A 57,671-nucleotide genomic window follows, 5' to 3' on the forward strand; every position below is an offset into this window, starting at 1 on the left:
GATTGAATAATGCCTGTTTCCACAATTCGACTTGTGACCATTCCTCCATCCCCATTACAGGGACTTCTTCGGTTCGATCACTACTTTTCAGCAGCGGTTCACCCGCTTATTGTTCTTCGCCGGGTTCTTCCTTGCGAAAGCCGCTGCCTTTCCTCGTTCCGGTAATCCTATCTGTGCATCTATACCTTTAGGTTTCCGCTATGAGCCTGCCGGCTGGGATGTGCCTATAACACAACATGGTCGTTCGTAGGGCAAATTTCTACTAAACCACACCGGCTGCGCTTAAACGCACCCATACATTTCTATATGGTCTTCTTATAGACCCGTACATTCGCGGATTCGTCAGTTCGCCTGCCAAGGCGAACATTCTAACCATGGGTATTTTATAGACCCTTGGCCTATAGGCAACACAGTCTGCCTCCAGACCGCTTTCGGCCGCCGTTGGCGGCGGCTACGGTTGCTCTCAGCCGTTGTCATGGGGCTTCGTACACCGGCTTTGCAGCCAATGCACGCCCACCGAGGGCAGGCGTTTCAGGGCGTTACCCCGTCATTCCACCTGTCGAATTACCAGTTATCCAAACAACTGTATTTTGTTGTTTGTCCGCTGACTTCTTACCGCCAGCGAACGAGTCGCACTGACCCAGAAATCGTCCCCGGCCTTGCCCTCGCCCTTGGTATTGGCGATCAGCGTCGTGACCAGCTTCAAAATGTCCTTCTCCGAGTGGATATAGGCAAAGGGGTTATAGTGCATGGACTTCTTGAAGTTGATGGTATTGAGGACCTTGATCCGGTAAGGCTCATAGATGACCTTGCCGCGCTTGTCCTTCATGGGCTTGCCGTCCTTGCCCAGCTTGGGGGTGCCGCGCTGGAGCATCTTGCCGCACTCCACCAGGATGGTGCCTTTCGGGTTTTGTCAATAAGGATAGAGAAAAAAGTAAATTATTTTTATGAGGTTACAACATCGGATTGAATAAGGCGCAGTACCTTGTCGGTAAAGGTTTCCCGGCTGGTCTGGCTGAAATGGAAATAAATATCAAAGGTCGTACCGCCAACGGTCTTTACCATATCGGGTGGCGGTACGTCCGGGGCGGGTGAAGCGTTGCCGCCCGCCATCACGGGCAGGGGGATGGCCTTGCCCTCTCTGCTGGTTCTGTCGCTCCCCTCCGGGGCGGGGATGGTGCTGGTGATCGTCATGCTGGGGTCGTAGGTCATAGGCTCTCCTTTCATCATTCATCAAAGTTAATCCACGTGAGCGCCATTTTGCCGCCCACGTTGGAGTGGGGGAAGGGGAATGTATTAGTCCCCCTTTGAGGACTGTCCACAAGCCCCCTGATTGCAAGGCTTTTCAGCCTCTAAATGTCCACGCCTGCGGCGTTCCCGTTCGCTGGCAGCTTTCTTTCTCCGGCGCACATTGGCGGCGCACTCGTCACAGTATTTGCCCCGATTGGAGCGCGGCACGAACATCGCCCCGCACTCGGCACAGGGCCGCGCCTGTCCTCGGTGGAGCAAGGCGGCACACAACCCCTTGTCTGTTGGCAGGACGGCGGCGCGGAACCATTTACAGACCAGGGAATAGGTGATACTCTGGACGCAGACACAAGGCTCCCAGCCGTCATCAAGAGCAAGACAGTTGCCGCCGTCATAATTGCAGCAGTCATGCACCAGCCGCCGGACGGCTCGGTACTGCTGGTAGGTCAGTCGGGGAATGCCGTTCACCGCTCCACCTCCCGGCGTTTCTGCTGGGTCTGCTCCTGCTGGTGTATGGCAGCATCGGCGTTCCGCTTCACCTGTTGAAGCCGCCGCAAATCGTCTTGGATAGGCTTGTACTGCTCATACTCGGCTGTGTACTCCTGGTGAAGCCTCGCCTGTTCCTGTTCCCACGCATGAACGGGGATTTTACCAGCAGGGGAACGGTGCTTGTCCAGCTTCCGGCGGGCCATGTGGAACGTCCTCAACTCGTTCTCATGCTCCCTCTCGAATTTTTCCCGCTTGCCCTTCCACTTGATACCCTGCAACTCGTCATAGACGGGCTTGGTGTCTCGGTAGAGGTCAACAAGGCGAAGCAGTTCCTTCAATTCGTTCAGACGGTCACGCTTCGCTTTCATGGATGTGTTGATGGCCTCCGTTCGTTCACTCTGGGCGGCGATATGGGTCTCTAAATCTTCCAGCGTAGCGATGCCCCTCTCGGTCAGAAAATTGATGGCCTCGGCAAAACCTTTAAGATTTCCAATCCTGGCGTTGCGGCTCCATGCTCCGGCGTTCCGGCCCTCATAGTAGTCGGTCAGCAGGGCGGCAAGGGTCGGGGCCTGGGGCTTGCTCAATTCTTCTTTTATGGCCTTAATCCAATCCGTCAGGCCGGCGATTTTCTTCCGAATATCCCGCAGAATGTTGTTGGCCTTTTTTATCCAGCGGTTCAGATCGCCCTTGTCGGTGGGGATGCCCTTGGCCTCCATCTGGCGGACGGCCACGCCCTCATGGACGGTGGGCAGCAGGTCAAGGCCCTGACGCTCATAGGAGCGGTGGTCGATGCGGCAGGTCAGCCCCTTTTCCTCAAACTTGGCGTTCACCATAGCGGCCCACGCCTCCCGCCAATGTTCCAGTGTTTCCGGGCTTCCCCAGTCGGTAGTGGGAACAGCGTCAAAGAGGGGCTTGCCGTCCTCTCCCATAATGCGGTTCCCGTCCTCGTCCAGACGGTAGCGGCGGCGCTGCTTGCACCCCCATTTGCCGTCTGGCTCAATGGGCCGGATGGGGCAGAGAACATGAAAGTGCGGGTTAGGAATACCGCCGTCCTCCTTGTCCGGCTGGTGGATGGCAAAGTCGGCAATCATGCCCCGGCCCACAAGCTGCTCCGAAACAAATTGCCTTGCAAGAGCGATGTTTTCCTCCAATGAAAACTCGTTCTGCAAGGCAATGTCAAAGCTATATGCAAGCTGGGCTTTCTTGCCGCGCTCGGCCTTCTCCACGGCGTTCCAGAGGGTGGCGCGGTCTTGGTACTGGTTGGGGGCCTGGGGCGGCAGGAGAATGTCTGTGCAGACCACGCCGCCCTTGTGGGTGTAGTCGCTGACCTCGCCATAGTATTCGCTATACAATTTCTCCCCGGCTCGGTAGGCGGCGGACGTGACAACAGACTGTCCCGCGCTCCGTTTGACCTGGGTAACGTGGAGATGGAACAGGGCCAATTATCCGCTTTCCTGCTGGTCAGTGGCTTGGCTCACCAGGGCGGCAACTTCCGGCAGGGAAAAGACCTTTTCCATCAAAAGAAAAAAGGCCCTTTCGCTCATGCCGCGCACCTCCGGGGCGATACTCTCCACCGCTCCGCCACGGGTGATAAGTCGGTGGTTTCGCTTCTTCCTTTCGCCTTGGGTGTAGTAGCGGATGCGGTTCTCATACCGCTGGCCTCTGTGCTGGTACTGCTCCAACTTAGCGGTGGCCTCAGCATACTCTTTCTCTAATTCTTCGCGTGACTTGTCCATCGTGTTTGACCTCCTTCTTGGCAAAACAAAAGACCGTCTACCTGCTGTGTCGGGTAAACGGTCAAGGGTAACGGTATTCGGTTTTAGCCTCGCTGGAAAGGTGCAGACGCAGAGCGGATGTACCTTTCCAGCGAGGGCGCAGGGATAGCCGCAAAGCGGCGCAAGGGGCGCAGCCCCTTGTACGGAGCGGAGCGACGCAAACGGCCCGGACTTTCGGAAGTCCGGGCCGTAGCCTCGCAGAGCGCACGATACATGGTCGCAGACCATGTATAGAAGTGCGCCCTTTGTTCCAAAGGGATTTTATAAGTCCATCATTGATGGGAGAATTTTGTTGAACATATGGCGCACCTTATCAATCCGGGTGTTTGGGCGGCGTGGCTGAAAAACTGGTTCGCCGCTGGCGATTTGATACCCCTTCAATTCTGTTAAACAAACGCTTCTCCCGTTTGTATAAAAGGTGAGGTCATTGCGGTACTCTTGCACACAGCGGGCAGGGATTTCGCCAGTAAAAATCACCTCGCTGTTTTTAACCTGGGTCGTTTCAATACTCGCGCAATATTTTGGTGCGTCATGATAAGCTCTGGAGAGATATTCCTGCGGCGCATAGAGTGTAAAAGAAAGATATGGTTCCAATAGCTGCGTCCCCGCCTTTTTCAACACCTGCTCCAATACAATAGGTGCCAATGACCGAAAGTCTGCGGGAGTGCTGACCGGACTATAATAAAGCCCATACTCAAAACAGATTTTACAGTCCGTTACCTTCCATCCATACACGCCTTGTTCCAGACCGTAGCGGATACCATCCAATACAGCGTTTTGAAAACTCTGATTCAAGTATCCAACGGAAACTTTGCTCTCATACTGCACTCCGGTGCCAAGGGGGAGAGGGGTGACGGACAGCCCGATGGACGCCCAGAATGGATTGGGCGGCACTTCGATATGAATGGTGTGACTTACCGCTTTCAATGGCCTCTCCATATAGATGACGGTAGGTTCTTTTGCAGTTGTGTTGAGCTGATATTTTTCCACCAGAAGATCAGAGATAATTTCCAATTGTACCCGGCCCAAAAAGGAGAGAATGATCTCATGGGTCACAGCGTCTACTTCATAGCGCAGAAGCGGGTCGGTATCCGCAATTTCTGTCAAGGCGTTTAACAAGCGTTCCCTCTGTTCTGGTTTCTCTGGTGCAATTGTTGTCCGCAGCAAAGGGAGAGGATTGTCGCTCCACGTTTCACGGGGCAGCAGCAGTTTGTTTCCCAGCACATCATTCAGCCGCAAACTGTCGCAGGGTACAATGACGATCTCGCCCGCATGGGCAATCTCTGTTCGGACAATCTCACCCTTTGAGGGGATACGCATTTCCGTAATTTTCAGTTTTTCTTTCCCTGCCAAGGCTACGGAATCCCGCAAATGAAGCGTACCGCTATACAACCGCAGATAGGCAAGGCGTTGGCTCTGGTTTGCGTACTCAACTTTGAACACAGTTCCGCACAATTCAGAGCTGTTCTGCCCGGTGGGTGATTGGAATGTATCTGTGACCGCTTCAATGAGTTGTCGGATTCCCAAGTTTACCTTGGCACTGCCATGATAGACCGGAAACAGAGAGACGCTTTGGATTCTCCTGTTTTCCTCCCGCAGAAGTTCTTCTTTGTCCATTGGTTCTCCGGCAATATATTTCTCCAACAATTCATCACAGTCCGCAATCACGGTATCCCAATTCTCCAGCCCCATGTTTTCCATGATGGATATATCCGGGGAAAGCTGCACGTTCTGCTTAATAATCATATTTGCGGAGAGCTTATCTCGGATAGACTGATACACACCTGGCAGGTCAATCCCGTCCTGGTCGATTTTGTTAATAAAGATAACAGTTGGGATTTTCATTACTTGCAGAGCATGAAACAGAATACGGGTCTGCGCCTGAACGCCGTCTTTTGCAGAAACAACCAAAATCGCTCCGTCAAGAATGGCAAGGGAGCGATAGACCTCCGCTAAGAAATCCATATGCCCAGGAGTATCCACAATGTTGACCTTACAATCGTGCCACTGAAAGGAAGTGACCGCCGTTTGAATGGTGATTCCACGCTGCCGCTCTAAAAACATGGTGTCCGTTCTCGTTGTTCCCTGATCCACACTGCCGGGCGCCTCGATTGCTCCGCTGGTATATAACAGGCTCTCCGTCAAGGTCGTCTTACCTGCGTCTACATGAGCAAGAATGCCAATATTGATGATTTTCATATGATTGTCCTCCATACAAGGCCCAGAAGGGCGCAAAAATCCCCAGCGACAAATACTTTTACCGCTGGGGATGATAGGTAGGACACACATGAAAACTGCGGCCAAGGCTGGCCGTTGTCTATCACGATATGAAATGAAAAGGCAAAAGTATTCTTAAATTGGGTACAAAAACCAAGCCCTCTCCTTGAGGACGTTTGTCTTTGTTCCCATTATCAAATTTTATTTAAGAATACCTTGCCGCATATTGATAAACTCCTTTGCTTGGATTTTTATAGTATAGCATATCAAATTCCCAAAAGCAACCCTGTTAAGATAAATTTTTTCTGTCACTGCACCTCCATATCTCTCTCGTGTATACGCCATACGCAACTCTTTTCAAAAAAGAAGTGGACGCGCTGGCAAAGCTGTGGTAGAATGAAACGAAAGAAGGTGAGGATGGTGGAGCTCAAAACGACAATCGCCCAGGGACTGCACGTCACAGATGACAGCGCGGGTTATGATGCCGCCTGTAAGCGTGTCCTGTCTGAAAAGGCAATCCTGGCGCGGATTATGAAGTCCTGCCTGGAAGAATACAAGGATTGCGATGTCAATGATATTGCCGAGAAGTACATTGAGGGCCAACCCCAGGTGTCCGCCGTCCCGGTGCTGCCGGACGAGGGTGGCACAGTCATCAGCGGCATGGACACCGAGGACAAATCGGTGCGCGAGGGGACAGTCACCTATGACATTCGCTTCCGCGCCATCGTTCCCGACTCCGAGGAACAAATTGCCCTCATCATCAACGTGGAGGCCCAGAACGATTTTTACCCCGGCTATCCGCTGATAAAGCGTGGCATATACTACTGTTGCCGCATGATTTCTTCCCAGTACGGCAGGGAGTTCACTGGCTCCCATTATGAGAAAATCAAGAAGGTCTACTCCATCTGGATTTGCATGAAACCGCCGCAGTATCGAGAGAACACCATTACCCGGTATCGGCTGGTGGAAGAATATCTGGTCGGCGAGGGCAAAGAACCCATCAGGAATTATGATTTGCTGTCCATCATCATGCGGTGCCTTGGCGGGCCGGATGGGTCAAATTATGACGGCGTATTGCGGATGCTGGATGTGCTTCTCTCCAACGAAACCAGCGAGGCGGAAAAGCGGAAAATTTTGCAGGACGATTACGACATTCAAATGACGCAGACAATGGAAAGGGAGGTGTCGGTCATGTGTAATTTGAGCAAGGGCGTTGAGGAAAAAGGCGTTGCTAAAGGTATCTTGTCCTCTATCAAAAACCTCATGGAAACGATGGGGCTGACCATTGAACAGGCTATGGCGGCGCTGAAAGTCCCGGAGGGCGAACGTCAGAAATATATGGATTTGCTGGAACGGCAGTAATGACAAAAACGCCACGGACTATCGTTGTCCCTGGCGTTTTCTGTATCTACGTTAGCTGACTTGAGCAGCTTCGGCTTCTGCCTGTTTCTTCCTGTGGTAGTTCTCCCGCCTCGCGGCAAGCATACGTTCATACCGGGCCTGGGCTTCGGGATCTCCGGCGGCAGCGTCCGCATACATTTTCTGACGGGACTTCTTTACCGCTTCTGACTGTTGCGCTCTCTGCTGCGCCAACTCTGCCGCCGCTACCGGGTCGGTTTCGGCGCGGGCTTTCAAATCCTGCAAAGCCGCCTTTTTCCGATTGCGATGGGCTTCCAGCCGTTCCGCTTCTTCTAGGGTGAGAGGCAAACCTGCCTCGGCACATCTGGCAAGTTCTTTCAACGTCCGCTGTTGGGGCTTCGGGGGCTGTGCGGACTTCTGCCTGTCACGCCACGCTTTGTGCTGCTCGGCTTTCTTCTGGCGGTGCGCCGCAAGCCGCTCCGCTTCCTCCGGGGTGAGATCGGCTCCATCCAGCTTGGCGAGTTCCTTCAGTGAGCGTTTGCGAGGCTTCTCTGGCTGACTGGCCTTTTTCTTGTCGCGTTGCTTCTGCTGATAGGCCCGATTGCGCTCTAACCGCCGTTCTTCCTCCGCCTGTTCCTCCGGGGTCAACAGGCCCGCCCGCTTCCTCGCGGTAAACTCCCGGCGCTCCTGCTTGTACCTCTCATACCGAACCTGGGCAAGCACCTGGGAGCGTTCCTCTTTCTCTGCCTGTTCCTCCTGCTGGCGGCGTTCTTCCTCCTGCTCCATCGGGGTCACAATGTCGGCGGGAACCTCAAACGCGCCAATGAAATTGAAATAGAAATCTAACCGCTGACGGCGCTGCTTTCCCCGTCCGTTGCCCTCATGGACAACGATTTTCTCGATAAACTCATTGAGAATGGGCGTAGTCAGTTCCGAAAAATCGGTGTACCGCTTGGCAAGGTCGATAAACTCCGTCATTCTCACCCGGTCGGCGTTCCAGTTGTCCAGCAAGCCCTGCCACTCCGTCATGGAGGCTTCCAGCGCGGCCTGTTCCTCGTCATACTCGGCAAGGAGACGGCTGAAATGCTTATCCGGCAGCTTGCCCGTGGCGTTGGCCTCGTACAGCTTCTTCACCAGTCCGTCCAGTTCGGCGTGGCGCTTCTTCGCCTGGACAATCTGTTTCCGGCAATCCTTGACTGCTTCCTCCTGGCGCAGACTGGATGCCTTTCGAACCCGCTGAACAAACTCCTGCTCGTTGTTGCGGACATACCAGCTTATCCGCTGGATGGCGGAGAGGATCGCCGCTTCCAGCTTTTGCGTGGCAACATAGTGAATGGTGCAATCCTCCATAGGTGCCCGGTATCTGGAACAGGTGAAAGCATCGTCAATGTACTTGCCTTGGACAAGACTGTTGTGGTGGGTCAGCTTTGCGCCGCAGTCGGCACAGTAGAGCAGTCCGGTTAAACGGTTAGGGGCATTACTCCGCTTGGGTGTCCGGCGCTTGGTTTCCCGCAAACGCTGAACATTGTGCCACGTTTCTTCGTCAATGATGGCGGGGACGGCTCCCTCAAATACAAATTGTTCCTCTGGCATTGTCCTGCGGGTGCTTTTAGTCTTGTAGTTCTCACAGACAGTCTTGCCCAGCACCTTGCGCCCCAGGTACTCCGGCCTTTTAAGAATATAACCCAGGGTGGTGGCAGACCATGCGTAGGGGTCGCGGTAGCTGTTGGCTCGAACAGGACAGCCGATACGCTTCCAGTGTTCGGAAGGGATGGGGATTTGCTCGGCCCGCAGCGTTCGGGCGATGCCGTTGACGCTCTGACCGTCCATGACCATCTGAAAGATGCGGCGCACAACGGCGGCAGCTTCCTCGTCGATCACCCACTCGCCCTTTTCTTCTTTTGAGGCGAGATAGCCATAGGGGACGGCCCCCGAACAGCGCAGGCCCTTTTCCATTCTGGACTTGAAAACGGTCTTGATTTTGCGGCTGGTGTCAGCAACGTACCACTCATTTATCACATCCCGGAAGATGGACATAATATCAAATCCATTGGCGGTGTCCAGGTTGTCATTGGCGGCGATAAAGCGGACGTTGTACTCGTCAAAGGTGCGTTTGAGCAAGCCGACCTCCACCACGTCACGGCCTATTCTGCTCTGGTCTTTGACAATGACGGTAGCCACATTTCCGGCCCGTATCTCGTCCACCATAGCGTCCAGGCCGGGCCGCTTGAAGGTCGTTCCCCGCACCCCGTCATCGGTGAAGTGGCGGACATTAGTGAAGCCATTTTTTCGGGCGTAGTCCTCCAGGATGCGCTTTTGATTTTCTACGGACACGCTCTCGTCAGACCGCCCATCGTCGTGAGATAACCTTTCGTACAATGCTGTGATTTTACCCTTTTGCTCCTGCTTCCTCATGTGTGTAACCTCCTGTTTTGTATTTTCACGACCTTTCTATCCTTATTATAGTGACCCTTTGGGGTCTGTGACCACATAGGACGAGTGCATCTGCATCAGGTTCGGCTTGAGCCAGAACCGGGTCTTACCGGAGCCGGAGCCGCCGATTACCAGAACATTTTTGTTTCTGGCGGTCTTGGGGTCCTTGGGGCGGCTGTTCATGGTCAGGCTCTCGGTTTTGGTCAGAATCACATTGTTCTGAAACACCGGGTCTATGTAGGGAGCGATGTCCTCATGGGTCCCCCATCGTGCGGACCCGTACTCCATGCCGTGTCGGTACTTCTTGGCGTTCTTGCTCTTGAGATAGACTGCAAGCCGCAGGCCAGTGCCGCAGCACAGCCCCACCAGCAGGTCCAGAGGGTGTAGGCTGGGCCACCAGCTGGCCAGCGCCACCGGCAGCGTGGAGAAGAACGAGAGCATTTTTGCCGAAGCGTCCGCACCCACGGCCATACGCCATCCTTCACCGAAGTTGGTAGCGAACAGTCCCATCAGGAGATAGGGCATATTCAGCAAAAGGAGCTTTTTGATGTCAAGCTGCTTTTTCATCGTTCCAGCTCCCTCCGCTTGTTCCGATCCAGGACGGCGTGCTTCACCAGCTCTTTGAACTGGTTCAATTTTTCCAGCACGGACGGTCGCTCGGATTTCGCCGTCTTTCTGACTTTTTTGTAGGTGTACTCGGTAAAGGCAGCGGTCAGGGCATCCGCATCACGGCCCTTGAAAAAGATCAGGTACTTGGGCGGGGAGCTGCTGCGGTCTTTCTTCACCGCATAGTCCACACCGTATTTCCGGGCGATCTTCTCAAACTCCTTGATGGATGGGTCGGTAATCTCGATGTTGGAAACGCCCTGGTTCTGGCCGATCAGCTGCTTTACTGTCTGCTTGCCGTGGGGAATCACGGGGGCATCCCGGCTTTTCTGCTTTTGTAGCTTCTTTTCCTTGCGGTGGGCAAGGTACTTAGTGATGGCGGCTTTCAGCAACCGCCCGGTGAACTTTGTTCCGCTGACTACCAGCGTCAAAGTCCTGTTTTCCACTTCCTCCTGCATTTTTCTCGCCTCCTTTCCACGGATTTTGCAGGGGTGGCGCTTGATACTAAGGCGGGACCACCAGCCGCCGCAGCAGGTATTTCAGCATGGCAGGCTCCTTTCAGCGCAGCTGGTCAGAGCGGTCATAGTACAGGTGGCCCTGGCGCACCTTGGCATGGCTGAGAATCTTGATGTGGCCCTTTTCCTGATTCTCCAGGCTTTTCTGGTATCCGGCCTCCGTCAGAAACAGGCGGGTCCGTTCGCCTTTCCAGCCAACCGGGGAATCGTGGGTCAGCACATCGAAGATAATCATGTGTCGGGTATCCTCGGCAAACCGCTCCAAATCCATGTACTCATGGCCGTGATAGTTCTGCGCCCCGGCCTTGAGGCGCATTTCCTCCATCAGCTGGCCCATGGTTTTCCTCTCCGACATTGAAAAGCCTCCTTTCGCTTGCTCTTACACAACCATCAGAATCAAATCCCGCAGCTCGGCAAAATACAGCTTGCCCTGGGGCGTCACCAGCGTATAAGAGCCAAAGTGTCCATGATTGTAGTAATCCTTCACACAGAACAGACCGGCGTTGGAGGGCTTCGCATAAGGCAGGACATTCCCGGATGCCGTGCGGTAAACAAACCGCTGTTCCAGCAGAAACCGGACAAACCGGCGTTCCGGCACAACCAGCTCTTTGGCGGTGGTGCGGAGATTGGTGCTGTGATTGAGGTCGATGAACAGGTCATAAAAGGCGGCCTTGCTTTCCAGCAGGGCCTTTTCCTCACGCAGCGCCGCATTTTCTTCCCGCTCAGCCAGCAGTTCGGAACAGAGCTTCAGCAGCGCCTCCGGGGAGGTAGCAACTTCCCACAGCTTTTCCTTGGTCATATAGGCCCCGTGCTTGCGGATGGTGGGCAGTACCTCAGACGTGACCCACCGGCGGAACTGCTTTGCTTTGGGGAGCTTGCTAGACAGCACCAGGGAGTAGAGGCCGCTCTCGTTGATGAGCGTGATGGCGGTTCCGTTGACGGTGAACGAATCGTTCACCGTCCGATCTTCTGCATCCACATGGTCCCGAATCGCTTTCTGCGGATTGGTGTACTCCAGCGCCAGGGATACGTCCTTGCCCACCAGCCAGGGTTCGCCATCAATCTCTACGGCGCGGATGGCTCCAAACTCCGGGTTCTTAAAAATTTCCATCTGCTTCATGTTGTTCCTCCTTTGGCATGAGAAAAGGCGGCCCTTACCAGCCGCCTGCGTACATATCGTGGTTAACTTGTGCGGTGTAGTGGTTACTGATGGTGGTGGGCGCATTGAACAGCACCGCAAGCAGATACTGTTTCATGTTGCGGATTTCGGTGGTATTGTTCCGCAGGCACTCCATGACAAACTCGATGTGGGAGCAATCCAGCTTCAAAAAACGGGAGCGGACTACCTCATGGGGGAAGTCGCTGCCAGCGATCCGGGTGGTTTTCCGCTTGGCGCAGACGGTCTCCACCATCAGCTCCACAATCTCGTCCAGGTCCTCCCGGTAGGTGGTAAACTCCCGGCACAGGTGGTCATACTCGATGTTCTCCAAAATCAAATCCCGATAACTTTCCATCTCTGTGAGCGACATCGCATCCCTTCCTTTCCGTTCCGGCAGCTGTGCTGCCGCTGGCTCCCGGAAGGGAATGGAATCGGTACTTGATCCATGAGTAATTGATTTTTGGGTATTTGATTTCTCTATATTTAATTCTGCGGGCTTTTCCGTATCCGGTTTATCCAGATACGGGTTTTCCGTATCTGGTGAAGCCGTATCTGGTACATCCGTATCCGGCCCAGGCGTTTCCGGCTGCCGGGGCTGGGGCTGTTCATAAATGACATACTCGGTATCGCTGATCCGGCCCTGCCGGTCCCGCAGCTGGTGGCGCACGATGTAACCGGCGGTTTCCAGCTCCCGCAGCGCATTACCGATGGCGTCCACGCCCTCCTTGCAGATTTTCGCAAGGCCACGGGTGGTATAGTTCCAGTCATCCGGCAGGGACAGCATCATGGAAAGCAGTCCCTTGGCCTTCAGCGACAATTCATGGTTCCGCAGGTGATGATTGCTCATTACCGTATAGTCGCGGGTTCTTTCAATCCGAAAGACCGCCATTGACTTCACTCCTTTCTGCTCTCAGGGCATGAAAAAAGCCACAATCCTATAAAAAGAATTGTGGCAGTCACACTTTTTCATATTTTCTTGCGTGGAACCAATACGGCGGCCTTTGCGATTTCGGCTTAGAAAATGGTCCCGGTTCCTGAGAAAACGGGAGGGTCTGCAAAACCCGGTCAATGTCAGTGGATGCCATGTCATATTGGGACTGGCAGTTTTCCCAGATAGCATCCTTGATGCTCTGGACAGTACACATATTCATTCCTTTCCTTTCGTGGTAGTGGCAGGTTTACGGGTGGCGGCGGCGCTTGTCCGGCTTGAAGTCGAGGACATGGCCCTCGATCACGCGGGCATACCGCTTGATTTTGATTTCCCGGCGCTTCCGGCTTACGAGGGCGGCCTGATACCCGTCCTCCGTGAGAAACAGCCGCATTTCATCGCCGGGGCTGCCGTAGGAGCAGGGACGCAGGATGGAAAACTCGATCATCCAGCGGGTGTTGTCCTGAAAACGCTCCACGGCCAAAATGTTGTGTCCTTTCAGCTCACGGGCTGAAATATCCCTCATAGGCGGCTCCTTTCATCGTTCCTGGTCTCTCTGGCGCTTCTTCTGCCACCCCTCCAGCAGCTTGATGATGGTCTCCTGCATCCGCTGGGGCGTATAGCTCTTGGGAAAATACTTCCGCAGGATGTCGGCAGAAAGGGTCACTTTGTCGAGATCGCTTTTCTTTTCCTCGCCCATGATGACGCGCATCATATCGAGGGTCAGATGCCCCTCCTGGCTGTATTTCTTGAGCCGCTGGGCTTGGGAAAGAGAGGGGGTGGCCTGTTCGCTGTCCATCGCGTCCAGCAAGTCCCGCTGTTCCTCTTTTTTGAGGAAAGACAGCTCATAGGCCGGGTTGAGAGCAATTTTCTTTTCATCGACCATATCCAGCAGTTCGGGGATCAGCTCTGTCAGGCGGATATAGCGGAAAATCTGATTTTTACTCTGGCCGACCTGTTCAGCCAAAAGCTCACTGGACTTCTTTCCAGCAGACTTGTTCCCAACTTGGGAACAAGTTAAATCCATGCGCTCACCTTGGTGCTTCATAGCCTCCAGCTTCATCTTATAGGCAAAAGCTCTCTCGCTGGGGAGCAGGCTTTCTCGCTGCAAGTTGCTGTCCACCATGATGATGGTGGCGGCATCATCGTCCAGGTCTCGGACAATGACCGGCATGGTTTCTTTCTCGGCCAGCTCACTGGCCCGGTGCCGCCTGTGACCGGCAACCAGCTCATAGCCGCCCTCCGGGTCCGGGCGGGCAATCGCCGGAACCAGAACACCGTACTGCCGAACACTGTCGGCGGTCTCCATCATGGCCTCGTCATCCTTGACTTTGAAGGGATGGTTCTTGAAAGGATGCAGCTCAGACAGCGGGATTTCCCGTACTTTTTCCAGCTTGGCATCCTGGCGGCTTTCTTCGGTGGAAAACAAGTCATCGTATGGAGCCAGCTCTACTTTTTTCGCGCTGCTTTTCAAGTTTTATCACCTCCTGGGTCAGATTTTTGTACCCCTCGGCTACCTTGCCATTGGGGTCATGGGCAAAAATGCTCTTGCCCTCGGCGCTGATTTCCTTTGCCCGGACAGAATGGGGAATCTCGCTTTTGAAAACCGTGATTTTGCTGCCGTAGGTCTCCCGCAACAGAGCGGCGATCTCCTTGGCAAAGTTGGTGCGGTTGTCTACCATCGTCAGCAATATGCCGTCGATCTGGAGCTTGGGGTTGATCTGCCGCTTCACCTTGTTTACGGTCTGGAGCAACTGTTCCAGGCCCTTGGCGGGCAGGTACTCCGCCTGGACGGGGATTATGACCCTGTTGGCGGCGGCCAGGGCGTTGACCGTGAGCATACCCAGGGAGGGCTGACAGTCAATCAGGATATGGGAATACTGTCCCTTGAGCGTGTCCAGATACTGCCGCAGAATAGTCTCTCGGCTCATGGCGTTCACCAGGGAGACCTCCATGCCGGAGAGCTGGATGTCGGCGGGCATCAGGTCAACGCCTTCCGGGTGGTGCAGGATACCCTCACCGGGACGCAGCGGCTCGTCCATCAGGATACGGCCCATCGCGTCGGACAGGGTAAAGGGCAGCTTGTCCGGCTGGGGATGGCCCAGGCTGATAGTCAGGCTGCCTTGCGGGTCCCCGTCGATCAGCAGCACTTTCTTTCCGGCCTGTGCCAGCCCGATCCCCAAGTTCGCGCAGGTGGTTGTCTTGCCAACGCCGCCTTTCTGGTTGGCGATGGCGATAATTTGCGTGTTCATGTTTTGCGTCACCTCCTCAAAATTGGATAAAAAATAGGCGCTCATTTCTGAACGCCTACATTAGCCAAGCACAGTCTAAACCTGCGCTTTCAGTTGATCTTTGTATTCCGCATAGTGGTCGCTGAGAACATAGTCAATGACCCAGGCTTTGGGAATTAGATAGGTAGAACGGATGTAATAGTGCTTAACGCGATTCTCGCGCATGAGCTTTCTTGCAGTCCCGTCACCGATACCACCCAGCATATTTCTGAACTGCGATAGCGTCACCACATCGGGATACTTGTTAAAAAGTTGCTCATAGTATTTTCGGGTTTTCATTGTATCAGCTCCAATTTATGTATTGTCAACAACGGATGAAGCTGTTACAATTCCTATTAGTGTGTATGTCCCCTGTACGAGTTTGCAGGAGGTATATCCTGCTTACATCCCTCCAACATCCCTCCAGCGCCTCAAATTGGGTATCTGGTTGCCGATAATTGAGGAGGGGACGAATTGCTTGTACTTTTGGTGCTTTGCGTCGAAAATGCTGATTTTATAAGGCTTTTTCGTGTTTTTGATGTTTTGGAAAGTGACGGAAAAGACCGTTTTATTCCGGTTCAGGCCATCAGGTTCCGAATGGCTTGAATAACTCAAAATCCACCGCTGGCGACAGCGTACCGGTTCGAGTCCGGTCACCGGCACCACGTGGTCGCAAAGTTCGCTTTGCGACCACGTTTTTTTATACCCATGGCGAAAAAAACTCATCCGCCCGCTCCCTTGCTCCTCCTTTCCAAATCACAACCGCTAATGCTGGGTTGTGATTTGGTTTTGGGTGCGAGCCTGGAAGCTGCGGCATCTATACTGTTGCAATATTTCGCGTCGGAGCAAAGTCTGCTTTGCTCCGGCGTTTTTATGCCTGCAACAAAAAGCGTCAGCGCTGATGCACTCACTTGCTCTTCGTGCCAATCCCAATTTCTCAGCCTAAATATAATTGTGATATTCGCCTTTTCTTACCAGGCTTATTCGTTTATAACGCAACAGCTTTTCTATTATTATCTTATCCGTGCGAAAAGTAACATTTTCCCTGTATTTTATGTGATTTATTCACCATTTACTTCACGTATGGACACTTGCTATAATATAATAGCTTCATCATTTTTCGACCATAATTCAAAAAAATCGCAAAATATAACAATAATTAGAAATGTAGCAAAATCATGAAGCACAGATTGCGACAAGGCGTGTCAGTCTTGCTGGCAACAATTTTTCTTGGTCAATACTTTCCAACGGCTATAGCCGCTTCCGGAAATACAATTTCTGGAGAAAGCATTACCATCACTGAACATACATTCCCTGACGCCGCTTTTCAGAAATGGCTAAAAGACCCCTCTCATATCAGCGGATACGGCGCAGACGGCGTGCTGACCGCCGAGGAGTTGGCTAATATCCGTTCCATCGATGTGGCAAATCAGAACCTGACCTCGCTGAAGGGAATCGAGGTCTTTTCCGCACTGGAATCCCTCAATTGCAAAAATAATGCTTTGACCGCCCTGGATGTCAGCCAGAATCTCCAGCTGAAGTATCTGCACTGCGCGGTTAACCGGATCTCTTCCCTGGATGTGTCCGGGCTGAAGGAGTTGATTTCTCTCAACTGCGAAAGCAATCATATGACGGCGCTGGACCTGACAGGCTGTACTGCACTGGAAATTATCTATTGCCGGTATAACGATCTTCCCGCCGTGGATTTTTCAACCAACACCAAGCTGAAGTTCATTGAATCCTTTGACAATAATCTAACCAAGGTAGATCTGTCCATGCTGTCGGAGCTAGAGTTCGTACATCTCGACCACAACCGTCTGACCAATCTGGATTTAAGCCATAATACTAATCTCAGCCCCATCGGCAGCGGTTTTGTCGCCCGCAATAACTGGCTGGACACCCTTACGCTCCCGATCAGCAGCTCTCTGATCGTAGAGTCCTCTGTATATGACGAGCAAGACCCCAAGTTGGGCTATGAGCGAACCGCCTGGTATCTGGACCCAGACTTTACACAGCCGGCACCGGATAACCTGCCCGCAAATGGTCAAACGCTGTATGTCAAGTGGCTTCCCAACGACTACACTATTTATTTCTCGGCCAACGGCGGCAGCGCTTCCATGCCCTCCCAGGCTGCCGTATGGAATACGGACCTGATTTTGCCGAATAGTGATTTTTCCCGTATGGGCTATCAGTTTAGCGGCTGGGAAGACACCTTCGGCGACGGAAAGGTCTACGCCGCGCAGGAGAAAGTCAAAAATCTCGGCGGCGAAATCCAAGGAGACCGCGTCACGCTGTATGCCCAGTGGACGCCCATCCAGTATCAAATCGCCTTCGATAGCAATACAGGCAGCGGAAAGATGGATTCCATCACCGTCTCGTACAATCAGTCGAAAAATTTGCCGGATTGTACGTTCACTGCCCCCAGCGGCATGGAATTTGCCGGCTGGTCACTGACACAGAACGGCCCCGTAAAGTACAAGGATCAAGCCTCCGTCCGCAATTTGGCTTTCCAGCAGGGCGACACGGTCACGCTATATGCAGTCTGGCGTGAGCAGACAGTAAATCAATATTTAAAACAGCTGGACCAGGCTTTTTCCACCTATGTCTCCACCAACTACACTGCGCAGGACTGGACCGCTCTGGCCTCTCAGTATGAGACATCTCGGGCTCAGCTGGCCGCTGCAGCAGGTACAGCAGAAGATCAGCTGGATGCTCTTCTCTCACAGGCCAATCATGCAATGGCGCAGCTTCCTACGCTCAACCAGCGTGTGGAACAGGTCGCTTCTCAGTGGCGCACTGCATACCGTGAGGTAATCAGCCAAATTGATGGTCAGGCGATCAACGAGTCAAACGCCGCCTCTATCCGCAGCGCAGCAGAGCAGGCTTCGGAAGGCTTAACAACCGAATTTGTTGCAGCCAAGACCGATTTGAAAAATATGGACGATCAACAGCTGGTTGCCGCATTGGCTGTACAGCAGGTGGAGTCCTCCATGCAGGGATTACGCCGTTTGAGTGCTGCGGCGCAGTGGGCCAGCGCGCTGGACGGTCTCTCCACCCGCGCGATGAGCGAAGTTACCACCCAGTGGCTTTCCACCTATGAAAATGCTGTTGCTGAATCCAACGAGCATCGCACTCAGCTGCAGGCATCTTTGCTTAACGCATTGCAGCAGCGTGCCGAGTTGGCAAAGCAAAAACAGCAGGCCACTGCCCAGCTTCACATGGATCACAGCAGCTATGATCCCACTCACTATACCCCGGAGGGGATCAAGCAGCTGGACAATATTCTGCATACTGCAATCGCAGCCATTGAACAGGCCAGCTCCACTTCCGCCGTTGCTACCTTACTGATCAATGCTCAGGAAGCGCTCCGTGCGGTACCGGATAATGGCATCCAGCCCCCTCCTGAAGGAGGCGGTGGTTCCACAGGCGGTGGTGGTTCCGCAGGCGGCGGCGGTTCCGCAGGCGGCGGCGGTTCCGCAGGCGGCGGCGGTTCCGCAGGCGGCGGTGGCTCCGCAGGCGGTGGTGGCTCCGCAGGCGGCGGTACGCCCCCCACAGAAGTTTCTGACAGCACCATCAGCCTGCCCGCTTCCGGATCCGCTGACAGTGCAGGCCGTGTTTATACGGCACAGGTTTCTGCCGATACCCTGAGCAAATCGGTCCACACAGTCCTGCAGGCAGCGCAAACCACAGATACCGCTCCCGCAATTTCTATCCAGGTGGACTCGAACACCGCCGAAACCGTGCAGCTGTCGGTGTCCAGCAGCGCATTGAACGAGCTCAGTTCACACAAGAAAGCTTCTTTTACCATGGAAACAGCGATGGGCTCCATTACTCTGGATGCCACAGCTCTGGCTTCTGCTGCAGATTGGGCTCAGAGCCGCACAATAACGGTGCTGCTGACCGCGGCACAAGACAGCAAAGCCAATAACACCGCTCGTCCCCTGTGGGCATGGAAAATCCTATGCGATCAGGAATCTTTGACCGACCTGCACGGCGGCCAAGCAAAAATCGCCATTCCCCACACTTTGGAGCCGCAGCAGAGTGCATCCGGCATCCTTGTTCAAACCCAGAACGCATCTGGCGGCTGGTCTGAGGTACACTCTAGCTATGATGCTTCTTCCAAGACGGTCCACTTTACAGCCACTGCCCCCTGTGTGTTCACCGTTGGGTATGACGAGACCCTGGCATGGTCGGGCAGCTTTGCGGATGTCGACAAGCAGTCCTGGTATTATCCGGCCGTACGCTACGTATGCTACCATGACATCATGACCGGAACATCTGCAAATACCTTTGCTCCGGAAGGGAATTTTTCTCGTGCGCAGATGGCGCAGATCCTATATGCGTTGGAGGGCCGTCCCCAGGTCGACGCGGCTGCCTATGCAGATGTTCCTCCGGACGCTTGGTATGCAGCAGCAATCAGCTGGGCGGTAAAAGCCGGCGTCCTGACCGGCTACGGGGATGGCCGCATTGGTCCAAACGACCCCATTACCCGTGAGCAGCTGGCGGTCATGCTGTACCGCTACGCAGAGCAGAAGGGCCTCGACACTTCTGTTCAGACGGATCTGAGCAGCTTTGCCGATGCGGACACGATCAGTTCCTATGCACGCCAGCCTTTGGCATGGGCATATGCCTCGGGTATTGTCAGCGGCACCGATACCGCGCAGCTGCTTCCTGCCGGCACGGCAACCCGCGCACAGTCTGCAACCATGATGATGCAGTTTCATAAAATCGTATCTGCATCATAAGTAAAACTGCCTGTACCTTTGAATCTGCGCAGTGACTTCGCAATTGCAGTTCACATTCCAAAGCAGGCTTAACGCAAAAAATAACCACACCAAATGGTGTGGTTATTTTTATGCTTAGAACTGAAAATCCTCTGTGTCCAAATTGCCGTACGCCAGATCTGCCACGGTAATGTGATCAAAATATCCGTTGACCAGATCATAAAACTTCTTCCACATGGCGATGGTCTTACAAGTATCCTGCCTGCTGCACGGCTCCGCGCCGCACTCCAGACAGGCCACCGGGGCAAGGCTTCCCTCCACCAGGCGCAGAATCTCTCCTGCCGTATAGTCCTCCGGCCTTCTGCTCAGGCGGTATCCGCCGCCCTTTCCATGTACGCCTTCCACCAGGTTGTTTTTTGACAGGGCAGGCATAATTCGCTCCAGATATTTTAACGAGATCCCCTGTCGCTGTGCAACCTCTTTCATGGGAATATAGCCGTCGTCGGCGTGTTCTGCAAGGTCAATCATGACGCGAAGGGCGTATCTGCCTCTTGTTGAAATCATTGCCGTAAAACACCTCGTTTTCTTGTTTCCCATTTTACTGCGGAAGGGGGTACAATGCAACTGCGTCCGGCATGGAAAAGCAGCCTGCAGAACGCTTACTTCTGCTCCTGGGCAGCCACCGCTTCATTGGACATTCCGTTTCTTTCATAGTAGTCCTGCAGCGCCTTTTTGATTGCTTCCTCCGCCAACACCGAGCAGTGGAGCTTGTGGGCGGGCAGCCCATCCAGGGCCTCAGCCACAGCCCGATTGGTCAGCGCCATAGCTTCCGCCACCGGCTTGCCTTTGATCATCTCCGTGGCCATGGAGCTGGATGCGATGGCGCTGCCGCAGCCAAAGGTCTCAAACTTTACGTCGGAGATGATCCCCTCCTTGATCTTCAGATAGATCTTCATAATATCGCCGCACTGGACGTTGCCGACCTCGCCGACTCCGTCCGCGTCTTCAATCACTCCTACATTCCGCGGATTGCGGAAGTGGTCCATCACGGTTTCGCTGTAAAGAGCCATAACATACACCTCACTTAAATCACAAACTGTCTCACGCCGTTCTCCAGGTCTCTCCATACAGGAGACATCCCCCGCAGCTGGGCCACTACCTGGGTAACCGCATCAATGGTATACCGAACTTCTTCCTCGGTGGTCGCTTCGGAGAGAGTCAGCCGCAGCGAGCCATGGGCGATATCATGGGGTCTCCCAATGGCCAGCAGCACATGGCTGGGGTCCAGAGAGCCGGACGTACAGGCCGAACCGGAGGATGCACAGATGCCCTTATCATCCAAAAGCAGCAGAAGGGCCTCTCCTTCAATTCCCTCAAAACAGAAATGTACATTTCCAGGCAGTCTTCTCTGGGCATCGCCGTTCAAGACAGAGTGGGGGATCTGTCCAAGGCCCTGGATCAGCTGATCCCGCAGAGCGGTCATCTTGACCCGATTGGCCTCCATGTTCCTGCAGGCCTCCTCCAGGGCCGCGGCCATTCCCACGATGGCAGGGATATTCTCCGTGCCCGCACGCTTGCCCCGCTCCTGCGCGCCGCCCTCAATGAGGGTTGTAAGAGGAACGCCTTTTCTGGCATACAGGACGCCCACACCCTTGGGTCCGTGGAACTTGTGGGCCGACAGCGAGAGCAGGTCAATGTTCTGCTTCTGCACGTCAATGGCAAGATGGCCCGCTGCCTGTACCGCGTCTGTGTGGAACAGGACTCCTTTTTCCCGGCAGATCTGCCCGATCTCCTCCACCGGCTGGATGGTCCCAATCTCGTTGTTGGCATACATCACAGTAACCAGGCAGGTATCGGGCCGAATGGCCGCCTCAACCTCCTGGGGCCGTACGAGACCGTCTTCGTGTACATCCAGAAGCGTGATCTCAAAGCCCTCCTTTTCCAGCTTGGCCAGTGTGTGAAGCACGGCATGGTGTTCAAAGGCGGTGGAAATGATGTGCCGCTTTCCATTTCTTGCCCCAATCTGGGCAGCGGAACGGATCGCCTGATTGTCTGCTTCGCTGCCTCCGGAAGTGAAGGTGATTTCTCTGGCTTGGCAGTGAAGCAGCGCGGCAATTTTCTCCCGGGCCTCTGTCAGCGCCTCATTGGCTCTCTGGCCAAAGGAATGGAGACTGGAGGGGTTGCCATATTCCTGGCTAAAATAGGGCAGCATGGCCTGCAGCGCGGTCTCGCTCACGCTTGTGGTCGCTGCATTATCAAGATAAATCTGCATGGTGTTCTCCTTTGCGTCCTGAATAGACGCCACATCTCAGTTACTCTTGTCTTGGAAGTAAAACTCCGGCAGCCGCATCCCGCAGCTGCCGGAGTAGTTCTGTTACTCTGCAAACAGCGGGGTGGACAGATACCGGTCTCCGGTGTCCGGCAGCAGGACAACGATGGTTTTCCCTTCGTTTTCCTTCCGCTTTGCTACTTCTATGGCGGCCCAAACCGCAGCGCCGGAGGATATACCCACAAGGATCCCCTCCTGCTTGCCGATGAGATTTCCCGCGGCAAACGCATGTTCATTTTCCACGGGAATGATCTCGTCATAGATCTTGGTGTTGAGCACGTCGGGAACAAATCCCGCGCCGATACCCTGGATCTTATGAGCTCCCGCAGTGCCTGCGGACAATACCGGGGAAGCGGCAGGCTCCACCGCGACGATTCGAACCTCCGGCTTCTGGGCCTTGAGATATTCCCCCACGCCAGTAATGGTGCCGCCGGTTCCTACACCGGCAACAAAAATATCCACCTGTCCATCGGTATCTCTGAAAATCTCAGGTCCGGTACTCTCCCGGTGTGCCTGAGGGTTGGCCGGATTGACAAACTGTCCCGGAAGAAAGCTGTTGGGGATATCCGCGGCCAGCTCCTCCGCCTTTGCAATGGCGCCTTTCATCCCTTTTGCCCCTTCTGTCAGCACCAGCTCGGCCCCGTAGGCTTTCATAAGCTGGCGGCGTTCCACAGACATGGTCTCCGGCATGACCAGTATGACCCGATAGCCTTTGGCCGCCGCCACTGAGGCAAGGCCAATGCCCGTGTTTCCGGAGGTGGGCTCAATGATGACAGAGCCGGGCTTAAGCCTCCCTGACCGCTCTGCATCGTCAATCATCGCCTTTGCAATGCGGTCCTTGACAGAACCGGCGGGATTCAAGTATTCCAGCTTTGCCAGAATACGGGCTTTCAGTCCAAACGCTTCTTCTATGTGTGTCAGCTCCAAAAGCGGAGTGTTTCCAATCAACTGGTCTGCGGATGTATAAATACGGCTCATGGGTTATTCCTCCTTAACGGCATCAAAGCCGCGCTGCAAATCTGCCAGAATGTCGTCGATATGCTCGGTGCCGATGGACAGCCGAATCGTATTAGGCTTGATCTTCTGATCATCCAGCTCCTCCTGCGTAAGCTGGCTGTGGGTGGTGGTTGCCGGATGGATGACCAGGCTCTTCACATCGGCAACGTTGGCAAGGAGAGAGAAAATTTGCAGGCTGTCAATAAACTGATGGGCCTGCTTCTCTCCGCCCCGGATGTCAAAGGTGAAAATGGAGGCACCGCCGTTGGGGAAGTACCGCTCATAGAGCTCGTGGTCCGGGTGCTCCGGCAAAGAGGGGTGGCTGACCTGCTCTACCTGGGGATGGTTAGCCAAAAATTCCACCACCTTCTTGGTATTCTCCACATGGCGCTCTATGCGCAGAGAGAGGGTCTCCACGCCCTGCAGCAGCAGGAAGGCGGCAAAGGGAGAAATGCAGGCGCCGGTATCCCGCAGCAGAACCGCCCGGACATAGGTGACGAACGCCGCCTTTCCAGCCGCCTGGACAAAGGACACTCCGTGATAGCTGGGATTTGGGGCGGCAATGGGAGGATACTTGCCCGAGGCCGCCCAGTCGAAGGTCCCGGCATCTACGATGATGCCGCCCAGCGTGGTTCCGTGTCCGCCGAGGAACTTGGTTGCGGAGTGAACAACCAGATCCGCGCCGTGCTCGATGGGCCGAATCAGATACGGCGTACCAAAGGTATTGTCCACCACCAGCGGCAGGCCATGGCGGTGTGCCAATTCAGCCAGCGCATCGATGTCGGGAACATCGCTGTTGGGATTTCCCAGGGTTTCAATATAGATGGCCCGGGTGTTTGGCTCAATAGCGCGCTCCACCTCGTCCAGGTCGTGGATATCCACAAAGCTGGCGGTGATGCCGAAATTGGGCAGCGTATGAGCCAGCAGATTATAGCTGCCTCCGTAGATGGTCTTCTGCGCCACGATATGCCCCCCATTCAGGGCCAGGGCCTCAATCGTATAGGTAATAGCAGCTGCGCCGGAGGACAGCGCCAGAGCGGCAACACCACCTTCCAAAGCCGCGATCCGCTTCTCCAACACATCTTGGGTGGAGTTTGTCAGTCGGCTATAGATATTTCCGCCTTCCTCCAGGCTGAACCGAGCCGCGGCATGGGCGCAGTCCTGAAATACATACGACGCAGTGGCATAAATAGGGACCGCCCGGGCGTCCGTCGCAGGGTCGGGAGTCTCCTGTCCCACATGCAGCTGGAGCGTCTCAAATCTGTAATTGTTCATTGTCATCCATTCCTTTCGTTTTGTGTAGTCGGTGTTCACTTATTCATCAACACAGACACATTCGCCCAAAACGAAAGTTGGCTCTGACCAGCGTCTCAAAAAAATGCCCCATGGTGTTCCCTGCCTTCTCTTGTAGGCCAGAAGAGGCGCCCTGTCATAGGGTCTCTTATTTGCCTACCATTTAGGTTGGTATAATCATATCCATATTTGCCTACTATGTCAATAGGTAAAATAAATTTATTTCTCCTTAAGCTCTTGAACCTATTCCTAGCTTTGCATCAGAAGCGCCGGACTACGCTCCCCTCTTTTCTTCTTGCCATAACAGAAAAAGGAAGATGCGACTGCATCGCATCTTCCTTCTTTTTAAAAACAATGATTAGAGGTGGTCGCCCGCCGATCCACCGCGATCCCGGCCTTCTGGCCGGCGGCGCAGATGCGCCGTACAAGCGTTTTGGCCTTTGGCCAAAACCTTGGCGCAGGCAGAATTCACTTCTGTCGAGCACTGTAATCGCCGGAGGGTGAAGGCGGCAAAGCCGCCGAAACCCAAAACAAAAAGCAGTTGCTTACGCAACTGCTTTTTGTTTTGGGGTAGACAACACAACTAAAATCTGCGACCTGACCCGTTGGAGGCGGTCACCCGCCGAACAGTCAAGAATAGCAAAAGAACCACACCTTTTGGTGTGGTTCTTCGCATGGTGGAGACAACAGAACTCGAAGGGGACAGGATTGATACTGGGAGGGGATATTTCGTCTCCACTCGTGTTAAGTGAAACCGTTGTGGTACAAGGGATTTTTGGTCCCTAGGAAGCACAAAATCTCTGACCCTTTGCCGCAGTTCACGCGCTGGATTTTTGGTGGTCTGTTAGACATTTGTTAGACGCTGGATAGGCTTGCTGCTACAAAAGAAATCGAAAACCCCGCACCGATGGAAAAGGAAATTTCATTAACATTAAAATGTATAGATTTATACCACATTTAAATACCTGCATTTCAGGGTGTATCTCGCTGTAATTCCAATCCAGGCAAATTCAATGTCTGTTTCTCTGCGAACTCATATGTATCGTTGACCTGCAGCTCATCCGTAACGCTCAGAAATCTCTGACCGATAGCGCATCAAGTGCGCTTATTCCTGTAAGACTATAGGATTCTACAGTCCTGGGTTCCTCACAGATACCATCAGCAAGCACGACAATTCGAGATTGACGCTATGTAGGCTGTTTGTATTGCATATATTCCTGTACTATCACTTTCACAAGATGCCCTGAGCAACTATCCTCCGCAAGGCTGCTGTCCTTGGCTGTATCAGTCATCATGACCGGATCCCGTGGTTCTTCGAGAAAAATCGGGAAGATCTTTTGAAAGCTTTCTTGCAGGACGCCCCAGCCACCGGAGCGTTGGGTTGCCCGCCACAGTTACAAGGAACAACTCCGGGACAACCTGAATCACGCCCAAAAGGGCGGTTGCTGCTGGAGTGTCCATGCCTCTTTTGCGGGGGAGGAGCATTCCAGAGCCGAACTGGACTACCTGCTGTGCACGCTCCAGCGGACCGTTAGAGCCTGCTCAAGGAGCTGAACAACCGGCGGATGGGTACTGTCCTCGTCGCTATCTTCCTGTGGGATGGGCGGGAGTTGCTATACAGCGGCGTGTTTTTCCTATGGAAGGAGGGGGGCGCATGCTGACAGCACCGTTTCGGCAAGGAGTTGACTGTCTCCGCTTCGCGCCGGGCTCTACGCCTCTATCCGGGAGAGCTACCGGAAACTCTACGCCCGGTGGAACAGGGGAGTATCTGGGTACTGGATATACCCCTGTATCTTTACATCACCGACATCCACGACACTGGTGTGCATGCTGCGTTCCGTACGCAATTACAGATGCGTGTGGAGGATGCGGAAAATTCAGGGCTTTTCAAGCACCGCGAACTATGGTAAATTGGTTCATAAATATAGGAAAACCATACAAGCTGCCGGAGATGGCGGAAATTCATCAGACCGGATCGGAGGAAATCGCTGTGTCAGACTATCGGGTGACGCTTCTGGGTACGCCGGGCGTTTATCAGAATGGAGAACTGGTCCACTTCCCCTACCGGAAAGCGGAGGGCATTCTCTATTACCTCTGTGTGGAGAAGAACGCCAGCCGCGACGAACTGGTTTCCCTCTTCTGGGGTTCCTGCGACGAGGACTCCGGCCGGCAGAACCTACGTCAGGCACTGTTTCAAATCCGCCGCTGTCTGGGGGAGGACATCGTCATCCTCCAGGGGCGGAACGGTTTGAAGTTGAACCAGCGGCGCAGCGTGCGGACGGACTGGGACGCGCCGGACCCGGAATTTGCCCTGTCCCGGGAGCGGCTTTTGGACTTTTTCTATCTCAAAGACTGCCCTGAGTTTGACGCTTGGGTGGAGAAAAAGCGGGAACAACAGATTTCCCGCAGTCTGTCCTACATTGAAAACCAGCTGAAAGACCCCGCCGTCTACCGAGATGCCGCCCGGCTGCAGCGGCTCATCGACATCTGGCAGTTCTGGAAGCCTTGGGACGAGGAGATGGTCCTCACCGGCATGAAGTGCTTCGCCCAAGCGGAAAAGTACGACCTGGGACTGCGGCTGTATCAGGAGTATAACAAGCGGCTGCAGGACGATCTGGCTGAGGTGCCCTCCCATGCGGCGGAGTTGCTGTACCGGACTCTGCTCCACCGGAAAAAGGTGTCCTCCCTCCGCAAGCCCAGCGCCCGGGCCAATTTCTTCGGCCGGATGACGGAGGTGCAGTACATCGACGAGCGGATTTTCTGGTTTTTGAATGGGGAGTCTACGATCTCCGTGGTTATTGAGGGCGAAGAGGGCGTGGGAAAGACTATGCTGATGCAGCAGATTTTTGAGATGAACTACGGCTCCAGTGTGTTACAGTTGGCTTCTCACTGTTACAGCGCAGAGGAGAGATTCCCTCTAAAGGCGTGGCGGGATCTGTTCGTCCAGCTGGAGAACCTGTGTGCCACCGGAATCCTCCAGCTGTCTGACAGCAGCTTGGGATTGCTGTCGGCCCTGCTCTCTCGTCGTATTGCAGAGGAGGACGGTGACGGAACCTGGGCCTCCGTCGCGCTGATCAACGGTGTGCTGGGGCTGTTTAAGGAACTGGTCAAACAGTGGAAGATTGTTCTGTATTTTGATAGCCTCCAATGGATGGATTCCGTCAGTCAGCGGCTTTTGCAGCGGATCATGATCGAATTTGGCAATGACCAGGTGTTTCTCATCGCCACCTGCCGTACCGACGAGAAAAAGCACATCCGCGGGCTGCTGCTGGCCCTGCAGGAGCGGAACATCATCACCTCCCTGCCCCTCTCCTCCTTTTCGGAGGAGGAGACCTGCGCCATCATCCGAGAGGTACTGCAGCTGTCGGAGGACAGCAGCTCGGACGCCCACGAGCTGTTCCTCCGCACGGAGGGGAATCCCCTGGTGCTAATGGAGACGCTGAACGTCATCCGCCAGGAGGGGTGGAAAAAAGACTGTCCGCTGCCCCGGATCGACATGCTGATCCAGCTGCGGCTGGACCGGCTCACCCCCCAGCAACGGCGGGTGCTGGACGCTCTGTCTATCCACTTCGAGCACGCCAACCTGGAGGATCTGGAGATCCTGGTGGGCATCCCGCCTATGGAACTGATCGAGCTGCTGGACCAACTGCTGACTGCCGGGTTTATCGTGGAGCAGCCTTGGGGCAGCGGCATCGTCTACAAGTTTAAGCACCAGTTCTACAAGGACTATGTTCACCAGAACCTGTCCATGGGCAAGCGGCGGCTGTGGCACCGCACCGTGGCCGAGTTTTACGACAAGAAAAAGACCGGCGACCGCTGGCGCATCCTGCTGCCCTACACCATCCGCCACTATGAATACGGCGGCGACCCGGAGCGGGCGGAGGCGTTGCGGGACCTCCAGGTCCAGTGAAAGCTGTGCGCGCTCTTTCCGGCCGCGACAAATTACCGTCTCCTGATTTTCGGCTCACAGATTTTTTCGTTAAAAAACTGTGAGCTGTTTTTTTATGTTTTCTGAAAATCGCCGGGGATATTAACGGAGTTTTAACGGCCCGCGGCTATACTGAAAGCGAACTCACCGGAAAAAACGGACCGGCAGTCCGTGAATTTTTGAAATGGAGGGAATGGAATGACCCCTGAGGAAAAGCGGATGATGGAAGTCATCGACGAAAACCGGGACAAGATCCATAAGATCGCCAAAAAAATCTGGGAATTCAAGGAAGTGGGCTGGGAGGAGTTTCAGTCGTCTACCCTGCTGATGAACGCCCTGGAAAAAGAGGGCTTCGAGGTCCAGCGTGGCCTAACCGGAAAGCACCCCAAATTCAACCAGGACGTGGACATGCCCACCGCCTTCAAGGCTGTGTCCCAGGGGAAGGAGGGCGGCCCCGTCATTGGACTGATGCTGGAGTATGACGCCCTGCCCAACGGCCACGCCTGCGGCCACAACCTGATCGCCGCCGCCGGCTTCTCCGCCGCCCTGGCCCTGAAAGAAGTCTTTGCCCCTATCGGCTCCGTCATCGTCTACGGCACCCCCGCCGAGGAGTTGGAGGGCTCCAAGCACTACATTCTGGAGGGCGGCTACATGGACGAGGTGGACCTGATGCTGGCCAATCACTACGGCGCCGACTGGGGCTCCGAGGTCACTGGCAAGGCCATCGTCTGGCCCACCCACGACAACTGGCTCACCTTCAAGGGCCGCACCGCCCACGCCTCCTCCGCCCCGGAAAAGGGCCGCAGCGCCCTAGACGCGGTGATCCTCACCACCATGGGTCTGGAGTTCCTGCGGGAGCACATGGTGGAGACCAACCGCATCCATTACATCATCTCCAATGGTGGCACGGCGGCCAACTCCGTCCCCGATTTGGCCACGCTGAACGTGGAACTGCGGACCAACGACTCCGCCGAGCTGAATTCTCTGATGCGCCGGGTGGACAACATCATCAAAGGCGCCGAGCTGATGACGGACACCACCGCCATCTACAAGTGGGATGCCCCCTGGTACTGCGCCACCCCCGTCCCCTCCCTGTACCACCAGGCCGCCGAGTACGCCGCCGACCTGGGCATCGACTCCTCCCGCTTCACCTTTGGCAACCTGCCCAAAGCTTCTTCTGACCTGGGCTGCGTGGCCTACAAGATCCCCACGGTGGAGATCACCTTCCCCATCGTCCACGACGACGAGCCCACCCCCGTGGGCCACGCCGATGAGACGGCTCTGCTGACCTGCAACGAGTATCCCATCGACCAGTGCATGCTGGCCGGCAAGCTGATGGCCCTGACAGGCCTGCGGGTGGCCGGTGATCCGGAGAAGTTAGGGCAGCTGAAGGCTGAGTTCGCCAAAAACTACCACGAGTAATCCCCCCGTGTTCCCGGCAGGCGACCCTGGTATGCCGCTTGTCTGAAGCAAGTGTCCAATAAAGAGAGAGGAGAGAACCACATGTCAAACAACGCAAACAACCTGTCGTCCACAAAAGACCTGAAGCGCGTCCTGGGCTTCTGGGACCTGATGGCGGTGGGCGTCGGCTCCATCATCGGTTCGGGCATTATGTCCCTCACCGGCTGGGGTATTGATGACACCGGCCGAAGCATCTGCATCGCCTTCATCATTGGCGGTCTCATCTCCATTCTGGCCCGTTCCCCCCAGATCTTCCTGAACTCCGTAGCCCGTTACAGAGGCGGCGACTACTCCATGGTGGGCACCTTCCTGGGCCCCCGCTGGACCGGCACCTACTCCATGATCGCCCTGCTGACCAGCGTCACGCTGTCCATGTACGCTCTGTCCTTCGCGGACTACGCCATGCCCTTCCTGCCCAGTCTCACCCGGAAAACCATCGCCCTGGGCATCCTGACCCTGCTGTTCATCACCAACACCTTCGGCATCAACGCCTTCGCCAAGGTCCAGAACATGGCCGTGGTGCTGCTGGTGATCTCTCTGACCATTTTCACCGCCGTCGGCCTCACGAAGCTGGATGGCAACTACTTCGAGCCCACCCAGTTCATGACCAAGGGCTTTGCGGGCCTGTGGTCGGCCTCTGTACTCATGAGCTATACCTGCGACGGCGCCCAGTACGTCACCCAGATGAGCGGCGAGGCCAAGAATCCCACCCGTGACATTCCCCGGGTCATGCTGTTCTCTACCCTGGGCGTCTCCGTGTTCTACGGCCTGATCGGCATCGTGGCCGCCGGCGTGCTGCCTGTGGACCAGGTGGCCGGCCAGCCCCTGAGCATCGTGGCCAACGCCATTCTCTCCAAGCCCCTGTACTACCTGTTCTGCATCGGCGGCGGCTGGATGGCCCTGCTGACCACCCTGAACAGCTCCATCGCCACCTGCACCAAGCCCCTGATGCAGGCCTGCAACGACGGCTGGTATCCCCGCTCCCTGGCCCGCCTGCATCCCAAGTACCGCACCCCCCTGATCCTGCTGGCCTTCTACTACGTCATCGGCTTTGTGCCCATCGCCTTCAACATCGACATCGGCATCATCAGCAACATCACCATCACCGTGGGCGCCATCACCAAGTCCATGATAGTGCTGTGCCTGTGGCGGATGCCCAAGGTGCTGCCCGAGGCCTGGAACAAGTCCGCCTTCCACATCAGCGACACCGCTCTGAAGGCCCTGTGCGTGGTGGACCTGCTGATCATCGTTGTCTCCGGCATCACCTCCTCCTTCAAGCTGCCCCTGCCGCTGCTGCTGGGCAACCTGGCTGTGGTAGCCTTCGCCTTCGTATTCGGCAGCGTCCGGTTCAAAAGCGGCAAGGTGAAGGTGGAAGACAGCTATGAACTGTCCTGACTCTGGACGGATGACCTCTGCCCGTGTCGCTGATCACGCTGGCGGCCATGTGCCGGTCTACGACTTTTGCACAAAAACTCCGTCGAGAGATCGCTCCCGCCGAAGTTGCCGCTCAGGTTCTCTCATTTTCTTCATGTCCGACACCCCGGAAAGCGTTGCTTTCCGGGGTGTCGGACATGAACGGGCAAAAAGCAGTTCCAGCAGGTGTGGAATGTGCGTTTGCCGGGGTAGGTAGTTATTATCTGGGAACCGATATGAGCAAATGATTGTAGCAGAAAAATCGAAAGCAATAATCAGCGAGTGATCCTTTGAGCTGGTTGATGCCTACGTTATACATACAACAACCTACGGCTTGGTAGCCTGTTGTTTTCAGTTTGGTCATGCAATATAATTATTTCTTTCACAGTATTTAGATTGTTACGCGCAAAGAGCAGGGTTGACTGAAAATAAACTGGCACTCGGGGTGAATGAGGTTGGGGCGGTGGACCTTATGGATCGGCAAGAGTGGGCGCTGACACCGGCCAATGAGAGGCACAAGTTGTATGTGGACTTGATTCGTATACAGTTATCTATTTTTAAGCGGTATTACCACAGGGAGAGTAGCGAAGAAGCGCTCATTAAGATGTATTTTGCCGATATTTCCGTGCATCGGTTAGAGGATAGTCCGAGATCCTCTGTCTTAGTGCCAGACTGTCATCCACCGCTTCCGATAGAATCGAGTATAGGACGTGCAGGCCCGGATTACCCAGTCCACAATCATTGCTACCCAAATACCCTCTAAACCCCAGTGACAGATTGTAATCAAGAACAGTGCAACTGGAAGACGCACGATCCACATGCCCACAGTAGAGATATAAAAGGGCCACTTATTGTCTCCAGCACCATTTAGGACTCCTCCGATAACAACTCCAATTGCCTGAAACGGTTCAGCAAAAGCTTCGATCCGCAGCATTGTCGCGCCCAGAGCAATCGCTTGTGCATCATTGGAAAAAATGTCTATGATTGGACAAGCCAATAGATACATAGCTGCGCTACACACAATCATTACAAGCACCGCCAGGCGGATAGCCCATTGACCGGACTGATAGGCGCGACTCTCATCATCAGCGCCAAGATACTGTGCAACTAAAGTTGTTCCTGCCATGGAAAAGCCGTTAACTGGCATGTAGCAGAGTGATTCTCCGGTGCTGGCCAGTTGGTTTGCTGCTAATGAAATTGTCCCTAGTCCGCTGATCATTGCAGTGGATGCGATATGCCCCATGGAAACCGTCATACGCTCCAGTGCGATTGGTGCCCCAAGTCGAACTACCTGCCGTATAACAATCGGCTGTGGCCTGAAATCCTCACACAGATGGATCTGGACAGGGGATTTACGCATAAAAATGACCAACACCATACATACACCGGAGAAAATAATAGAAATCGCTGTAGCAATTGCTGCGCCTTTTACTCCCAATCCCGCTCTGGGCAATACAAAGGTATGTTCAAACAGATTTACTTCCCTTGTTGGATAAATTAGAAAATAGTTTCCAATTACATTGATGACATTGGTCAGAATATTGTACTTCATCGGTGTCTTCATATCGCCTGCACAGCGCAATATATTAGAGCAGAGTACCAGTGAGATATTAAACAGATAGGTAGTTCCTAAAATCTGAAAGTAAGCTGTGGATAGAGATGTTACTTCCGCATCCGCTCGCATCCAAATCGGTAGATTAGGTGCGATAATAAACACCACGAGTATCGTCAGAACCGAACCCAGGACCAAGATAGCCAGTATTGCCTGACGGACAACTGTCTGCGCTTTCTCCGCATCTCCAGCGCCAAGATGATGGGCCACCTGCACAGCATAACCGATACCTACTGCGTTCATAAAACCATTGATCATCCAAACCGTTGATGAGGTAACTCCTACCGCTGCGGTAGCTGCAACACTGATGTTGCCTACCATAGCCGTGTCTACATAACCTACAATGGTTTGAAGTAACTGTTCTACTACTGCAGGCCAAGCCAACATGAAGACTAGCTTCCAGATGGGATTTTTTTTATCTATTAAATCAAGTGGTATTCCCATCGTCTTCCCTCTTTGTGTTGTTTTGAGTCACTTTGATTACCCTTTGTCTGACACATATATTTATGCCCCGAGCCGAGGCTTTTGCATTCCTTGGATGTGCGCAGGAAGTCATTGACGCCGGATTTGCTGACCGATAACTCTTCAGCAATTTCTCGACTGCTCACACCCAAAGTGTAGTATTTTGTAATGATGTCTTTATATTATAACATCCATTACCCGCCTAATAGTGAATTTCCGCTGTTGCGGATACCACTATTATGGAGGATGCTACTTTCGGATTAATTTTGGTTTTTGCTCTGGCTGCTGGCAACGCACAGCGGCCGTTCACCGCCACTCGCACTGGTGGCCGTTTGTGACCGCTTTTGCAGAGGAACACCCCGGAAAGGCATTTATGCGCCTTTCCGGGGTCGGTTACAGTTTATTCCAGAACTAAGAACACAGATTCCTCAGCCTCGGCTAATTCGCTCCCGAATTTCCTCGGGTGTATCCAAAGCAAGTACATCTTTCGCCAATTTTTCTGCTTGCGCAACACTCAAAGAACGTACAGTGTTCTTGACCTGGGATATGGAAGAGGCGCTCATAGAGAATTCATCCAGACCCAATCCCAGTAAAACTGCTGTGGCACCGACATCTCCTGCCATTTCGCCGCACATGCCGGTCCACTTTCCCGCTGCATGGGAAGATTCGATTACATGCTTGACCAATCGAAGTACTGCGGGCTGAAGCGGTTCATATAGGTAAGACACTCTCTCGTTCATACGGTCTACTGCTGCGGTATACTGAATCAAATCATTGGTTCCAATGCTGAAAAAGTCCACATATTTAATTAACTGATCCGCAGCCACAGCAGCCGCTGGAATTTCAACCATTATTCCGACTTCGATACTATTATCAAACGGAACTTTCTCTGCCCGCAACTCGTCCTTTGCCTGGTCTAAAATGGCGTTGGCTCGCTTGATTTCTCCCACGTTGGAAATCATTGGGTACATAATACGAATCTTACCATAGTGACTAGCGCGCAAAATCGCTCGCAGCTGTGTCTTGAACAACTCAGGCCGCTCGAGGCACAGTCGAATTGCTCTGCATCCCAGGAAGGGATTTTCTTCTGGAATCATTTTAAGGTAAGGCAAGTTTTTGTCACCGCCGATATCCAGTGTACGGATGGTGACCGGACGGGGGGACATATCCTCCGCCACAGCTTTGTAAGCTTTGAACTGCTCGTCCTCTGTTGGCATGGTGTTTCGATTTATATAGAGGAACTCACTTCGGAACAAGCCTACCCCTTCGGCTCCGTTTGCCAGCGCAGATTCCACATCGTCCGGAGTGCCAATATTCGCAAATAGTTCAACTCTGCGAGCCTTATCTTTGGTCTCTGCAGGAAGATCCTTTAATATGTGCAGCTGCTCACGGTAATTCTTGTACTCCTGACTGGCTGCCTCATACTGTTCAATCAGCAATTGGTCCGGATTCAGAATCACTTCGCCCTTGCAACCATCCACAATAACCGTATCGCCATCGGAAACCTGATCAGAAAAATCCCCAAGTCCAACTACGGCAGGCAGTTCCAATGAGCGCGCCATAATCGCAGCATGAGAGGTCTGCCCTCCTATGTCAGATACCAAAGCCATCACATTATCACGATCAAGCTGTGCGGTATCGGTGGGAGACAAATTGTGTGTAACTACAACAACTGGCCTACCGATATTTGAAAGAGTCTTAATTGGAATATTCAGAACATTTTTGACCATTCTGTCTGTAACATCCCGAATATCAGCCGCCCTATCTCGCATATACTCGTCTTCAACGCTTTCAAAACTGGCCTGAAGCATCTGACCAACCTGCAAAATTGCCCACTCTGCTTTTACTCTTTTGGTGCAGATCATGTTTTTAATCTCGCTGATAAACGACACATCTTCTAGAATCATCAAATGTGCATCCATGATTCCGGCTTTCCCTGGTCCAAGATTCAGCGCAACTTGTTCCTGAAGGGTATGTAGCTGTGCTTTAGATTGCTCTACGGCACTCTGCATACGCTCCAGTTGTTCTGCAACTTCTTCTTCAGAAATCGATTCCAAATGAAGATGAATATCCGCCTGTTCAAATAAATAGACTGTTCCAATGACAATTCCTGGCGATGCTGCAATTCCTATGGGCATACTGGACACCTCGATTCTATTGGGAACTGATATAACAAAGCTGATCAACCAAGCTCAAAATCTATTACGTAGGAATTTCGGAGCTAATGATTTCTGCAATTGCCTTGGCAGCTTCGACCTCATCTTCTCCTTCAGTGCGAATTAGTACACTGTCATCTTTCTTTGCGGTCAGGAACATGATCTGCAGGATGCTGTTGGCCAATGCAGTCTTTCCGTTCAGTTCAAGAGTGATTTTACTCTTGAAGGTAGTAGTCGTCTTTGCGATTACTGCTGCCGGACGCGCATGGATACCCAACTTGTCCTTTACCACAACCTTCAATTCAGTCAAGTTGTTTTTCCTCCTTTCCGCTTCACGCAGTTATTTTTATCCTGGGATTACCAGCGGTCCTTCTCGCCAAACAGGCCCAGGTAACGAATCAGCTCAGCCTTATAGCCCTCGATTCCAAACTGTGCCACAGCACCCAAACGGACGCCATCACGCTTGAGCAGCTTGCGAACTGCATTGGTGCCAGCAACCGCCAAGTCAGTACCCAGATTGATTTTGGAAATACCATGGCGAATGGCATTTTGGAGGTTTTCCACACCAGTGGAAGATCCTCCGTGGAGTACCAGGGGCACAGAAACGGCCTTGCTGATGGCATCCAGACGATCTATGTCCAACTTGGGTACGCCATTGTAAGGGCCATGAGCGGTGCCAATGGCAACGGCTAAGCAATCAACACCAGTTTGCTTTACAAACTCAACAGCCTCCTCGGGCAAAGTCAGATGGCTCACGCCGTCCTTGGCATAATTGCTGCCGCGCCCTACATGCCCTAACTCAGCTTCGACAGAAACGCCAACAGAATGGGCAACCTTGACAATCTCGGCGGTGACAGCCACATTCTCCTCAAAAGGAGAGGTAGATGAGTCGATCATAACCGAACTAAACCCGGCACGAATTGCCTCTACGACCTGCTTCAGGTCATCGCCGTGGTCTAGATTCAGTGCGACAGGCACTTCTGGATAGCGCTTGCAATAGAAACGAACTACATCACCAATATACTCCAGATCCACGCCACCGGCGTCAATAATCATCGGAGCGTGCATCTCCTTGGCGGCCTCAAAGCAGACACGAACACTTTCGCCGTCAAACACGTTTGGAGCGGCTACGCCGTAACCATTCTTTTTAGCATCCTGCAGGATTGTAGCCATACTGATAAGCATATCGATATATCCTCCTGAATTCAAATCGAAAACAAATGCAATGAACTACTAATGTGAGATAGATTTGATGTAGCGGGTCCTTGAATGGAAATCCCCGCTACATCAAAAAGAAAAGGTTCGAAGAAATTTACAGAATACCGAAGCCGCCCAGAACCATACCAATCACAACCAGCCCAAGCATCGCACGGGTGTACTTGGGACCTGCCTTATGCAGATAAAAATATACGCCCAGAATACCCAGCAGGGAGAGGAAACCGGGGAATAGGCCGTCAAAAATCAATTCCTGAACGGCAAAGGTCTGGGTGCTGGTGGTAATGACCAGGGGAGTAGTGATCTTCACATAACTACCGGAGATTGCACCCATCATGAACAGGCCCAGCACGGAAGCACCTGAAATCAGCTGTTTAACCTTACCACTTCCCAGTAATGTGGAGATGGATTCACGGCCTACACGGTAGCCCAGATGCCACAAATAGTAGCTGTTCAGAACAGTGGGAATGGTGAAAAGGAGCAAGGGGAAAATGGCACCCAACCAATTTCCGGTTCCAGCCAGAGGAATAAACAGAACCAGCAGAATGGGATCCAGAGTACACCAGTCGATGGTATCACCGATACCGGCCATAGGACCCATCAGACCGGTTTTCAAGCCGGTAATCATTTCGTCCGGGATGTCAGCGCCGTCAGCTCGTTGTTCCTCCATGGCAATCACCGTACCATGGATGATGGAGCCCCAGATGGCTTGCGTATTGAAGAACGCCAAGTGGCGCTTCAAGGCAGCACTCAGCTCTTCCTTAGTGGTATACAACTTCTCAAGGATATTACTCATAGCGGCACAGCAGGACAATGCCTGCAGACGCTCCATGGAGGTAGAGGCAGCTGCAAACAACCACCAGGACAGCCAGGAGCGGAAAATATCGCGCTTGGTCAGTTTAGAAGTTTTCGTCACTTCTTCAGTTGTCTTAGTTTGCAGATTCTGTTCCATTGTTAGCACCTCCTGAAAGCTGAATGAACACAATAGTAATGATCAAACCAAAGATAGCGGCGCCGATGGTGGTCAGGTGGGCGTATTGCATCAGGAAGAATCCCAGGAAGAAGAAAGGCAGCAATTCGCGACGTCCAATCTGGCGCATAACCATGGCAAAGCCCAGGGCGGGCAGCACCTTGCCGACCGCAGTCAGGCCAGCTGTAATAAACGTGGGCATATTTTCCAGAATTGCGCTCACCATATCAGGACCAATGAAATTGATGATAGTAACAGGGATAATGGTCAGCGGTAAATAGATCAGAGGAGCCCCAAACGCTAAGACACGGATCATGTGAGCATTTCCCTGCTCGGCATAGGTGTCAGCTTTGTGAACCAAAGCGGTGGTGCACATTTTAAAGGTATTGATGATCAGAGTGCCGAGCATTCCGAAGGGAAAAGCCACGGTAACAGCCATTTCAGGAGACAGACCAGCAGCCAGTGCAATGGGCACAGCGATACAAGTGGCCAGGGCCTTGTCTACTACCAGTACGCCACCGAAACCGCCTTGGATGCCCAGGTAAACAACCTGAAGGAAGGTGCCGATAATCATAGCTTGAGGCACGTTACCCATGATCAAACCAATAGGCAGTGCCAAAATCATTGGACAGCTGTTAATTCGGATACAGAAGGTGTAGCCAATGCAGCTTCTACAATACCAATAGAGTAAGCCGATTAGCAATGCTTGCATGAAACTCACGATTTTTTCCTCCTCAATTGTATATTTGAGCGGATTTTTATAAGGCCCGTCCGCCCTTCGGTCCATTCATGCGCATAGAATTACTTTACGATATCCTTCAGCTTTACCGGGATCTCGGCCGGAAGCGGCTGAACAAAAATATCTACGCCCAGCTCGGATAGCTCGATCAGTGGGGGCAGATGGCTCTTGCTCAAACGGCTGGTTTTATGTACCATCTCGGAATTGGAATCAGCAGGCACATTACCCACCTGCAGCTTCTCAAAATGAAAACCGGCCTTCCACGCATCAAGAGCAGTTTTTGGATCCCGGAACAGCACAAGATAATGACCCTCGCCGAACTGATTATCCTGCCAATTCTTGGCGGCCTCAGCAAGAGAGAACATTTTGACCTTGATGTTACTTGGAACTGCCATCATATAGATTTGTTTCATAAAATCATCTTTGGACAGAGGATCGTCAACGCACATAATGTGGTCAACTACATATTCCTTGCTCCACATGGTCATGACCTGTCCGTGGATCAATCGGTGGTCAATTCGGACTAAACTTAAAGTTGCCATAGAGTATACCTCCTCTTATACAGTGGATTAGGGGTAGGGCTTACGGCCACATAACCAGGGACACACGGTAGTTACCAGGAGTCGCGGCCAATTCAAAGGCGCGCTGAGCATCATCCAGAGGCACACAGTGGGAGACCAGTTTCTCGACATTTACCACGCCGTCAGACAGGAAGCGGGCAGACAGTTCAAAGTCCACCAAGTTAGCGCCGCCGGTGCCGATCAGCTCGTAGCCGCCGTAGTGGATATCGTTCACGTTCAGGTTCAGATCGGGACTGGGATGGCCAGAAGCGAAGAACAACACGCGGCCATCGCGACGGACCAGTTCCATAGCTTGAGCGGTAGCGGGCGTGTTACCAACAGCGATGATAACATTATCAACACCGTGGCCGCGAGTAAACGCGTTAGTGCGAGCCTTGATGTCATCCTTGGCAGGGTTCATGACCTCAAAGCCCAAGCTTCGGGCAATCTCACAACGCTCCTCATTAACCTCGCTGACCATGACCTTGCAGCCAAAGGCACGGGCCACCTGAGCATTGACCAAACCCAGATTTCCTGCACCAATCACGACCAGGCTCTCGCCAGGCTCGACTCTCAGCTTACGCACACCGTGGATGGAGGTTGCCAGAGGCTCCAGATAACAGGCCTGCTCAAAGGGCAGGTTGGGGTTGATCTTGAAGGTACGGCGCACAGTAGCCAGGAAGTACTGGCACATAGCGAAGTTACCGGGAACATTGTCGCGGACCAAGTCAACAGTGTTCACACAGCTCTTGGTGTTGCCAACCTTGCACTGCTCGCAGTAGCCGCAGCCAGCATAGGCCAGGGCTACGTGGTCACCAACCTCAAACTCGGTCACGCCAGGGCCAAGTTCGGCGATGATACCGGACTCCTCGTGGCCGGGAGCCCAGGGGAACTCACGCTTTCGAGCGCCAGTCCAGGTCTGCCAGTCGGTGGTGCAGATGTTGCAATTCTGGATCTTAACCAGAACCTCGTTGGGGCCGGGGCTGGGCACGTCAAATTCCATAACTTCCATCTGACGTACGCCGGTCATAACTGCTGCTTTACCCTTCACTTTAAAACCCTCCTAAAATTGTGGTATTTGCCACTTGTCGTTTTTCTTTTGGGGGCTCATTGACACCCTGCCACGATTTTACTCAAATCGTTGACACCGGTAACGCCGGCTTTGACGAGATGCTGTCGCAGTTCCTCGCCAGAATACAGACCTCTGATCTGAACAGCCTCGATTAACATGGGAATATTGACACCGGAGATCACCTCCACCGGATACTTGCAGGATAAGCCACCGGCGCAATTGGAAGGCGTACCTCCAAACATATCCACCAACAAAATTGAGGGCTTCTCCTGATCCTCCAGTAGGCTGGATACCTGGGCCATATACTCCTCAACACTCATACCGGGAAGCAGTGGGACTGCATATACCTCATCTGTGATTCCAACAATCATCCCAAGACCTTCAATCATCTGCTCACCCACTTTCCCGTGGGTCATCAAAATGATTTTTCTTTCCTTCTCTGGCATTTCTTTTTCACCTCTTCTTTTCGTCCGGGTTATTTGCTAAAGCAACTGGTCGTTTTGTGCTGATGCTTTACATATAAGCAAAAAGTATGCCAACTTGTGTAGTGTAGTAATTTGGATGCAGATTCAGTGTCGGCAACTCCTACACCTATCGCAACGTTAAGACTATGTCCGCAGGCATGGCTAACGCTGGGCAGGCATCATATTCAGCTACCAGGCCGATCCTTATGGCCTGTGCAACTCTTTCTGCAGGCTGTGACTGCGGTGGGGATCCCTTCTATTTCGCCCATACCTCAAAGCCTTCAGAGTTCATCAGCGTGTGGGAATGGCAGAATATCTATCCATGATGCGGCTTTGCAAAATCTGGGCCGAGAATAGTTTTGCAATCTCGAATCACGCCAAGTGCATTTCAAAGATTTGAAGAAGAGGTGTTCTTGCAGCAACGGGAGAATGCCTTCTTGCTGCTGCAATCCGAGATCTTAAAATGATAATAATAATAGCCCATTTTTATCTAAAAATACAATATTTTGCCGAGTTTCCTGCGGAATTTGGCGGGGTTTTGTTTTTGCCAACAACCCCCTGATTTGACAGACCCCCCCGTGTCAACAATTATGTCACACATGACGCAAGAAAGGGGGTTGATTTTTGCATTTCTTTTGGGTATAATCGTCAAACACAGGGCGTTCGGGTACCCTGTAGATATCAGAAGCAAATTTTGGAGGAGGAAATCGATCATGGATTATACCTATCTTGGACGAACTGGTTTGAAGGTCAGCCGCTTGTGTCTGGGAACTATGAACTTCGGTCCCAGAACGGAAGAAAAAGATGCGTTCAGAATCCTTGACATGGCATTGGATGCTGGTATCAACTATGTTGATACCGCCAATATCTATGGGTCGCTGCACGGATCTCATGAAAATAACCACACCGGCTGGACCGAAGAGATCTTGGGCCGCTGGTTTGCTCAGGGCGGGCAGCGCAGAGAACGTGTGATTTTGGCCACCAAAGTTTACTGCAATATGAATGATTCTTGCGAAGGTCCCAACGGAGACGGAAATTCCGCGTATAAGATCCGTCGGCACGTTGAGGGATCTCTGAAGCGCCTTCAGACGGATCACATCGACATCTATCAGATGCACCACATCGAGCGTCATGCTCCCTGGGCCGAGATTTGGGCCGCCTTTGAGCGTCTGACTTTTCAAGGCAAGATTACCTATACCGGTTCCTGCAACTTTGCCGCACGTCATCTTGTGACTGCTCAGTATGAGGCAGAGAAAAGACATTTTCTGGGCTTGGTCAGCGAACAGGATAAGTACAATCTTGTTAACCGTCTGCCCGAACTGGAGGTCCTTCCTGCAGCGAAGGAGTTGGGAATTGCTTTCTTGCCTTGGAGTCCTCTGCATGGCGGATATCTCAGCGGTGCCATGCTGAAGAATCATGCCAACAGTCGCGGCGCCGATGAGTTCGCGGCCGGACTGACCGAGTTCCAGAGGCAGCAACTGGCCGATTACGGCAAGCTTTGTGTTGACCTGGGTGAAACCGAAGCCGACGTGGCCTTAGCTTGGCTGCTCCATAACCCGTATGTAACTGCTCCTATCATCGGGCCCAGAACTACCAAACAGTTTGAATCTGCCATTCATGCTACTGAAATTAAGCTGTCTGATGACGTATTGGCAGAGTTGGATCGGATCTTCCCTGGCCCTGGCGGTCAGGCTCCTGAAGTTTACGCATGGTAAGCTGCCTGACTTTATTTTGTAAAGTAAAATCCCTTGCGTTGCATTGCATCGCAAGGGATTTGTATTATTGAAAAGAGTGAGCCACAGGCTGTGTCTGCAGGACAAAAGAGGCTACAACTGCCTGATCAAAAGTCGAATCTCAAAGATTAGTGAATAGGAAGAACGCATTTGCTTCTGACCGACACCCGGTAGTGCACTTACTGTTAGGAATAATGTTTTTGCGAATAAATTATGATGCGGTGTAGTCTGGGGATTATCTGGAACAGCCGAGTGTGCTGCGCAGTTGAAAATAGCCAAGTGTTCTGTTATACTACTAATCATCTGAACTGGTTGGCTATGTGTAGTGAGGGCGTGCTTAGGAGGAAGATGATGAATCGACAAGAGCGAGTATATGCATATGTAAAAGAGCATGTTCGGGATGTGATGTCTCCGGGGGAACTGCCCGGAATCGACGCAGCCGCCATTGCAAAGGCATTGGGTATTCAACGCAGTGATGCATCTGCAGATTTGAATAAGCTCTGCCGTAGCGGAGAACTGGAAAAGATAGGGAAAAAACCAGTGAGGTTCCTGCTGCCCGGAATGGTCAAGGAGATACAGGCAGAAGTTTTAAGATGTCCGGAACAGGTGCCCGAAACTCCGAAAAATGTTAAGCCTCACATATTATCTGCATCTAAGGAAAAGAAAGAGAATAGCCCGAAAGCCTTCCAGTCTATTATTGGGGCAGAAGGAAGCATCAAAGCTCAAATTCAACTGGCAAAGGCAGCTGTATCTTATCCGCCAAATGGGTTACACACATTGATCATTGGAGAATCCGGCGTGGGTAAAAGCCTGCTAGCAGAGGAAATGTGGCGCTATGCAGTGGAGACAGGTGCATTTGGGAATTCTTCAAAGACGCCTCCCTTTGTCTTGTTCAGCTGTGCTGATTATGCAGAGAACCCGCAACTGTTGCTGTCTCAGCTATTTGGTCATGCTAAGGGTTCCTTTTCCGGCGCTACAGAAAATAAGCCCGGAATGGTGGAAAAGGCAGAGGGAGGAGTTCTCTTTCTGGATGAAATCCATCGACTGGCTTCTACGGGGCAGGAGTTATTATTTACGCTGCTGGATAAGAATAAATATCGCCGTTTGGGGGAGACCATCGAGCGAAAAAGTAATGTGATGATCATTGGCGCTACTACAGAGCGTCCCTCAGAGGTGCTTCTTAATACATTTATGCGCCGGATTCCTGTGGTGATTCAGATGCCAAATTTGGCGGAGCGGCCACCGAATGAACGTCTGGAATTGATTCGACATTTTTTGAAATTAGAGGCGAATCGTCTTGGAATTCCCATTTGGCTGTCTGAAGAAGCTTCTCAGCTGTTGATTTCCTATGAATGCAAGGAAAATGTCGGGAGCTTAAAAAATGACATTAAGTTGGCTTGCGCCAAAAGTTACTTGGAATATCTCAGTACTGCAAATCAGGGCGGTTCCCATATGCTCACGATTGGAATTCATGATCTGCCACAAAAAGCCTATTCAGCACTTCCTAATCCGGAGTTATTATCCAAAGGACAGAAAAAGGGACTTTTAATCCGCTTAGATGGCGTGGAGCAGGAAAGCTTTCAGTCACGGAGCGATGCTTCTGCGATGGATTTGTACGATTTTGTGGAGGCGCGCTTGGACTGTTACAAATCCTCCGCACTGTCTCAGGGAGACCTAGAAAATGCCATTCGCCTTGAGCTGGAACGGTATTATGACCGGGTAACCAAGACAGCTCCCGAACAGGAAAGCGGAGTGGAACAGGGAGCCCCCAATATTGTGACACCGGTTGTTTGGAAAGCGACTGAGCAGTTGATTGACCAAGCATCAAGGAGCTTGAAACGTGACTATCCTCATCGATTGAGCATTGCGTTATCCATGCACCTACAGCAATTTATTTGGCGGCTCAAAGCGGGTCAGGTGGTATATAACCCAAATCTGTCCTATATCAGGACCCAATATCCTCTAGAGATGGATGTGGTTAGGGGAATGCTTTCTGACCTTTCACGGCAGTTGTCTGTGGAAGTTCCGGAGGATGAGGTGGGCTTTCTGGCTATGTTTTTGACTCAACAGCAGGTTCCAGCTCGGCATAAGAGGATTGGGGTCGTGGTGGCGGCTTACGGCCGCGGGGTGGCATCCGGTATGGCAGAGGTGGCAAATCGGGTCTTTTCAACAAACCACATTCAGGCGCTTGATGTGCCTCTGGGATGGACTCCAGAAGCAATTTTTGAGAATTTGTGCCGACTGATCCAGCGCGCTGACCAAGGAACTGGTGTTTTGGTACTGGGGGATATTGATTCACTTCCGTTGATGGAACGGGATATTCAAGAAAAGACCGGGGTGCGGTGCCGCATTATTCCCGGAGCCAGTAATTCTCTGGTTCTGGAGGCCGGAAAATTGGTTCTGATCAGCGATGCGGATTTGGATGATGTTGCTAATATTACGACGGATAATTATAAGGACTACACAGATTTTATTTGCGGAACGATGCTGAAACTGGATGAGGACTCTGCAAAGCAGCCAATGGAAGAAGATTTGTGTCAGGGAGACCGGGATGTGGTATTGACTGTGTGCCATAGCGGGATTGGTGCAGCAGCCAGGGCGCGAGAGATTTTATTAGAGCACCTGCCTTTGGCCAAAACAATGGATGTGATTCCAGTGGGCGTGATGGAGGAAGTGGCTGCTGTTGCCAAGCAGCTGGGGCCTCGGTTGCGCTTAATTATCGGAAGTGTGAATCCGGGATTAGAGAATGTACCTTTCCTTGAGATGAGCAAGGTGCTGACCAACCAGGGACTTAGCGAAATCGATTTGACTCTGCGGGGATGGAACGATCGACAGGTGCCGCCGGAATTATCCAACAGAGAGCTTTCACGGAAGGAAGTGATTGCGTTAATCAACAGCCGGATCCAGAATTTTGCGCCTTCGCTGGATGCTGATCAGCTAATTGCGCAGTGCGGCTATATCCTGCGGGAGATTGAAAATAGAATCTGCCAGACGCAACTGTCAGTGACAGCACTGACTCGAGTGTATCTGCACATAATCTGCATGTTTGATCGTCTGGCAACGGGAGAGGTTCTACCTCTGTCGGAGGCAACAGAACTGGTGAAAACAAACAGAAGAGAAGATTTCAATCTGTTGTATTCCGTTACAACCTCAGCAGCCTACCGATTGAAGATTCGAATGCTGGAGTCCGAGGTGTGCTATTTGCTGATTGTATTACCAGAACGAGGAGAAAATGCATTATAGCACAATAGATGTACAAATCAACTAAATGAAAGGTGCTTGCCGGAATATTTTTGTATAAATATTCCGGCATTTTTTGTATATTGCTAATTTGATAATGCGGATTTGGAAATACGTACCTTATCGGCTGGTTTGGCTTTTCATGTACTGGACTACTTCAAAACATCAATGATATTGACATACTATAGTCATCTGCAGAAACTCGAGTAGATTTTGGTATTATAGACGGCCCCATTCTATTTCGGTAGAATGGGGCTGTATTTATTTGATGAACTTCCCCGGATGGGCCTTGTTAATTAGTGAGCCTGTAGCGATATATGCTTCGGCAGTTTGTGTGACAATCATTTTTTGGTTAGGAAAGCAGTTTTAGGTAGTATGGATACGTTTGTGATCTTGCTGTATTCTTGTCTTGTATTTATTAGATGATTCTTCTGCGTTGCAGAACTTGTTAAGCTGTGAACCGATTTTTGTCGGTAGTTGTTGTGCCTTTTTACAGGTATGTCGTTTGGGAATGGGCAACCATGCCCCGCTCGTTTGGATGAAAAGTAAATCTGTGTGGATCCGTCTGAAAACACAATCGTTTTCAGGCTTTTTTGTACCTATTTTTGATTTTAGACCCGCAGTGCGTCAGCACACATCCTTCGGATTTGTCTTCCGAAAGAGTGTGGGAAGAAAGGAGATTTTTATGAACAAGGTTGGTGAATTTGTTTCGTTCCGATCGGTCTTGACTGCCGATCACCCCTGCGTCTGGCAGCGCCGGGGCCGCCCTCTGTATTCAGACGCCAGGACTGCCAGCCTGCGTCCTCTGCGCCCCGGCAGCGCGGAGTTTCACTCAAACCCATTCCCCTTGCCAGAGGGGAAACGAACACAGGCGGCCTTTCTGCCGCAGCCGATTCCCATCGGCCGTGTTCGCCGTTGCCGCTCACCAGCGGTAGGGACGTCAGTTGTCCCCATACGGCATTCGTACTGAACAGGTCTTTTTTAAAAGAGACAGTTTCTGTCTAGGGGTATGCTCAGTCCCCAAAAGTCCTTGCACCACAAGAGGTTTCGTCCTTTTGGTTCATTGCTCTGATCGGTCAGCATCTGGAAAACAGGCGGAAACAGACGAACTTTGCCAACGGGTATGCTGCGTCCAAATGGGTTTTTATATTGAAAGGACGATTCTATATGACCATGCATACCCATACCAAAGGCAATCGACAGCCCTTGATTGACCAATTAGACAAGATCTTCCGGCACAACCGCCAAGGAAGCTACCGCACCAAAGAACGGTACTACGAAGCCATGAGGCGCTTTTGTTACTTTTTGGCCGACGAGTACCGTCTGCAGAAACTTGCCAACATCAACGGCAAGCACCTGACCGCCTATGTCCTGCGTATGCAGGAGGAGGGCAAATCCCCCAGCACCATCAAGACTGACCTGTCCGCCATCCGCTTTTTTCATGACAAGATCAGCGACGCAAAGTACGACCTCCCCTCCAATGACGAACTGACCGTAAAGCTGGAGCGCCGCAGCTTCGGCGGCGTGGACCGTTCCTGGAGCGAGGAGGAGTTCAACCGTATGCTGGGCAAGGCCCTGGCAGAGAATCGGTATGACTACATCCTTGCTCTCTATCTGGCCCGCTATGCCGGCCTGCGGATTCATGAGTGTTTCCGGCTGGATACCGCTGCTGCGGAAGACGCTCTTCGCAAAAACGCCATTACCATCAAAGGCAAGGGTGGCAAAATCCGCACCATTCCCATCAACGAGCCAATCTCCATCGCCCTGCGGGAGCAGCTAAACTGCACAGAGCGAGGCCACAAACTGTTAGTGCCGGATGAAATGGATACGGATTACGCCATGTATCGCCTCCAACAGTTTATTCGTGATCACCGAGAGGAGATTCAGAATCCAGACTCCGACCGTCCCATGACTTTCCATGGGCTGAGACATACCTATGCTTCTGAGACTTACACCAAGCTGCTTCAGCAGGGCAAGAGTCCTCTGGATGCCAGGTATGAGGTCTCCCGCCTGCTTGGCCACGAGCGGGCGGATGTGACCAATATCTATCTGGCTTCTGTCAACGGAGGTAAGAAGGATGACTCGTAATTACCGCTCCTTTGATGAGCTTCCCCTGACCCTCCGGGTGGAAGAACTGATGCCCATCCTCAACATCGGGCGAAACACCGCCTATGAGTTGGTACGTTCCGGCACCATCCGGAGCATTCGTGTAGGGAGAAAGATTTTAATTCCCAAATCGGAAGTCGTTCGATTTTTAGAGCAAGCCAGTTGACCGTTCCAACAGAAAAAGCCATTCTGCCGTATCAGCACGATACGGCAGAATGGCTCCGGAAGAAAGGAGTATTTATGACAGGAAGCTTACAGATTAAACGAGACAAATATTATGCGGTTCTCTCTTGGTATGAGGGGGAAACACGAAAGCAAAAGTGGATCGCCACGGGATTGCCGGTGAAGGGAAACAAACGCCGAGCCGAAGCCTTTTTGAAGCAGGAATTGGAGAAGGCACAGCAGGCGCAAAAACACCACCTGAGCGGCGAGGACCAGCCTTTCCTGCCGTTTATGTCCAAGTGGCTGGACGAGGTGGAGGCCTACTCCATCCGTAGCACCACTCTGGACCAGTATAAGGCTGTCTATAAGAATGTGATTTCGCCATTCCCGGCCTTTCAAAAGGTTACACTCCGCAGCCTGACGCCTGGACATATCCAAAGTTTTTACAACCAGGAGATCCAGCGAGGAATATCGCCGGCCACGGTACGCAAGTACCACACCAACATCCATAAGTGCCTGCAATACGCGCTGCAGCTGGACATCATCGACCGCAACCCGGCGGACCGGGTGGTATTGCCCAAGAAGCAGCACAAGCCTAAAGGAACGGTCTATTCCGCCGAGCAACTCCGACAGCTTCTGGAATTCTTTCGGGGAGATACTTTGGAAACCTTGATCCAACTGACTGCTACTTATGGGTTGCGCCGTAGCGAAGTATGTGGTCTGCGCTGGGATGCGGTGGACTTTGAGAAGAAGACCATCTCCATTTGCCACACGGCGGTGAGCAGCAAGGACGGTGTGATCTATGCCGACACCACCAAGACCCGCAGCAGTTGCCGGACTCTACCGCTGACTACATCCATGGCGCAGTACCTGAGGGCTGTGCGGTGTCAGCAGGAAAAGAATCGAGCATTCCTGGGGGAGGCTTATGTGGACAGCGGGTATGTCTGCGTAGCGGCGGATGGTTCGCCGCTTACGCCAAACGCAGTCTCCATGCATTTTCGGCGGATGATTAAAAAGAGCGGTTTGCCCTACATCCGGTTCCATGATCTGCGTCATAGCGTGGCGACCTTGCTCCACAGCGCGGGCGGGACATCCAGGACATTCAGGGGTGGCTGGGGCACAGCGATATTTCGACCACGGCAAATATCTATTCCCACTTTCTCTACTCGGCCAAACGGGACATGGCAGACTCCATCGAGGCGGCGTTGACTGCGCCAAAACGTGAGAAAGATTCCTCCTGTTAGAAATCTGTTAGACATTCTCGGGGATTCCGGAAAAATGTTGCGCAGGAAAAAGAAAAAGTTCCGAAACCTTACGATTTCGGAACTTTTCTTGGTGGAGACAACAGAACTCGAATCTGTGACCTTCCGCGTGTGAGGCGGACGCTCTACCGGCTGAGCTATGCCTCCATATTGAACGGCTGAAAATTGGTGGTGACCCGGACGGGACTCGAACCCGTGTTGCCGCCGTGAAAGGGCGGAGTCTTAACCGCTTGACCACCGGGCCGTTGCTATATGGGAACGGACAATGTCCGAACTTTATGAATGGTAGCGGCACCTGGATTCGAACCGGGGACAACTCGGGTATGAACCGAGTGCTCTAGCCAACTGAGCTATGCCGCCGTGATTTGCTGTCCTCTCGAACAGGACAAGTGAGAGTATACCCGATTTCTCTCTGGTTGTCAACGGTTTTTTCAAAATTTCTTCAAAAAATTTTTCATGCAAAAAACCGCCCCATCACGGCCGAAAAAACACCCGCACTCCCCTCTTTCCCAACCAGGAAAGAGGGGACTTGCGCGGCGAGAAATGAAACCTGAATCAGCCGGGCTGCTTGCTGAAATTCTTGCGGTGGTTGATCATGATTTCGGAAAACAGCTGTCCGGTGGTAGGCGGCGTATATGTAATCGCATTGGCACCCGCCTGAATGGTACGCAGGATATCCTCCTCCTTAGGACCGCCGGTAGCAATAATAGGCACATCCGGGAATTCAGCCCGGATCTTGGCTACGATCTCCGGTGTCTTGGCCGCGCCGGATACGTTTAGGATATCCGCTCCTGCCGCCAAGCGGCCGGCAATATCCATATCGCCCGAGACAATGGTGGTAATGACCGGGATATCCACCACCTGCTTCATCTTTGCAATGGTCTCGTTTGTAACGGGCGCGTTGACTACCACGCCGGAAGCACCCTGATGCTCAGAGTACTCCGCCAGACGCACCGAGCGGTCTCCGTTGGTCATACCGCCGCCCACTCCCACAAACACAGGCACCTCAGAGACACTGATGATGGCCTGGGTAATGGAGGGCTGGGGCGTAAAGGGATAAACCGCAATAATGGCATCCGCATTTACATTTTTGATAATGGCTACATCGGTAGAAAAAACCAGAGATTTAATCCGCCGCCCAAAAATACGGATCCCACTGCACTCGGAAATGCACTTGGGAACCGTAAGCAGATGGCTGCGGAGAGTACCACTATACTCCGGTATTGTTTTCATAGACATTCGCTCCTTCTCGTGACATGTTCGATAACCGTTTCTGTTTCTTTTCGCAAACCGCTTTGTGCATATTATACCACACCTTCTCGTCGTGTTGTAGAAGCATTTGTAAATTTTTTGTTAGCCATGCGGTTTCTTAATATAAAAAAGGCGCAGGCAAAGCCTGCGCCTTGAAGCAAGAGAATTATTTGAAATACTCCGCACCGGACTCGAAGAGAGGCTGGTGCTTCTCGCCGGGGATGTTCTTGCCCACCAGGGGACCGCGGCGCTCCAGATGGCCCATCTTACCAAAGACACGGCCGTCGGGAGAGAAGATGCCCTCAATGGCCTCCAGAGAGCCGTTGGGGTTGACGTCGATATCCATAGAGGGATTGCCCTCCAGGTCCACGTACTGGGTGGCCACCTGGCCGCCCGCAATGAGCTGCTCCAGCACGCTCTGAGGCGCCACAAAGCGGCCCTCGCCGTGGGAGATGGGGATGGTGTGCAAGTCGCCCACGTTGGACTTGATCATCCAGGGAGAGTTGACGCTGGCCACGCGAGTGGTGACATAGCGGCTCTGGTGGCGGCCGATCAGGTTATAGGTCAGGGTGGGGCAGCTGTCATCCATCTCGCGAATCTCGCCGAAGGGCACCAGGCCCAGCTTCACCAGCGCCTGGAAGCCGTTGCAGATGCCCAGCATCAGGCCGTCCCGGTTCTTCAGCAGGTCGTGGATGGCGTCGGTGAGGGCGGGAGAGCGCAGGAAGGAGGCAATGAACTTGCCGGAGCCCTCGGGCTCGTCGCCGCCGGAGAAGCCGCCGGGCAGCACCACCATCTGGGCGGACCGGATGGCCTGCTCCAGGGCCTGAGCGGACTCAGACAGCAGGCTGGTGGACAGGTTGCGCACCACAACGATCTCCGGATCGATGCCCGCCCGCAGGCAGGCCTTAGCGGTATCGTACTCACAGTTGGTGCCGGGGAATACGGGGATGACCGCCTTGGGACGGGCCACCTTGTGCTTGCACACGGCGATGGACCGCTTGTCCCAGGAGATGGCCTTCACCTCTTCGGAGGAACCCGCCTTGGTGGGGTAGACGCTCTCCAGCACGCCGTCGTTGAGCTTGAGCAGCTCGTCAATGGACACGGCCTCGCCGGGCAGGGCCACGAAGGGAGCCTCATTGGTCTCACCGATGCGGACGGCGCAGGGATCGTTAATGTCCTCAGACAGCTCAGCCACAATGGCGCCGGTCATGGGAACGTACCAATCCACGTTCTCCATACCCGCCTGGAAGCCGATCCGGTTGCCGAAGGACATCTTCATCACCGCCTCGGCCAGGCCGTTCTCCACCGCCCAGGCGGCCTTTACCTTGCCAGCCTCACACAGGGCGTGGAAGGCTTCCCAGGCGCTCTTGGTATCCTCGGAGCGGAACAGGTACACCGGGTGATCGGCGGCCTTGAACTCAGGAGAGAGGACCTGCTGGCCCTGGATAGGAGCGATGGCAAAGGAGATGAGGGTGGGGGGCACATCCTTGTCCAGGAAGGAACCGGACATGGAGTCCTTACCGCCGATGGCAGCAGCGCCCAGCTCCAGCTGAGCATCCAGAGCACCCAGCAGGGCGGAGAAGGGCTTGCCCCAGCGCTGAGGCTCGTTGCGCAGCTTCTCAAAGAACTCCTGGAGGGTGAGATAGGCCTTCTTGTAGTCAGCGCCGGCGGCCACGATCTTGGCCATGGAGGTATAGACTGCGCTGTGGGCGCCCGCATAGGGATCCACAGACAGCTGGTCGGGATCACAGCCCCAGGCCATCACGCTGGCCTGGTCGGTCTCCTGATTGGGCTCCACAGGGAACAGAGAGGCCATGGCCTGAGCGGGGGTGCGCTGAGTCTTACCGCCGAAGGGCATCAGGACAGAGCCCGCGCCGATGGAACCGTCAAAGCGCTCAGTAAGACCGCGGCGGGAGGCACTCTTCAGGCTGGCAGCCAGCTCCTTCAGGGAGTGGACGGAGGACTGGGCCAGAGCGGTACGGTCCTTCTTCTCCACACAGAGGTTGGCGTGCTTGACCGCGCCGTTGGTGTTCAGGAACTCACGGGACAGATCGGCGATCTTCTGGCCCTTCCAGTGCATAACCATCCGGGGGCTCTCGGTGACCACGGCCACCTGATAGGCCTCCAGGTTCTCGCTCTGGGCGGCGGCGATGAACTTCTCCGCATCCTCAGGGGCGACAACCACCGCCATACGCTCCTGGCTCTCAGAGATGGCCAGCTCGGTGCCGTCCAGGCCCTCATACTTCTTGCGCACGGCGTCCAGGTCGATCTCCAGGCCGTCGGCCAGCTCGCCGATGGCCACGGACACGCCGCCCGCGCCGAAGTCGTTGCAGCGCTTGATGAGGCGGGTGACATCTCCGTTGCGGAACAGGCGCTGGATCTTCCGCTCCTCGGGGGCATTGCCCTTCTGGACCTCGGAGGCCATGGTGGTCAGGGACTTCATGTTGTGGCTCTTGGAGGAGCCGGTGGCGCCGCCGATGCCGTCACGGCCGGTACGGCCGCCCAGCAGGATCACCACATCGCCGGGGGCGGGCACCTCACGGCGGACATGGTCGGCGGGAGCCGCACCCACTACTGCGCCGCACTCCAGACGCTTGGCGATGTAGCCCTCGTGGTAGACCTCGGCCACGTGGCCGGTGGCCAAGCCGATCTGGTTGCCGTAGGAGGAGTAGCCCGCCGCGGCAGTCTGGGCCAGCTTGCGCTGGGGCAGCTTGCCGGGAATGGTCTGGTCAAAGGGCACACGGGGATCGCCGCCGCCGGTGAAGCGCATGGCCTGGTGGACATAGACACGTCCGGACAGGGGATCGCGGATACAGCCGCCGATACAGGTGGCCGCGCCGCCGAAGGGCTCGATCTCGGTGGGGTGGTTGTGGGTCTCGTTTTTGAACATGAGCAGCCAGTCCTGCTCCTTGCCGTCCACCTTGGCGGGGACATGGATGGAGCAGGCGTTGATCTCCTCGCTCTCGTCCAGCTCGGGCAGCAGGCCGCGCTTTTTCAGGGTCTTGGTACCGATGGTAGCCACGTCCATCAGGGTGCGGGGACGCTTGGCAGCCTTCTCCTCCCCGTACACTTCCACCCGGGCGTCCAGATACCGCTGGTAAGCCGCGGCGATCTGGGGATCGTCAATGGTGATTTCGTCCAGATGGGTGGAGAAGGTGGTGTGGCGGCAGTGGTCGGACCAGTAGGTGTCCACCACGCGAATCTCGGTGATGGTGGGATCCCGCTTCTCCTGGTCCCGGAAGTAAGTCTGCAGGAACTTCAGGTCATCCAGGTCCATGGCCAGACCCAGACGGGACAGCAGGTCCTCCAGAGCCTTCTCGTCCATGGCAATAAAGCCCTCCACGGTGTCCACGTGGTCGGGAGCGGCGTGGGTGCGCTCCAGGGTCTCAGGCTTGTCCATGGAAGCCTCACGGCTCTCCACGGGGTTAATGAGGTACTTGCGGATCTTCTCCAGATCCTCCTGGCTGATGGTGCCCATCAGCAGGTACACCTTGGCGGTGGCAATGATGGGGCGGTCCACACCGGACTGGAGCTGGATGCACTGCTCACAGGAGTCGGCCCGCTGGTCGTACTGGCCGGGCAGGGCCTCCACCGCCAGCACCTGATCCTCCCCCTGAGGGGCAGGGAACTGCTCGTCATAGATCACGTCCACCTGGGGCTCAGAGAACACCACGCTCTTGGCGGCCTCATAGACCTGGGGATCGATGCGGTCGGCATCGTAGCGGTTCAGGATGCGAACCGACTTCAGCCCCTGCACACCCAGCTGCTCCCGCAGCTGGCGGCACAGGCCCTGGGCCTCTACATCAAAGCCCGGTCTCTTCTCGGAATAACAGCGGTAAACACTCATGTCCATTCCTCCACACGATATCCAAATTCTTTTTTATTTTACCGTCCACTGGGACAGATTGGAAAACACATTTCCCTGTACCGGGCTCAGATTCTCCACCCGGTCATACTGGGTCAGCACTGTTCCCTCCCGGAAACAGATGGGTGCGATGGGGGCGTTCTGATTTAAGTAGCGCAGCAGGGTAGCCATGGTGGTGACCCGCTGCTCTCCCTGTGCCTTGCGCACATTTTCCAGCAGGAGAGGCACTGCTGCGTCATTCCACCTGCCGTAGTTCAGCTCGCCCTGAGGTGAAACCAAGGAAGTCAGATCAAAATCCGCGGTGAGATATACCTCCGCCAGATACAGATCAAACTGCCCGCTCTCCAGCGCCTTGACATAGTCCTCCCAGGCCAAGCGCTCCACGGTCACCCGCAGTCCAGCCGACTCCAGGTCTTCAGCAATACGGTTGGCGGCGGCACTCTTGGCCATATCCTCAATGTTAACAAGCAAAGTCAGCGATTTTCGATTCAGCTCCAGGGCCTTAAGCGCAGACAGGTCATACTCCAATTCCTGCGCCAGCTCCGCGTCATACAATGCGCTGTCCGGGTGGACCGGCAGCGTAGACGCTGTGGCATGGCGGGCATAGACGCTGTCCGTCACATAGCTGCGGTCAATGGCTTTGGCAATGGCCTGGCGCACCTCCGGGTCCTGACACACACCATGAGCCGTCTGGAACCCAAGGTAAATGAGGCCCGTGGTATTGTATTCCCACACCTCGTAGCTGCCGGAATAACCCAGCTCATTGCTGCCGGTAATATCCGCATCAATGAGCGTCACCTCACCGGAGCTGAACGCGGTCGCCGCCTGCTCCTTCTGCGTCATCGTTGCCAGAGGGATCTGTTTTAAACTCAGGCTGTCCGCTCCCTGCCACCAGTCCGCCCGGGCATTGAGGTACAGCTTTCCCCCCTGCTCCGACAGAACATAGGGTCCTGTCCCCAGGGGGCGGTTGGAGCTGTCCAGGGCGATAGGAATATCCAGCAGCGTGGGCAGCGCCCCGTTGGGGGTCGTTAGGGTAATGGTTACCTGCTCTCCGGAGCCGGACACCCCGCTCACATTGGCCAGCCGTTTGGCGTAGCGAGAAGCGGGGTCCTTGGCCGTCTGAAGGGCCTGGGCCACGATCTCCCCGGTAAGGGGCGTGCCGTCGGAAAAGGTCACTCCGGCGCGCAGCTGGAAGGTCCAGGTCAATCCGTCCTCGCTGACGGTGTAGCTCTGGCACAGCTGAGGTGTGGCGGTAAAGGTGCTGTCCACCGTAAACAGGCTCTCGTACAGCAGCGGGGCCAGGGTCAAATTGGCCTGACTGGTGGACAGAGCCGGATGAAAGCTGTAAGCGGGATAAGCCGCCAGCGTAAAGGGCTGTGTATTCTTTTCCTGCTCCTCCTGAGAGGAAGAACTGCTGCTGGAGCTCTGGGAGCCGGAGGAGGAGCTGCTCACGTCCCCCGTGTTCCCGCATCCGGCCAGCAAAAGCGCCAGTGCCAGCAGCAGGATGCCAAATCGTCTCATGTACACCTCTTAAGTCATCGGATCTGGATCACCGTGGCCAAACTGCCCCGGCGCACGCCCAGGCGGCGGTGAGACCAGAACAGGTCCCCCCGGCAGGCGGTGCACACCTCGCACACGGCGATGTGACTGGGATCGACTCCCGCGTCCATCAGCCAGCGGCGGTTGGCCCCTTTCAGATCCACGTGGTATTTCTCGGGGTTTTCGGGAATGGGGTGGATAAATTCCTCCGCCCGCTCCCCCATCCCATCCCGCAGCCCATCGGGCACATCGGCATGGGTCTCAAAACAGCAGGTGGAGATTCCCGGTCCAATGGCCGCCAGGATATCCTCCCCCCGGCAGCCGTAGTCCTTCTTCATCCGCTCCACCCCCCGGGCGGCAATGCCCAGTGCGGTACCCCGCCATCCTGCATGTACGGCACAGGCCACCCGCTTTACCGGGTCGCACAGCAGTACCGGGATGCAGTCGGCGGTAAAAATACAAAGACTCAGTCCCTTTTCCCCTGTGATCAGACCGTCGGCCTCCATCTGGCCGCCCTCGCCCGGGAAAGAAACCTGATCGCCCCACCCCACTTGACGCACAACGTCCGAGTGGATCTGATGGTTCTTCACCAAGGTGTCCGGATCGGCCCCGATGGCACGGCAGAGCCGGCGGAAGTTCTCACTCACCCGCTCGGGCTCGTCTCCCCGGCCGGCACCCAGGTTCAGGCTGTCCCAGGGAGCGGGAGACACGCCTCCCACCCGGGTGGAAAAGCCGTGGGCAAAGCCCGCCTTCTCCATCTCATCACAGGAATAAAAAAGGACGCCATGGCGCTCCTTTTGAGTGACTTCCACAGCGTTCCCTCCTTACGGTCCATAGCGGCCAAAGCCGCGCTCCAATTCCAATAGAGTTTTATTGTATCCCAAAATATCCACGCTGACAACCCGTTACAAGAGAGAAATGTACCTGTCTCCAGAAAGAAAATAGCCGCGGATATACCAAAGCGCCCTTCACAGCAGGATGATGGTCACCCCATTGTTGTGCCGCTCCAGATCCGGGTCCTTTCGCAGGGCGCCGCAGCGTCGGAAGGCCGCCAGGGTGGCAGAGTTGAAAATAGAAAATTCCTCTCCCGGGATATAGTCCCGGATCTCCCCTGCCCCCTTCATCCGCGCCAGGCGGCTGCGGGCCTGGACACGGATCTTGCCGCCCTTGCCCGAAGAGCCGTAACCGTGGATGATCTTCAGGCCGGTACAGCCCATGGAGCGGGTGCGGCGCAGCTCCAGGGCAAGCTGGCTCAGCGCCGTCTGGACCGTGGGCATACCGTGCTCCAGATTGACCTCCCGCAGCTCACTCATACCAGTCCCCGTCCGTCTGCCGGAAGGCCTTGGTGAGACGGTGGATGAGCACCAGGTCGCTCACGCCATCAAAGACCAGCGAGATCCCGATGGTCATCATCAGCACTCCGGAGGCGCCAAAGGGGTTGAGCAAAATCAAAATGCCAAGCACCAGCGTAAGGCCTGCCAGCAGCAGATCCATCCACCAGCGCTCCCAGCCCTGGCGCATGAGGCTCACCGCTCCCTGCAGGTCGATCACGCCATGGAAAATCAAAATGGCGGCAAAGATATACTGAATCAGCACAATCACCGAGGCAGGGTTGGTAAACAGCCACAGCCCCAACGCCGTCAGGATCACACCCGGCAGAAGAAACCAAACCGGGAAGTCGCTCTCCCGCCGCTTGGAAAGCCAGCCGAAGATGTAGATGACCCCCGTCAGCACCAGAGCACCTCCCAGCAGGGCACACAGAAGCTGAGCCGAACGGTTGGGAACAAAGATGAGCAGCACGCCCATCAAGATGGTCACCACAGCAGCCACCATACTGCTGCGCCGCTGCTGACGTAAAATATTTTTCATGTTTTTCCTCTCTTTCTCTAACACGGCCAGATCGTCCGGCCGTCCTTGATGGTCTCCAGCACCGGGATATCCCGCAGCGCCATGGGGTCAGCCGTCAGAGGATCCTGCCCCAGAATGACAAAATCCGCCGCCTTGCCCACAGCCAAGGAACCCTTCCGGTCCTCCTCAAAATACTGGTAGGCGGCATAGACCGTTACCGCCTTCAGCGCCTCCAGGGTGGAGATCCGCTCCTCCTCCCCCAGCAGGCGGCC

At 53.9% G+C, this 57,671-nt stretch carries 46 protein-coding genes, 3 tRNA genes and 2 pseudogenes (1 of these 51 running past the window's edge); 10 read left to right on the plus strand and 41 right to left on the minus strand.

Translation table 11 applies throughout. The annotated features are described in order from the left end of the window. Positions 1–631: 631 nt before the first annotated feature. The 6 genes and pseudogenes from ACEVJL_RS11985 to tet all read right to left on the minus strand — a co-directional run. A pseudogene (locus ACEVJL_RS11985) lies at positions 632–910 on the minus strand (VirD4-like conjugal transfer protein, CD1115 family); the annotation flags it as partial. Between the two features lie 35 nt (positions 911–945). Continuing rightward, entirely contained in the window at positions 946–1,212 is a 267-nt protein-coding gene (locus ACEVJL_RS11990) for a transposon-encoded TnpW family protein (protein WP_374738004.1), read from the minus strand. A gap of 84 nt (positions 1,213–1,296) precedes the next feature. Beyond that, a complete protein-coding gene (locus tag ACEVJL_RS11995; RefSeq protein ID WP_021631987.1) occupies positions 1,297–1,716 on the minus strand; it encodes a cysteine-rich VLP domain-containing protein in 420 nt (139 codons plus the stop codon). Beyond that, the gene (gene mobQ, locus ACEVJL_RS12000) at positions 1,713–3,179 is read right to left on the minus strand and encodes a MobQ family relaxase (protein ID WP_021631986.1); all 1,467 of its coding nucleotides are present in this window, start codon (positions 3,177–3,179) and stop codon (positions 1,713–1,715) included. Before mobQ ends, ACEVJL_RS11995 begins: the two co-directional genes overlap by 4 nt. Then, entirely contained in the window at positions 3,180–3,473 is a 294-nt protein-coding gene (locus ACEVJL_RS12005) for a DUF3847 domain-containing protein (protein ID WP_021631985.1), read from the minus strand. A 300-nt stretch (positions 3,474–3,773) separates the two neighbouring features. Further along, complete coding sequence (gene tet / locus ACEVJL_RS12010) at positions 3,774–5,711, minus strand: TetM/TetW/TetO/TetS family tetracycline resistance ribosomal protection protein (RefSeq protein WP_035300359.1); 1,938 nt, start codon at positions 5,709–5,711, stop codon at positions 3,774–3,776. 435 nt (positions 5,712–6,146) lie between these two features. On the opposite strand from tet, the gene ACEVJL_RS12015 reads away from it, so the two are divergent. Continuing rightward, positions 6,147–7,091, plus strand: coding sequence for a hypothetical protein (locus ACEVJL_RS12015; protein ID WP_374738005.1), 945 nt, complete (start codon positions 6,147–6,149; stop codon positions 7,089–7,091). 51 nt (positions 7,092–7,142) lie between these two features. Here ACEVJL_RS12015 and ACEVJL_RS12020 read toward each other — a convergent pair whose 3' ends face one another. From ACEVJL_RS12020 to ACEVJL_RS12075, 11 genes and pseudogenes are all read right to left on the minus strand, one after another. Then, positions 7,143–9,503, minus strand: a complete 2,361-nt coding sequence (locus ACEVJL_RS12020) for a recombinase family protein (RefSeq protein WP_021631982.1) — start codon at positions 9,501–9,503, stop codon at positions 7,143–7,145. A 48-nt stretch (positions 9,504–9,551) separates the two neighbouring features. Beyond that, a pseudogene (locus tag ACEVJL_RS12025) lies at positions 9,552–10,088 on the minus strand (type IV secretory system conjugative DNA transfer family protein); the annotation flags it as partial. Further along, entirely contained in the window at positions 10,085–10,585 is a 501-nt protein-coding gene (locus ACEVJL_RS12030) for a PcfB family protein (RefSeq protein WP_374738006.1), read from the minus strand. The pseudogene ACEVJL_RS12025 and the gene ACEVJL_RS12030, both read right to left, overlap by 4 nt. A 100-nt stretch (positions 10,586–10,685) precedes the next feature. Continuing rightward, complete coding sequence (locus ACEVJL_RS12035) at positions 10,686–10,997, minus strand: DUF5720 family protein (protein ID WP_374738007.1); 312 nt, start codon at positions 10,995–10,997, stop codon at positions 10,686–10,688. A gap of 24 nt (positions 10,998–11,021) precedes the next feature. Continuing rightward, positions 11,022–11,762, minus strand: a complete 741-nt coding sequence (locus ACEVJL_RS12040) for a BRO family protein (protein WP_374738008.1) — start codon at positions 11,760–11,762, stop codon at positions 11,022–11,024. Between the two features lie 34 nt (positions 11,763–11,796). Further along, positions 11,797–12,690, minus strand: a complete 894-nt coding sequence (locus ACEVJL_RS12045) for a DUF6017 domain-containing protein (RefSeq protein ID WP_374738009.1) — start codon at positions 12,688–12,690, stop codon at positions 11,797–11,799. A gap of 289 nt (positions 12,691–12,979) precedes the next feature. Next, positions 12,980–13,255, minus strand: a complete 276-nt coding sequence (locus ACEVJL_RS12055; protein ID WP_033121838.1) for a DUF5720 family protein — start codon at positions 13,253–13,255, stop codon at positions 12,980–12,982. A gap of 12 nt (positions 13,256–13,267) precedes the next feature. Further along, a complete protein-coding gene (locus ACEVJL_RS12060) occupies positions 13,268–14,203 on the minus strand; it encodes a ParB/RepB/Spo0J family partition protein (RefSeq protein ID WP_169319137.1) in 936 nt (311 codons plus the stop codon). Further along, positions 14,160–14,981 carry a ParA family protein gene (locus ACEVJL_RS12065; RefSeq protein WP_374738011.1) on the minus strand — a complete coding sequence of 274 codons (822 nt, stop codon included), beginning with the start codon at positions 14,979–14,981 and terminating at the stop codon, positions 14,160–14,162. The genes ACEVJL_RS12060 and ACEVJL_RS12065 overlap by 44 nt, the downstream gene beginning before the upstream one ends. Positions 14,982–15,056: 75 nt before the next feature. Continuing rightward, on the minus strand, positions 15,057–15,299 hold the full coding sequence (locus tag ACEVJL_RS12070; protein ID WP_006571759.1) for a hypothetical protein: 243 nt from the start codon (positions 15,297–15,299) through the stop codon (positions 15,057–15,059). Between the two features lie 102 nt (positions 15,300–15,401). Next, complete coding sequence (locus ACEVJL_RS12075; protein ID WP_374738012.1) at positions 15,402–15,725, minus strand: hypothetical protein; 324 nt, start codon at positions 15,723–15,725, stop codon at positions 15,402–15,404. 485 nt (positions 15,726–16,210) lie between these two features. Here ACEVJL_RS12075 and ACEVJL_RS12080 point away from each other — a divergent pair, with 485 nt between their 5' ends. After that, positions 16,211–19,744 (plus strand): S-layer homology domain-containing protein, encoded by a 3,534-nt coding sequence (locus ACEVJL_RS12080; protein WP_374738013.1) that lies wholly within the window; start codon positions 16,211–16,213, stop codon positions 19,742–19,744. A 114-nt stretch (positions 19,745–19,858) separates the two neighbouring features. Here ACEVJL_RS12080 and ACEVJL_RS12085 read toward each other — a convergent pair whose 3' ends face one another. The 5 genes from ACEVJL_RS12085 to ACEVJL_RS12105 all read right to left on the minus strand — a co-directional run bounded on the left by ACEVJL_RS12085 (position 19,859) and on the right by ACEVJL_RS12105 (position 24,323). Beyond that, entirely contained in the window at positions 19,859–20,287 is a 429-nt protein-coding gene (locus ACEVJL_RS12085) for an RrF2 family transcriptional regulator (RefSeq protein WP_235398320.1), read from the minus strand. A 95-nt stretch (positions 20,288–20,382) separates the two neighbouring features. Beyond that, positions 20,383–20,793, minus strand: a complete 411-nt coding sequence (gene nifU / locus ACEVJL_RS12090; RefSeq protein ID WP_374738014.1) for a Fe-S cluster assembly scaffold protein NifU — start codon at positions 20,791–20,793, stop codon at positions 20,383–20,385. Between the two features lie 14 nt (positions 20,794–20,807). After that, complete coding sequence (nifS, locus tag ACEVJL_RS12095; protein ID WP_302667424.1) at positions 20,808–21,995, minus strand: cysteine desulfurase NifS; 1,188 nt, start codon at positions 21,993–21,995, stop codon at positions 20,808–20,810. 102 nt (positions 21,996–22,097) lie between these two features. Then, complete coding sequence (gene cysK, locus ACEVJL_RS12100) at positions 22,098–23,030, minus strand: cysteine synthase A (protein WP_235398317.1); 933 nt, start codon at positions 23,028–23,030, stop codon at positions 22,098–22,100. Between the two features lie 3 nt (positions 23,031–23,033). Beyond that, positions 23,034–24,323 carry an O-acetylhomoserine aminocarboxypropyltransferase/cysteine synthase family protein gene (locus ACEVJL_RS12105; RefSeq protein ID WP_374738015.1) on the minus strand — a complete coding sequence of 430 codons (1,290 nt, stop codon included), beginning with the start codon at positions 24,321–24,323 and terminating at the stop codon, positions 23,034–23,036. 2,008 nt (positions 24,324–26,331) lie between these two features. Between ACEVJL_RS12105 and ACEVJL_RS12110 the strand changes: the two genes are divergently transcribed. The 3 genes from ACEVJL_RS12110 to ACEVJL_RS12120 all read left to right on the plus strand — a co-directional run bounded on the left by ACEVJL_RS12110 (position 26,332) and on the right by ACEVJL_RS12120 (position 31,125). After that, positions 26,332–28,251, plus strand: coding sequence for an ATP-binding protein (locus ACEVJL_RS12110; protein WP_374738016.1), 1,920 nt, complete (start codon positions 26,332–26,334; stop codon positions 28,249–28,251). A 216-nt stretch (positions 28,252–28,467) separates the two neighbouring features. Continuing rightward, the gene (locus ACEVJL_RS12115; protein ID WP_374738017.1) at positions 28,468–29,691 is read left to right on the plus strand and encodes an amidohydrolase; all 1,224 of its coding nucleotides are present in this window, start codon (positions 28,468–28,470) and stop codon (positions 29,689–29,691) included. Positions 29,692–29,772: 81 nt separating this feature from the next. Continuing rightward, on the plus strand, positions 29,773–31,125 hold the full coding sequence (locus ACEVJL_RS12120) for an APC family permease (protein WP_374738018.1): 1,353 nt from the start codon (positions 29,773–29,775) through the stop codon (positions 31,123–31,125). 679 nt (positions 31,126–31,804) lie between these two features. Here the strand turns inward: ACEVJL_RS12120 and ACEVJL_RS12125 are convergent. The 9 genes from ACEVJL_RS12125 to ACEVJL_RS12165 form a co-directional block, all read right to left on the minus strand. After that, entirely contained in the window at positions 31,805–33,199 is a 1,395-nt protein-coding gene (locus ACEVJL_RS12125; protein ID WP_374738019.1) for an MATE family efflux transporter, read from the minus strand. 446 nt (positions 33,200–33,645) lie between these two features. Beyond that, positions 33,646–35,355: a phosphoenolpyruvate--protein phosphotransferase gene (ptsP, locus tag ACEVJL_RS12130; RefSeq protein WP_374738020.1), complete on the minus strand. Its 1,710-nt coding sequence runs from the start codon at positions 35,353–35,355 to the stop codon at positions 33,646–33,648. A 64-nt stretch (positions 35,356–35,419) separates the two neighbouring features. Next, positions 35,420–35,683 (minus strand): HPr family phosphocarrier protein, encoded by a 264-nt coding sequence (locus tag ACEVJL_RS12135; protein WP_374738021.1) that lies wholly within the window; start codon positions 35,681–35,683, stop codon positions 35,420–35,422. 47 nt (positions 35,684–35,730) lie between these two features. Then, the gene (locus ACEVJL_RS12140) at positions 35,731–36,558 is read right to left on the minus strand and encodes a class II fructose-bisphosphate aldolase (protein ID WP_374738022.1); all 828 of its coding nucleotides are present in this window, start codon (positions 36,556–36,558) and stop codon (positions 35,731–35,733) included. 127 nt (positions 36,559–36,685) lie between these two features. Then, complete coding sequence (locus ACEVJL_RS12145) at positions 36,686–37,540, minus strand: PTS system mannose/fructose/sorbose family transporter subunit IID (RefSeq protein ID WP_374738023.1); 855 nt, start codon at positions 37,538–37,540, stop codon at positions 36,686–36,688. Then, complete coding sequence (locus ACEVJL_RS12150) at positions 37,518–38,270, minus strand: PTS mannose/fructose/sorbose/N-acetylgalactosamine transporter subunit IIC (RefSeq protein ID WP_374738043.1); 753 nt, start codon at positions 38,268–38,270, stop codon at positions 37,518–37,520. Before ACEVJL_RS12150 ends, ACEVJL_RS12145 begins: the two co-directional genes overlap by 23 nt. 89 nt (positions 38,271–38,359) lie before the next feature. Beyond that, the gene (locus tag ACEVJL_RS12155) at positions 38,360–38,839 is read right to left on the minus strand and encodes a PTS sugar transporter subunit IIB (protein ID WP_374738024.1); all 480 of its coding nucleotides are present in this window, start codon (positions 38,837–38,839) and stop codon (positions 38,360–38,362) included. Between the two features lie 40 nt (positions 38,840–38,879). Further along, on the minus strand, positions 38,880–39,908 hold the full coding sequence (locus ACEVJL_RS12160) for a zinc-dependent alcohol dehydrogenase (RefSeq protein ID WP_374738025.1): 1,029 nt from the start codon (positions 39,906–39,908) through the stop codon (positions 38,880–38,882). 56 nt (positions 39,909–39,964) lie between these two features. Next, positions 39,965–40,375, minus strand: coding sequence for a PTS sugar transporter subunit IIA (locus tag ACEVJL_RS12165; RefSeq protein WP_374738026.1), 411 nt, complete (start codon positions 40,373–40,375; stop codon positions 39,965–39,967). A 731-nt stretch (positions 40,376–41,106) separates the two neighbouring features. Between ACEVJL_RS12165 and ACEVJL_RS12170 the strand changes: the two genes are divergently transcribed. The 5 genes from ACEVJL_RS12170 (at position 41,107) to ACEVJL_RS12190 (ending at position 48,843) form a co-directional block, all read left to right on the plus strand. Further along, positions 41,107–42,108, plus strand: a complete 1,002-nt coding sequence (locus tag ACEVJL_RS12170) for an aldo/keto reductase (RefSeq protein ID WP_374738027.1) — start codon at positions 41,107–41,109, stop codon at positions 42,106–42,108. A 369-nt stretch (positions 42,109–42,477) separates the two neighbouring features. Next, complete coding sequence (locus tag ACEVJL_RS12175; RefSeq protein WP_374738028.1) at positions 42,478–45,369, plus strand: sigma-54-dependent transcriptional regulator; 2,892 nt, start codon at positions 42,478–42,480, stop codon at positions 45,367–45,369. A gap of 1,164 nt (positions 45,370–46,533) precedes the next feature. Continuing rightward, entirely contained in the window at positions 46,534–47,454 is a 921-nt protein-coding gene (locus ACEVJL_RS12180) for a tyrosine-type recombinase/integrase (RefSeq protein WP_374738029.1), read from the plus strand. Further along, positions 47,444–47,638 (plus strand): helix-turn-helix domain-containing protein, encoded by a 195-nt coding sequence (locus tag ACEVJL_RS12185; protein ID WP_374738030.1) that lies wholly within the window; start codon positions 47,444–47,446, stop codon positions 47,636–47,638. The genes ACEVJL_RS12180 and ACEVJL_RS12185 overlap by 11 nt, the downstream gene beginning before the upstream one ends. A 74-nt stretch (positions 47,639–47,712) precedes the next feature. Next, complete coding sequence (locus tag ACEVJL_RS12190) at positions 47,713–48,843, plus strand: site-specific integrase (RefSeq protein ID WP_374738031.1); 1,131 nt, start codon at positions 47,713–47,715, stop codon at positions 48,841–48,843. Positions 48,844–48,967: 124 nt separating this feature from the next. Here the strand turns inward: ACEVJL_RS12190 and ACEVJL_RS12195 are convergent. From ACEVJL_RS12195 to ACEVJL_RS12240, 10 genes are all read right to left on the minus strand, one after another. After that, a tRNA-Val gene (locus ACEVJL_RS12195) sits at positions 48,968–49,043 on the minus strand. A 22-nt stretch (positions 49,044–49,065) separates the two neighbouring features. Then, positions 49,066–49,140, minus strand: a tRNA-Glu gene (locus ACEVJL_RS12200). Positions 49,141–49,179: 39 nt separating this feature from the next. Further along, positions 49,180–49,256 (minus strand) — tRNA-Met (locus tag ACEVJL_RS12205). A gap of 195 nt (positions 49,257–49,451) precedes the next feature. Continuing rightward, entirely contained in the window at positions 49,452–50,135 is a 684-nt protein-coding gene (locus tag ACEVJL_RS12210; protein ID WP_325207833.1) for a beta/alpha barrel domain-containing protein, read from the minus strand. Positions 50,136–50,313: 178 nt separating this feature from the next. After that, positions 50,314–53,994: a phosphoribosylformylglycinamidine synthase gene (locus ACEVJL_RS12215; protein ID WP_374738032.1), complete on the minus strand. Its 3,681-nt coding sequence runs from the start codon at positions 53,992–53,994 to the stop codon at positions 50,314–50,316. 33 nt (positions 53,995–54,027) lie between these two features. Next, positions 54,028–55,533: an ABC transporter substrate-binding protein gene (locus tag ACEVJL_RS12220; RefSeq protein WP_020990027.1), complete on the minus strand. Its 1,506-nt coding sequence runs from the start codon at positions 55,531–55,533 to the stop codon at positions 54,028–54,030. Positions 55,534–55,547: 14 nt separating this feature from the next. Beyond that, a complete protein-coding gene (gene pgeF, locus ACEVJL_RS12225; protein WP_374738033.1) occupies positions 55,548–56,363 on the minus strand; it encodes a peptidoglycan editing factor PgeF in 816 nt (271 codons plus the stop codon). 156 nt (positions 56,364–56,519) lie between these two features. Continuing rightward, the gene (locus ACEVJL_RS12230) at positions 56,520–56,864 is read right to left on the minus strand and encodes a hypothetical protein (RefSeq protein WP_110441317.1); all 345 of its coding nucleotides are present in this window, start codon (positions 56,862–56,864) and stop codon (positions 56,520–56,522) included. Further along, complete coding sequence (locus tag ACEVJL_RS12235; protein WP_110441318.1) at positions 56,857–57,420, minus strand: HdeD family acid-resistance protein; 564 nt, start codon at positions 57,418–57,420, stop codon at positions 56,857–56,859. Before ACEVJL_RS12235 ends, ACEVJL_RS12230 begins: the two co-directional genes overlap by 8 nt. A 17-nt stretch (positions 57,421–57,437) precedes the next feature. Further along, positions 57,438–57,671: the 3' portion of an amidohydrolase gene (locus ACEVJL_RS12240; RefSeq protein WP_374738034.1), read on the minus strand. 1,353 nt of this gene lie beyond the right edge of the window; the window shows 234 of its 1,587 coding nt (coding positions 1,354–1,587); its start codon lies off the right edge, out of view — the gene reads right to left on this strand; its stop codon occupies positions 57,438–57,440.

Source organism: Flintibacter porci (genome assembly GCF_041925195.1).
GTDB lineage: Bacteria > Bacillota > Clostridia > Oscillospirales > Oscillospiraceae > Lawsonibacter > Lawsonibacter porci.

Bases quoted from the DNA above. Each gene is read 5' to 3' on its own strand.
- ACEVJL_RS11990 (WP_374738004.1), bottom strand. From the start codon at position 1,212: ATGACCTACGACCCCAGCATGACGATCACCAGCACCATCCCCGCCCCG.
- ACEVJL_RS12005 (WP_021631985.1), bottom strand. From the start codon at position 3,473: ATGGACAAGTCACGCGAAGAATTAGAGAAAGAGTATGCTGAGGCCACC.
- tet (WP_035300359.1), bottom strand. From the start codon at position 5,711: ATGAAAATCATCAATATTGGCATTCTTGCTCATGTAGACGCAGGTAAG.
- ACEVJL_RS12015 (WP_374738005.1), top strand. From the start codon at position 6,147: ATGGTGGAGCTCAAAACGACAATCGCCCAGGGACTGCACGTCACAGAT.
- ACEVJL_RS12020 (WP_021631982.1), bottom strand. From the start codon at position 9,503: ATGAGGAAGCAGGAGCAAAAGGGTAAAATCACAGCATTGTACGAAAGG.
- ACEVJL_RS12030 (WP_374738006.1), bottom strand. From the start codon at position 10,585: ATGCAGGAGGAAGTGGAAAACAGGACTTTGACGCTGGTAGTCAGCGGA.
- ACEVJL_RS12035 (WP_374738007.1), bottom strand. From the start codon at position 10,997: ATGTCGGAGAGGAAAACCATGGGCCAGCTGATGGAGGAAATGCGCCTC.
- ACEVJL_RS12040 (WP_374738008.1), bottom strand. From the start codon at position 11,762: ATGAAGCAGATGGAAATTTTTAAGAACCCGGAGTTTGGAGCCATCCGC.
- ACEVJL_RS12045 (WP_374738009.1), bottom strand. From the start codon at position 12,690: ATGGCGGTCTTTCGGATTGAAAGAACCCGCGACTATACGGTAATGAGC.
- ACEVJL_RS12055 (WP_033121838.1), bottom strand. From the start codon at position 13,255: ATGAGGGATATTTCAGCCCGTGAGCTGAAAGGACACAACATTTTGGCC.
- ACEVJL_RS12065 (WP_374738011.1), bottom strand. From the start codon at position 14,981: ATGAACACGCAAATTATCGCCATCGCCAACCAGAAAGGCGGCGTTGGC.
- ACEVJL_RS12070 (WP_006571759.1), bottom strand. From the start codon at position 15,299: ATGAAAACCCGAAAATACTATGAGCAACTTTTTAACAAGTATCCCGAT.
- ACEVJL_RS12075 (WP_374738012.1), bottom strand. From the start codon at position 15,725: ATGAGTTTTTTTCGCCATGGGTATAAAAAAACGTGGTCGCAAAGCGAA.
- ACEVJL_RS12085 (WP_235398320.1), bottom strand. From the start codon at position 20,287: ATGATTTCAACAAGAGGCAGATACGCCCTTCGCGTCATGATTGACCTT.
- nifU (WP_374738014.1), bottom strand. From the start codon at position 20,793: ATGGCTCTTTACAGCGAAACCGTGATGGACCACTTCCGCAATCCGCGG.
- nifS (WP_302667424.1), bottom strand. From the start codon at position 21,995: ATGCAGATTTATCTTGATAATGCAGCGACCACAAGCGTGAGCGAGACC.
- cysK (WP_235398317.1), bottom strand. From the start codon at position 23,030: ATGAGCCGTATTTATACATCCGCAGACCAGTTGATTGGAAACACTCCG.
- ACEVJL_RS12105 (WP_374738015.1), bottom strand. From the start codon at position 24,323: ATGAACAATTACAGATTTGAGACGCTCCAGCTGCATGTGGGACAGGAG.
- ACEVJL_RS12115 (WP_374738017.1), top strand. From the start codon at position 28,468: ATGACCCCTGAGGAAAAGCGGATGATGGAAGTCATCGACGAAAACCGG.
- ACEVJL_RS12120 (WP_374738018.1), top strand. From the start codon at position 29,773: ATGTCAAACAACGCAAACAACCTGTCGTCCACAAAAGACCTGAAGCGC.
- ACEVJL_RS12125 (WP_374738019.1), bottom strand. From the start codon at position 33,199: ATGGGAATACCACTTGATTTAATAGATAAAAAAAATCCCATCTGGAAG.
- ptsP (WP_374738020.1), bottom strand. From the start codon at position 35,355: ATGCCCATAGGAATTGCAGCATCGCCAGGAATTGTCATTGGAACAGTC.
- ACEVJL_RS12140 (WP_374738022.1), bottom strand. From the start codon at position 36,558: ATGCTTATCAGTATGGCTACAATCCTGCAGGATGCTAAAAAGAATGGT.
- ACEVJL_RS12145 (WP_374738023.1), bottom strand. From the start codon at position 37,540: ATGGAACAGAATCTGCAAACTAAGACAACTGAAGAAGTGACGAAAACT.
- ACEVJL_RS12150 (WP_374738043.1), bottom strand. From the start codon at position 38,270: ATGCAAGCATTGCTAATCGGCTTACTCTATTGGTATTGTAGAAGCTGC.
- ACEVJL_RS12155 (WP_374738024.1), bottom strand. From the start codon at position 38,839: ATGGCAACTTTAAGTTTAGTCCGAATTGACCACCGATTGATCCACGGA.
- ACEVJL_RS12165 (WP_374738026.1), bottom strand. From the start codon at position 40,375: ATGCCAGAGAAGGAAAGAAAAATCATTTTGATGACCCACGGGAAAGTG.
- ACEVJL_RS12170 (WP_374738027.1), top strand. From the start codon at position 41,107: ATGGATTATACCTATCTTGGACGAACTGGTTTGAAGGTCAGCCGCTTG.
- ACEVJL_RS12175 (WP_374738028.1), top strand. From the start codon at position 42,478: ATGAATCGACAAGAGCGAGTATATGCATATGTAAAAGAGCATGTTCGG.
- ACEVJL_RS12180 (WP_374738029.1), top strand. From the start codon at position 46,534: ATGACCATGCATACCCATACCAAAGGCAATCGACAGCCCTTGATTGAC.
- ACEVJL_RS12185 (WP_374738030.1), top strand. From the start codon at position 47,444: ATGACTCGTAATTACCGCTCCTTTGATGAGCTTCCCCTGACCCTCCGG.
- ACEVJL_RS12190 (WP_374738031.1), top strand. From the start codon at position 47,713: ATGACAGGAAGCTTACAGATTAAACGAGACAAATATTATGCGGTTCTC.
- ACEVJL_RS12210 (WP_325207833.1), bottom strand. From the start codon at position 50,135: ATGTCTATGAAAACAATACCGGAGTATAGTGGTACTCTCCGCAGCCAT.
- ACEVJL_RS12215 (WP_374738032.1), bottom strand. From the start codon at position 53,994: ATGAGTGTTTACCGCTGTTATTCCGAGAAGAGACCGGGCTTTGATGTA.
- ACEVJL_RS12220 (WP_020990027.1), bottom strand. From the start codon at position 55,533: ATGAGACGATTTGGCATCCTGCTGCTGGCACTGGCGCTTTTGCTGGCC.
- ACEVJL_RS12230 (WP_110441317.1), bottom strand. From the start codon at position 56,864: ATGAGTGAGCTGCGGGAGGTCAATCTGGAGCACGGTATGCCCACGGTC.
- ACEVJL_RS12235 (WP_110441318.1), bottom strand. From the start codon at position 57,420: ATGAAAAATATTTTACGTCAGCAGCGGCGCAGCAGTATGGTGGCTGCT.